The organism is Pseudomonas fluorescens (genome assembly GCF_005938625.1).
Classification (GTDB): Bacteria; Pseudomonadota; Gammaproteobacteria; order Pseudomonadales; family Pseudomonadaceae; genus Aquipseudomonas; species Aquipseudomonas fluorescens_BD.
The window spans coordinates 1-56,328 of the sequence record NZ_VCNJ01000014.1 but is presented as its reverse complement, the minus strand read 5'-3'; the positions used below and the strand labels follow the sequence as shown (position 1 = coordinate 56,328).

Sequence of the window (56,328 nt, the reverse complement as noted above, 5' to 3'; positions counted from 1 at the left end):
GATTACTCAGTGTTCTTTCTGGGTTTCATGAGTGCGGCGATCAGCAGCCGGATGTTGATCGCAGGCTATGTAGTCAAACGTGATCCGTTGCGCGCGTCGTGTCTGTTGTCCGGACTGATGCTGGCTTCGATTGTGCTGTTCGCGTTCGGCGTGCACAGCGGATTCAGCTATCTGCTGGCAGCGGTGATGCTCGGCGTCGGTTATGGCCTGACCTATTCGGTGATCAACGGTTTGGCGGCCAACGAAGCACCGGCCAACACCACGTCACAGGCCTTGTTGCTGTTCAGTCTTTCGTACTTTATCGGCGTGTTTGGTTTCCCGTTACTGGCCGGGAAAATCATCGTTGAGCACGGCATGCGCACGCTGCTTTTGACGGTTTTGATCGTCGCGTTAGCCAACTGGTTGATTACCCTCGGCCGCTTGCTCTGGCGGCGAATAAATCTGAAAGCCACGCAGGCAACCTAGACCGTTCGTCGCTGATCAGGCACCAATCCGATTACTGGGCAGACCAACGACAGGTAAGGATTCCAATCACTGGAGACGCCCTATGATCCCGTCAAGGTTGACCGCTTTCGTATTCAGCGCCCTGCTCTGCCCTGCGGTTTTCGCCGCATCCGCCACCGCTGCGGGCACTGGCCCTACCGATCCGACCCCGCCACGCGCCCCCGCCATCAACAGTGCCCCCGGTATGAACACCGATGGCTCGGGCGTGCCGTTGATCAATCAGCCTCCTGCGACGGGTACCGATCCGCGCACTCAGGGCAGTGATCCGGGCCGTCAGGGCGGTATGAACACCCCCGATGCCCCCGCAACGCCAGACAACGCGGGCCCCGGCATCGGCTCGAAAACCACCACCGGTGGCTCCGGTTCCGAAGGCTCCGGTCAGTAGTTCGCCGACGCGAGCGTCCTATTCAATCCAATGAAGAGGTAACCATGAACGTCGATAAAAACCTGGAAAAAGAAGTCCTCACCCGCCTGCTGCACGCCCACCCGAGTGGTCTGGGCAAGGAGGTGCTGGACAATTACCGGGGCGAGAAAGTCGTGGCCAGTGCCCTCGCCGCTTTGCAGGATCGCGGACTGATTCACCACGGTCATGTGACCTGCAACGAGGCCGGCGAACATTCGTTGAACCTGCCGATCAAGCTGAGTGCGGCCGGGGTTGAAGCAGCGCGCAAACTGGATAGCTGAGCGATATGATCGTGTGATCGTGTGATCGTGTGATCGTGTGATCGTGTGATCGTGTGATCGTGTGATCGTGTGATCGCTAATAATGCAGGAGCTGCAGTTGGCTGCGATCTTTACTTTTATAAGATCAAAAGATCGCAGCCTTCGGCAGTTCCTACATTGGATCTGAGGCGAACATAAATCCCCTGTGGGAGCGAGCTTGCTAGCGAAAGCTATCTATCAGGCACCGCCGGAATCGAGGATAAACGCATCCACTTCAGCCGCGCCCGGCGAAGTCGCAGGCCCCCACCGCGTCACCGCCAAAGCTGCCGCCGCATTCGCCCGTCGCGCGGCTTCATGCGCTGTCAAACCCTGCGCCAGTCCCGCGACAAAGACGCCGGCATGGGCATCGCCGGCACCATTGCTGTCCACCGCTTTCACAGCAAACCCCGGCACTTGCCGACGCTCGTCACCTTGATGAATCCAGCAGCCTTGCGGCCCGTCACGCACAACCATCAGCACGTCGCTGGACAGATGCTCAGCGAGACGATCAAGCGCCACCGCAATCTCCTCAGCCCCGGTAAAGCGCAGCGCTTCAACACTGTTGCTGGTCCACACATCGATGCGTGGCAACAACGCCTGCATCATCGGTGAATCCGGCGACTCCACCAGCGGGCCTGGATCAAACACCACGTTGATCGCCGCCGGCAACGCCAATGTCCAATCGAGCAATGCCTGGGCCTTGCCTTCGTGGAGCAGGCTGTAGCCGCTGAGATAAACGTAATCGCCCGCCTCGGCCGCGACGCTGTTCAAATCCTCTTCGGTCACCTCACCTTCAGCGCCGATATAGGAAATGAAGCTGCGCTCGGCCGACGCATCGGTCAGTGCCACACACAAACCGGTGTCTTTCGGTGCGGATTCGGTGATGCCGATGTGAATTCCCTCGGCATTCATCGCCTGACGCGCGAGATCGCCGAAACGCCCACTGCCATGCCGACCGAGATACACCACCGGCAGGCCGTTACGCACCGCCGCCGCCATCACGTTGAAACCGCCGCCCGCTTCGAAACCGGCCGACTGCGCCAGCACGTCACCGCCAATCTGCGGCAGTTTATCCACGGCCATGACCAGGTCGATGATGACCTGGCCGGTGTGCAACATCTTAGGCATGAGCATTCTCGGTTTGCGCGGCGCGGCGATCTTTCGCCCCGCCGAGGACGAAGTAAATGCCACCGGCCACCACGAACGTCACGATCCAGCCGAGGCCGTTGTGGCCCAGCCACGAGTCGGACAGGAAGCCTTTGAACCAGACGTTCTCTGCAGTGGTGCCGATGGTGGTGAAGCTGAAGCCGAGGACGATGGCAATCGCCCACGCACCAAACGCGCGCCATTCGATGCCGCCGCGATACCAGTAAGCACTGCTCGGACTGACGTCGAGCAGATCTTTCGGGCTGTAGTAGTGACGGTGAATCAGGTCAATCACGAAAATCCCGACCCACGCGGTGATCGGCACCGCCAGCAGGGAAATGAAGGTGATGAACGGGCCGTAGAAGCTGTCGGCGATCAGCATGAAGTAGATCGAACCGGCGAAGATCGCGACGATATCGACCACTACTGCGTAGACGCGTTTGACCTTGAGGCCGAGGGTCAGCGTGGTCAGACCGGCGGAGTACACCGACAGGTTGTTCGACAGCAACAGACCACCGAACGCGGTGATCAGGTACGGCACCGCCATCCACGTTGGCAGCATGTCGCGGATCGCCACGATCGGGTCAGTCGCCGACGCCAGATCGTTGTTGCCCACCGACAGCAAGCCGCCGAGTGTGATCAGTAACACCAGCGGAATACCCGCACCGAATGCGGCGGACGCGACCAGTCGCACAGCCTTGACGCTGCGATGCTGATAGCGCGACATGTCGGCGCCAGCGTTGGCCCAACCAATCCCGGTGCCGGCAGCCATGGTGCCGATGCCGATGATCATTGCGCTCATCGGCGCTGGCGTGGCGTTGAACACCGCGCTCCAGTCGATGGTCGCGCAGAGGAAGCCGCCAACGAGAATGTTCAGCGCGCCGAACACGTAGGTCGCCCACTTCTGGATGACCAGCAAGGTCGCGTGACCGAGGCCGGACACCGACAGGGTCAGCAGGACGAAAATCGCGATGAAGATCAGCGTCAGTATTGGCGCACTTTTCGCTTCCACCGGCGAGCCAAACAGGATCGAGCACAGCGACAGCAGCACGAATGCAGCGGTGGTGGTGTTGACCGTTTCCCAACCGAGACGCGACATCAGCGAGACCAGCGTCGGGCCGATATTGCCGCGCACGCCGAAGATCGCTCGCGACAAGGTCAGGCTCGGCGCACGACCACGTCGACCGGCAATCGAGATGATTCCGACCACCGCAAACGAACCGGCAGCGCCGATGATCGCGACAATGATCGCCTGCCAGATCGCCAGCCCGCGAAACGCCACCAGTGTGGCGCCCAGCGGCAGACCGAGGATGGAGATGTTGGCGGCGAACCAGACCCAGAACAGTTGCAGCGGATGGCCGTTGCACTCGGCTTCCGGAACCGGTTCGATGCCGCGGGTTTCCAGTTGCCCGGCGCTTTGCCCGGCGTTTGATGAACTCATGAAGGTGCTCCTGTTTGCCTTTTTTGTGGTTGTGGCAATGATGCAAAACGACAAGACATCGCGGCCGTCCTCGGCCTGTCTGCGCGATCCATTGCGGGTTGAAAATTCAAAATTTGCGGTGCGGCCTTCGCGAGCAAGTCGAATCGTCGCACCGTCGCTCCCACATTAGATTTATGGCGTTCACATAACCCCTGTGGGAGCGAGCTTGCTCGCGAAGACGTCAGCCCAATCAGCGCAAAGCCAACAGCCCCTGCACCAACGGCTCAAGCTCCAAATGATTAACGGCCTTAACCGTCTCGATCATCTCGGCAGGCCAACTCTCAAGACCCAGGCAGGCCCCGAGCATCGCGCCAAGAATCGCCGCGATGGTGTCAGTGTCACCGCCAAGGCTGGCGGCCATGCACAGCGCATCAAACGCGTTCATCTCACCGACCGCCACTTGCTGCGCCAGCGCGAACGAGACCACCACCGACTCCTGCGACGCCACCGAAGTACCGATCACGTCGTAGAGCAGATCCGCGAGCAGAGCCTTGTCGCTATCGACACTGATGGTGCGCGCCCAACTGATGCGTGAAGCAATACGCCCACCGGCCACCCAATGGCCGTGTGATTCCGCTTGTTGAGCGATTTGCTGACCGAGGTTCAACGCCTCGCCCAGATCAATACCGTTGATGCCAGCGGAAACCACCGCTGCCACCGCCGCGGCACTGGAAATCCCCAGTGTGGTGTTGTGGGTCACTTGGCAGGCCTGTACCACCGCCGCGATGAAGCGCTCGGGATCGGTGACATCTGCCGCAATCCCGACTGGAGTGATGCGCATCGCCGCGCCGTTGGTGGTGCCGTAGCGCCCCGCTTCCTCCGGCGAATGACCGGCGAGGATCATTTCGATCGCACGTTTGGTCGATGGCCCAAGCAAGTCCTGCGAGCCCTTGGCCTGCATCTCGGCTTCCCACTCGATCAAGCGTTGCGCGAGGATCGCCGGCTCGATGCGGCCCTTGCCTTCAACCAACAATTCGCCGACCAGGATTGCCTGTTCGGTGTCGTCGGTGATCGAGCCTTTGGGCATGTTCGCGGCAATCGGTTGCAGCGGCCCGGCGTCCTGCAGATCGGTGATTGTGCCGAAGCGGGTCTTGATCGTTTCGCGGTTCAGCGATTGGGTCGGCATGCCCAGCGCGTCGCCGAGGGCCAGGCCATAAAAAGCGCCGAGGGCACGGTTGAGCGCGGTCATTTCGATTTTCCAAATTGCAGGTGCAGACGGAAATGCACCGGGTCGAGCAGGCTTTCGACCAGCTCCATGAAACGGTTCTGGCGGTCGTAGGTGGTGCGCAGAGCTTTGAGGAACACCGTGCCCTCAGGGCGGCCAAGCAGTGCGGCGTCTTCGGCATTCAGCGGTTCGGCGCCGATCCATTGATCGCCGCGTTCGCCGATGTAGCCGTAGGCGGCCAGGGTGATGGTCAGGGAATTATCGATCAGGCCGACGCGCGGCAGGCTTTCCAGGCCGCCGGTCGCGGGCATCAAAGAGCGTTCGAGGGACACCAGCGTGCCGTCGTTGGAGCGACGACGACGGTCGAGAGTGATGAAGTTTTCCGTACCGAAACGCGAGAGCAGATCGGGCCGGGTCACCGCTTCCAGACGCAGCACTTCGGTGTTGATCAGCGCCCCGCTGTCAGCCAGTGCCTGCGCCCAGCCGCTACGCTGATCAAGCGCTACACCATCGAAGGTGACGATGGAGCCGACGCCGCTTTGCGTGGCGATGTAATTGCGCCGTTTCAATTCGGCCAGCGCTTCGCGCAATGTGCCACGGCTGACGTTGAATTCTTGAGCCAACTGATGCTCGCCGGGCAACAGAAAGCCGTCCTCCATGAGGCCGCTTTCGATGCGTCGGACGAGCTCGTCGACCACCCGTTGTTTCTTGTCAAATCGTACCTGTCTAATCATGTACAAATTGATAACCGAAAGGGGTGCGAACGGGCAAGGAAAATTTGGGGGGAGAGACAGAAGGTTGAAAGTCAAAAGCACCCTCACCCTAGCCCTCTCCCGGAGGGAGAGGGGACTGAATGGGGGATGCTCAAGAAGTACGCCGACCTGAAAGTGCTTCGCCGAATCCACAATCGACGACCCCTTTCAGGTCGACGGATCACCTCGGTCGGCCCTTCCCCTCACCCTAAGGGAGAGGGGACTGAATGGGGGATGCTCAGGAGGTTCGCCGACCTGAAAGCTCCTTGCTCAATCCATAATCGACACAATCTTTCAGGTCGATGTATCACGCCAGACACCTCGGTCGGCCCCCTCTCCCTCCGGGAGAGGGCTGGGGTGAGGGGCTCTTGATTCTAGCGTTGCTTCAGTCGGTCAATGACCACAGCCAGCAGCAGGATCGACCCACGAATCACATACTGATAAAACGTGTCGATGTTCTTCAGGTTCATCGCATTCTCAATAATCGCCAGGATCAACACCCCGGCAATCACATGCCGGATCATGCCGATCCCGCCGCTCAACGATACCCCGCCCAACACGCAAGCCGAGATCACCGTCAGCTCAAATCCCTGACCAATCATCGGCTGCCCCGAGGTCATCCGCGATGCCAGAATCACCCCGGCCAACGCGCCAATCACACCGTGCACGGCAAAAATAATGATCTTGGTGCGATCAACGTTCACGCCCGCCAACAACGCTGCTTCCTGGTTGCCACCGATGGCCATGGTATTGCGCCCGTAGGTGGTGTAATTCAGCAGCCAGCCAAAAAACAGGAAGCAGACGATGGTGATCAGAATCGGCACCGGTACGCCAAACAGCTGGCCGTTACCGAAGACGAAAAACGATTCCTGCGACACACCTACCGCTTTGCCGTTGGCAAAAATGTACGCCAGACCACGAACGATCTGCATGGTCGCCAACGTCGTGATCAAGGCATTGACGCGCAACTTGGCAATCACGATCCCGTTGATCAGCCCAACAATAAGGCCCATCACCAACGCTGCGCTGACACCGAGAAACACGCTGTTGGTGTCGCGCATCACCACCGCCGCGACCACGCCGGCGCAGGCAATCACCGAGCCCACCGACAAGTCGAAATGACCCGACGCCAGGCAGTACAACATCGTGCACGCGGCGATCCCGGTGGTGGAAATCGCCAGGCCCAATCCGCGCATGTTCAGCGGCGAAAGGAAGTTGTCGATCAGCAGCGTGCAGGCAATGAAAATGCCGATCGCCGCCAGCAGCATGACCCAGTCATCAAGGAAGCGGCGCATGTCCAACGGTTTGCGCTCTTTGGGCAGGGTTTCGTTTTGGGTTGTCATCATAGTCACCTCTCAGTTCGCCACGCCGTCAGCGCGGTGGCGCGGCAAAGCCAGTTGCAGCAGGTTGGATTCATTGGCCTGGTCGCGGCTGATTTCGCCGCGCAGGGCGCCTTCGCAGAGCACCAGAATGCGGTCGGAAATGCCCATCACCTCCATCAGATCGCTGGACACCACGATCACCGAAATACCCTCAGCAGCGAGGTTATGGATGATCTGGTAGATCTCAGCCTTGGCGCCGATGTCGATGCCACGCGTCGGCTCATCGAGCAGCAGCACTTTCATCGGCATCGACAGCCAGCGGCCGAGAATGGCCTTCTGCTGATTGCCGCCGGAGAGGAACTTGATCTGCTGACCGGCGTGCGGTGTTTTCACTTTCAGCGCTTTGATCTGTTTGTCGGCGTTGCCCTTTTCCCACAGACCGCGAATCAGGCAGCCAAGACCCGAATGGGCGCCACGTGCACTGATGTTGATGTTCTCGGCGACGCTGGCCAGCGGGATGATGCCTTCCTTCTTGCGATCCTCCGGACACAGCAAAATGCCCGCCGCAATCGCGTCTCGCGGTGAGCGCAGTTTCAATTCATGACCGCGCAATTCGAGGCGCCCGGCCGTGTTACGTTCGAGCCCGCTGAGCAAACGAAACAGCTCGGTGCGCCCTGCCCCGACCAGTCCGAACAGGCCAAGGATTTCGCCTTTGTGCGCCTCGAAACTGATCGGTTCGCGCAGGCCCGGACCGAGCAGGCCGGTGACCTTCAGGGCGACGGCGCCGCGTGGACGATGGCGATAATCGTAGATGTCCTGAATGTCGCGACCGACCATGCAGGTCACCAGTTGATCGTGGGTCAGCTGGCTCATGTCATCGAAGGTGCGCACGTAGCGGCCGTCCTTGAACACCGTCACCGCATCGCAGATGCGGAACACTTCTTCCATCCGGTGCGAGACGTAGAGCACGACTTTGCCCTCGTCACGCAGGCGGCCGATGATCGCCATCAAGCGGTCGATCTCGCGCGCCGAGAGGCTACTGGTCGGTTCGTCGAAGGCGATCACATGGGCGCCGCGCGATAATGCTTTAGCAATTTCCACCAATTGTCGCTGGCCGAGGGACAGACGTCCGACCTTGGTCTGCGGATCGATTTCGTCGGCCAGGCCTTTAAGACAATTCAGCGCTTGCTGGCGCAGCGTGCCGCGATTGATCAAACCGAAACTGGCCGGCAGATGACCGAGAAACAGGTTTTCGGCGACGGTCATTTCCGGCACCAGATGCAGCTCCTGGTGAATCACCGCGACGCCGCTGCCGATGCTGTCAGCGGTCGACTTGAACGCCATGGTCTGCTCGCCGATCTGCAACTCGCCGCTGCTCGGGATGTAAGCGCCGCCGAGGATTTTCAGCAGGGTCGATTTGCCGGCGCCGTTCTCGCCCATCAAGGCATGAACCTGGCCCGGATGCGCGACGAAGCTGATCGCGTCCAGCGCTTTCACACCGGGAAAGGTTTTACCAATCCCGCTGAAGCGCAGGCTGCCGCTGGCGCTGTGTTGTTGTGTCTGTACTTGCGCGTGCATAAAGCCACCTCTTCACACCAGAAAACGGCCCGGCTGCCCGGGCCGTCGCGGCATCAGTTCCACAAGCCGATTTTTTCCAGCTCTTGCTTGAAGTTTTCGCGGGTGATCAGGGTGACGTCGTCCATCGCGGTGTACTTCGGCGGTTCTTTGCCGGTGGTCACCCACTCGTACATCATCTCGGCAGTCTTGTAGCCTTCGATGTGCGGGCTTGGCAGCATCGAGCCGAAGAAGCCGCTGTTAGGCTTTTTCAGTTCGCCGATGGCGTCGGTACCGTTGATACCGATGCCGATCACGTTGGCGGCGGCGAACCCGGCCGCTTCAGTGGCGCGCACGCCGCCGAGCACGGTGTTGTCGTTCATGCCGCCGATGATCAGGTTTTTCGCCGCGCTCGGCAGTTTCACCAGCGCCGAGTTGGTCGCGTCCATGCTGCCCGGTACGTCGAGGGTTTTCAGTGCGGCGAACAGAATGTGGTCTTTCGGCATACCGGCATCTTCGAGGGACTTTACCGAGCCGTCGGTGCGCTTCTTGCCGGTGTCGAGTTCGTTATAGGTGTTGACCACCGCGTAGGTGTCTTTCCAGTCCCAGTTACGCTTTTTCGCTTCGGCGACCATGGCGTTGCCCTGCTTCTGGCCGACCTCGAACGCGGCCATGCCGAGGTACGGCACGTCTTCCATGAACTTGCCGTTGGCGTCGACGAAACGGTCATCGACAGCAATCACTTTCAGATCATTGAGTTTGGCTTTGGCCATGATTGCCGGGCCGAGCGACACATCCGGCGGGCAGATCACAAAGCCCTTGGCGCCGTTGGCAGCGAGGCTGTCGATGGCCGAGAGGGTTTTCTCGCCATCCGGCACAGCGATCTTGATCAGTTCGAAACCTTTGTCCTTGGCGGCTTTCTCGGCGAAGGCCCACTCGGTCTGGAACCACGGCTCTTCAGCCTGCTTGACCAGAAAACCGATTTTCACGGTGTCGGCAGCGAGCAGCGAACTGCTCAGGCTGAATGCAGTGACCGCCAGGGCGGTAGTGCACAGGGTACGAATCCCGAAACGACGTTTCATAAGCTGACTCCTTGTTATTTTTTTTGAGCAATGTTTTGAAAAGCGTTAAAGCGTGTTCCTGCAAAGCCTGTTGAAAATAGTCATATCGTATGATGATTGCATTTCACCCGGATCTATCCGCGTGAAAGCTGCAGCGCTCAGTCGTGGTACATCACCGAGCGGCCACCATCGATGGTGATGCATGACGCGTTGATAAACGGTGCTTCATCACTGGCCAGAAACACCGCAGTCATCGCCACTTCCAGCGGCTGACCGATGCGTTTCGGCGGGTGCAGATCGAAGGCGCGCTGACGCTCGGCGTGCGGGTCGGCGAAACCGTTCCAGTAATCGACGTTCAGTTGCGTTTCGATGTAGCCGGGTGCGATGGCGTTGACGCGAATGCCCTTCGCGGCGTATTCGATGCCGAGTGCGCGGGTCAGGCCGAGCAAACCGTGCTTGGCCACCGGATACGGGAAGCAGCCGGGAATAATGTGGCTGGAGTGGGTCGAGGCAATGTTGATGATGCTGCCAACACCCTGCTCGATCATCTGTGGCAGCGCCGCTTTGCAGCCGAACCAGGCGCCGTCCAGATCGATGGCGAAGCAGCGATGCCAGTCTTCTTCGGTCATTTCCAATGGATCGCGAAATACGTTGACCCCGGCGCAGTTGACCAGCACGTCGATGCGCCCGTGCAGTTCAACAGCGAGTTTGGCCATGGCATGCAGATCCTGCTGACGCGAAACGTCAGCCTTCAGCGCCTGCACATCAAAGCCCTGCTCACGCCAATGGGCGGCGACTTGCTCGACTTTCTCGGCCTGGATATCGCTGATCACCAGTTTTGCTTGCTGCGAGGCGAAAGCGGCGACGATGGCTTCGCCGATGCCTTGCGCGGCGCCGGTGAGCAACACCACTTTGTTTTGCAGTCGCTCGCCCTTCGGCGGTGCGGGCACCGGCGGCAGGGAAAGAGGTTCAGTCATGGAGCAGGACTCCTGTTTCGCCGGCGCAAAAAAACCGGGCATCTGACGATGTCCGGCTCGGAATGCGTTGGGAACAAAACAGGCAGGCGCCACCGACGGCATCGAGCCGTTGCGAGACGCGGACTCCGCATGGGAGTGCGATGGAAATTCGCTGCATCACTTCACCTGTTTTGTTCTTTTTAAGTGTGAGTGCGTGTTACTGCTGCAGCCGACTATAAACCCGACTACCAAATAATCTCAATATATAATTTTGCATCCCATATTTTGGGATTTATTCCGCAAAGCGCGTACAGAGTTTTCCTGCGACATCCACGCGCATCGACAGCACTGCACCATCCAATGGATGGTTGTGCGGGCTCTGGGCGCTGGTGATGAACAGGGTTTTCAGGTCTTCACCGCCGAACACACAACTGGTCGGGCGACTGACGGGCAGATCGATTTTGCGCTCGACCTTGCCATCAGGCGTCAGCCGCAGCAGACAACTGCCGTCCCAACGGGCATTCCACACGAATCCTTCGGCATCCATCGCCGAGCCGTCCGGACCGCCCTGCTGATCGGGGCCGTACCAGACTTGCGCAGCATCGAGGTTGCCGTCGGTGTGAATGAAATAGCGGTGCAACGTGCTGTCGAGGCTGTCACCGAACAGCAGTGTGGTGCCGTCGTCACTCCACAGCAGCGTGTTGGGTATGCCCAGGCCACGCAGCAAAGGCGTGACGCGCTTATCCGAATCGATCCGGAACAGGCCACCGGAGCGACGAGTGATCGGCAGATCTTCACCCTGCTCACCGATGTTGTTTTGCATGGTGCCGAGCCACAACCGGCCCTGAGCATCGCAACGTGCTTCATTGGGGCGATTGCCGGGTTGCGGGTCGGCGACACAGAACAGCGTCAGACGTGGTTCGAGACCCGGGGAGTCGAGATCGAGACGGTAGACGCCGCTGCTCAGGGTCACCAGTGCATCGCCTCTGGCGCAGGGGATGAACGCAGAAACGTGCTCGGGCATTTGCCAGATCTGCACGTTCTGGCCGATCAGGCGTAGGGCCTGTTTGCCAGCGATGTCTACCCAGTACAGCGCTTGGGTCGGCGCGTCCCAGAACGGGCCTTCACCGAGTTGGGCGCGGTGTTGGGTCAGGGCGGTCCACGGCATATAACGGTCTCCAATGTTCTTGTTTTTACTGTAGGAGTGAGCCTGCTCGCGATCGCGGTGGATCAGTCGAATCCGCTTTGCCTGATACGACGCTATCGCGAGCAGGCTCACTCCTACAGGGGGGAATCTGTGTGTTTAGCCGGCTTTTTTGTCAGCCATGACTTTCGGGTAGAAGCGTTTGATTGCCAGGTCTGCGTTGTCGATCAGGGTCATACACGCCCAAACGCCACGTGCGGAATCGCGGGCGGCGATGGCATCAGCCATGTCTTTGTGGATCGGCAAGGTACGGCGCAGTTCATCCGGGTCGGCCGCAGAAACTTCAAACGACACCGCAAGCAGCGCACCAAGGGCCGGGACCATTTGTTCGATAAATTGATTGTGGCTGGCGGCGAGGATGCATTCGTGGAAGACCTGATCGGCGCGGTTGTAATCGATGCCGCTGTCGACCGCGCGCTCAAGGGCGTTGTAGGCCAGTTGCACCGCTTCGATCTGTTCCAGGGTCGCCCGCTCGCAGGCCCAGCGTACGGCCATGGGTTCGATGGTGCGGCGCAGGTCGAGCAAGTCATCGACGAAGTTTTCCGGCAAACCGTTGCGCGATAGCCAACCGACGACTTGCGGATCAAACAGATTCCAGCGCCGCACGGGGAGTACGCGGGTGCCGACTTTCGGCCCCACTTCGAGCATGCCTTTGGCGACGAGGGTTTTGATCGCTTCGCGGATGACCGTGCGGCTGACGCCGAGCTGTTCGCCCAGATCGGCCTCGACTTTGATCGTCTGCCCGGGTTTGACCTGGCCAGCGGCGATCCAGCTGCCCAGCCAGTCAACGGTCGACGCATGAAAGCTGCTGGACATGAACACCTCAAAGCGGATCGCGATGGGTGATCAAGCTAATCATCATATGATTGGGTGTCAATCAGGATTTAAAGCTGAAATACAAACCCCTGTAGGAGTGAGCCTGCTCGCGATCGCGGTGGATCAGTCACCATAAATATCGACTGATCCACCGTTATCGCGAGCAGGCTCACTCCTACAGGGGGGGTTGTGTTCAGGGTTCGAGGCCGATGCGAAAGAACTCGCCGCCGCTCCATACGCCCAACCAACGTTGGCCATCGATCTCACGACTGACCGCCAGTTCCACCAGTTGGTAGAACACATTGCGGTGGATCAACGCTTCGAGGTTGGTGCGTACATGCACGTAAGGCGCAGGCTCTTGCGTCGTCGGATCAATCTCGACGCGGATCGGATGCTGCGGCCCGGCCTCGGCGGTTTCATCAACGTTGGTGATAAAACGCAAAAGCTGCGCCTCCCCCTCGCCTTCAACCTCGACCGCAATTGCCACGAACGGCGCATCGTCGACCTTGATTCCGACCTTCTCGACCGGGGTGATCAGGAAGTAGTCATCGCCATCGCGGCGCATGATCGTGGAGAACAATTTGACCATCGGCTTGCGCCCGATCGGCGTGCCCAGGTAATACCAGGTGCCGTCGCGGGCGATGCGCATGTCGATGTCGCCGCAGAAGTCCGGGTTCCACAAATGCACCGGCGGAAGGCCTTTGGTTTTTGGGATTTGTCCCAACAGGTCATTGGCTTTTTGCGGGCCACTCATGGCGTTCTCCTTTGAATTATTGGTCGCCGACTCCCAACAGGCTGCGCGCGTACTGTGCCAGCGGCGGGCCGATCAGGTCTTCGGGCTTGCTGTCGTGGAACGTCAGTAAACCGCCACGACTCTTGATCCGTGCAGTATCAATCAAATACTGGGTGCTGGTCTCGATCAACATGATCTGAATCACGCCGCCGTCGATGCCGAGACGATCCACGGCTTCTTCATCGAGCCACTCGTCGGAGTTGCCAATGCGGTCATCAGCCTTGGCGAAACGCGTGTACAGCAGATAGTGCGCACCGGCATCGCGAGCTTCGCCCATCGCCTGATCGAGACCTTCCGGAGCACGGGCGCGGCGGACCATCGGGAAGTATTCGACAAAGCCTTTGAAGGCCTCTTCGGCCACGACGTTGGGGCGCGGGTAAGAACCACCCGGCGGTGCGAACGCGCCTTGAGCGATGTAGATGAACGAGTCCGGCTGAATGCGGAAATTGTTCACGCGACGGCTGTCGCTGTGATCCAGCAAGCCCGCGTCGCTCATCTGATAGCGAGTGCCTTCGGCCATATCGCTGACAGTCATACAGCCGCCAAGCGCCAAAACGGCCAGCAGCAAAACCAGGCTACGCATCCTATTCCTCCAGAGGCCGGTGACGGAAAACCGGCGAATGGCCGTTGGATGCAGCTTTTGCGCCAGCTCTGGTTCTTCATTGATTGTTAAATCGTATTCGCGAGCAGGCTCGCTCCCACAGGGGAACACATTCCAAGGTGGGAGCGAGCCTGCTCGCGAAAGCGGTTGTTCAGCCGCCGATGATTTTCATGACTGTTGCGCCGCCCGAGAAGGCCACTTCCTGCTTGTCCCCCAACGCCTTGACCAGCAATCGCTGGAGCGCCGGCAGTGCTTGATGGCGCGGCTTGTCGAGCAGATCGCCAACATAGTGGCGGTTACTCGACGAGAGGCAGCCATGCAGCCAACCGGTCGACGACAGGCGCAAGCGCGAGCAGGTCCGGCAGAACGGCACGCTTTCGTTGGCGATCACACCGAAGTTGCCCAACCCCGGGATCGCATAGCGCACGGCCGTGGCATCCACTGGTGCATCGGTTTGTGCGTACTCATAACGTTCGCCAATCAGCTCCAGCAACTGCTGCAGGCTGACGAACTGTTGCAGGAACGCATTGTTGTCCTTGGCCAGATGCCCCATGCGCATCAGCTCGATGAAGCGCAATTCGTATCCACGTTCCAGGCAGTAATCCAACAGTGGCATGACTTGATCAAGGTTTTGCCCGCGCAATGGCACCATATTGACCTTGATCTTCATCCCCGCCGCTGCGGCCTGGTCCATGCCATCGAGCACAGTGGCCAGATCGCCGCCACGGGCGATGCTGCGAAAGGCGCTGGCATCCAGGGTATCGAGAGACACGTTGATGCGTCGCAGACCAGCATCCACCAGCAGCGGGAGTTTTTTCGCGAGGAGTTGGCCGTTGGTCGTCAGGCTGATGTCTTCCAGGCCCATCTTGCCGACAGCGGTCATGAACGATTCGAGCTTGGGGCTGACCAGCGGCTCGCCGCCAGTGATGCGCAGACGCTCGATGCCGGCGGCTTCGATCAGATACGCCACGCCGCGGGCCATGGCTTCAGCCGACAGCTCATCCTGCGCAGCCACCAGCCGCTTGCCGTTGGGCACGCAATAGGTACACGCGTAATTGCAGGCTGAGGTCAGGCTGATCCGCAAATTGCGAAAACGCCTGCCTTGTCGGTCAACGATCATGATCACTCCGGCGAAAGAATTTCGAGCCGCTAAAACTTGACTCACAAATCAAGTTTTAGCAAGCCCTATGCCTGAGTATATTCCTGCGGTACTGCGTCATGTAGCTAAATCATGGCGCAATAAGGCAGCTGAATGGCTCAGCTGCTCGGCGTTTCCGGATCACGCTTGCGCTTGTTGCCCATGCGCACGCCGATGTCCATCAGGAACTGGAAGAAACCTTCCTGATCTTCCAGCACATTGCTCCAGAACGGCGAGTGATACAGCGCGACAGCGCCGTGCACCAACGCCCAGGATGCGCAGTAATGGAAGTACGGCGGCACGTCTTCAAGCTTGCCTTCGCTGATGCGGCCCTTGATCAGCAGGGTCAGGCGTTCGAAGTTCGAGGCACGGATCTTGTGCAGCTCCTCGACCATTTCCGGCACCTGATTGCCTTTAACGACCTTCTCTTCGAGACGGTCGAACAGGCGATAGCGCTGCGGGTCGCGCATGCGGAATTCGAAGTAGGCGCGGGACAGCGCTTCCTTGTCCTTGTCGACATCAGCCGAATGCAGCAGCTCGTTCAAATCGCGCTCGTAATCGAGCATCAGGCGCAGATAGATCTCGGCCTTGGATTTGAAGTGCTTGTAGATCGTGCCTTTGCCGATACCCACGGCATCAGCAATCATCTCGACGGTGACACTGTCTTCACCTTGTTCGAGGAACAGCTTGAGCGCGGTATCGAGAATTTCTTGCTCGCGGCGACGAAACTCACGGACCTTACGAGGTTCTTTGTGCATAAGAAAAGGTCTGAAGGGTCAAAATTCGAAGCCGCGTATTATGCCTAACTTGCGCAAAAATGCACGGATCATCCGACCACATCTGTGTTTCTTGTTCATTTTGAGAACGTTTTGGGCGCAATGAGAACTCAACTGAAGCGAACGTATTCCAAATTTGTTTAAAAACCCCGACCGGCTAACTGGACTGCACGCCAGACTGATCAATACTTGAACTGTCGGGCGACATCTCCCCCAAGTGTCGCGCCGGTAAAGGTACCAAGGGACCGCGTGCCTTTGTTTTACTCCTAATGGTCTTAACCCGGATTCACCCCCCAGAACCCGGGTTTTTTTTGCCTGCGATTTGGCCACCGGCTACAGGGCAGATTTAACACTCGCCAGCGGGAACAAACGCTTGAAGTTCTCGGTGGTCTGCTCGGCAAAACGCTCGTAGCTTTCCCCGCGCAGCATCGCCAGGAACTCCGCTACTTCGCGCACGTACTGCGGCAGGTTCGGCTTGCCGCGATAAGGGATCGGCGCCAGATACGGTGAATCGGTTTCCACCAGCAAGCGATCCGCCGGGACCTTGCTCGCGACATCGCGCAACGCATCGGCATTACGGAACGTGACGATGCCCGACAGGGAAATGTAATAACCCATGTCCAGCGCCGCTTTGGCCATGTCCCAGTCTTCTGTGAAGCAATGCAGCACACCGGCCTGAGGCAACGCCGCTTCGCGCAGCAATTCAAGGGTATCGGCACGGGCGCCACGGGTGTGGATGATCACCGGTTTGCCGGTCTGCTGCGCCGCTTGCAGGTGCAGACGGAATGACTTCTGCTGCAATTCGGCAGCTTCCGGCTCGTAGTGATAATCCAGACCGGTTTCACCGATCGCCACCACTTTCGGATGGTTGAGTTCGTGCAACAGCCAGTCCAGCGCTGGCGCCGCGCCAGGTTGTACATCGAGCGGATGCACACCGACCGAACAATCGACATCGTCATAACGCTCAGCCAGGGCTTTGACGTCGGCGGCGTTGTCAGCACTCACGCCGATGCACAGGAAGTGCCCTACTCCGCGCCCACGGGCCGCATCCAGTGCAGCATCCAGTGAGCCGTCATGGGCGGCGAGGTCGAGGCGATCAAGGTGACAATGGGAATCTACGAGCATAAAAAGACGGCTACTTACATCGTATGAGTGGGACGGTCGGATTTAAGCGCTCCGGCCAGATGGGTTTCGATTCGACTGCGCGCGGTGTTGTCGCCGTCATTGAACTGCACGCCGACACCGGCAGCGCGATTGCCTTGCGCCCCTTTGGGGGTGATCCAGGCGACCTTGCCGGCCACCGGAATCTTCTCGGCCTCGTCCATCAGGTTGAGCAGCATGAACACCTCATCGCCCAACCTGTAACTCTTGTTGGTCGGGATGAACAAGCCACCGTTCTTGATGAACGGCATGTAAGCGGCGTAGAGCACCGACTTGTCCTTTATGGTCAGGGACAAGATGCCGTTGCGCGGCCCCGGGCTGACGGGTTCATTCATGTTGACCTCCACTGCTGATGTTCAGAGTCTAGGTACACATTCCTATCTTTGACCAGGCAATCCCGCCCATTGCACCAACAACGCCTCCAGCAGCAACGCCGGATTGAGGTTGGCCTTGCTCATGACTTTCTGGCGCTGGGCGAGAATCCAGTCCTGAATCTCGAGGACTTTGTCTTGCGCACTTTTCTGCGCCAGGTATTGCACGACTTTACGCATATCGGTCAGACCGAGACCCGCTTCATCCTGAGTCAGTTGATATCGCAGGATCAGACTGGACCAATCACAGAACCAGTCGAACAGACGCAGCATCGGAATGTTTTTCCATTCCTCAGCAAGTTGCGTCGGCGATTGCTGCTGTTTGAGCAACTTTTTCACGCCTTCCACCACCTGCGCACGCTGCTCGCGCACGCCCTGCGATTGAAGACTGACCGCCATCAACGGCGATCCGGCGGCCAGCGTCAGCAATTCGACACGTTCTTCTTCGGAGCAATCCGGCAGCGCCTGGGCCAGCCATTGCAGGCTCATTGCCTCGCCCGGCAGCGGACAGGCCTGCTGCACGCAACGGCTCTTGATCGTTGGCAGCAAGCGGCTGGTCTGGTGGCTGACCAACAGCAAAACCGTGTCGCCGGACGGTTCTTCAAGGCTTTTCAGCAAAGCGTTGGCGGCGTTGATGTTCATCGACTCGACCGGCTCGATCAGCACCACCTTGCGCCCGCCGAGCTGCGCGGTCTGCACCACGAAACTGACCAGATCACGCACCTGATCGACCTTGATTGCCTTGTCGGCTTCTTCCGGTTCGAGGATGTAATTATCAGGATGGCTGCCAGCCTTGAGCAGCAGGCAGGATTTGCACTCGCCGCAGGCTTGCGGCGTCGGCCGCTGGCACAATAGGCTGGCCATCAGGCGTTCGGCCAACGCGCGTTTGCCGATCCCGGCGGGCCCATGCAGCAGATAGGCATGCGCGTGCTGCTTACGCCCGGCCAGTTGCTGCCAGAGGCTGTCCTGCCATGGATAGGCCTCAGCCACGAGCCAGCTCCAGCAAGTTCGGAATCAGGGTATCCAGCGATTGCTGAACCTTGGCCAATGGTTGGCCGGCATCGATGCGCACATAGCGCGCAGGATCGGCTTCGGCGCGCTTGAGGAACGCGCTACGCACGGCCTCGAAAAATGCCCGGCCTTCCAGTTCAAAACGATCCAGGCGACCACGGGCACTGGCACGCGCCAGACCGATCTCCACCGGCAGATCGAAAATCAGCGTCAGATCCGGGCGCAGATCGCCTTGCACGAAGGTTTCCAGCGCAGCGATGCGCTCCAGCGACAGACCGCGACCGCCGCCCTGATAGGCATAAGTGGAATCGGTAAAGCGATCACACAGCACCACCGCGCCTCGGGCCATTGCCGGTCGGATCACTTCGGCCAGATGCTGGGCACGCGCAGCAAACACCAGCAACAGCTCGGCGTCCGGATTCATGACTTCGTCGGCCGGCGCCAGCAGCACTTCGCGGATCCGCTCGGCCAGCGGCGTACCACCGGGCTCGCGGGTCAGCACCACTTCGATACCGGCGGCGCGCAGGCGCTCGGCGAGGTATTCGCGGTTAGTGCTTTTACCAGCGCCCTCCGGGCCTTCAAGGGTAATAAACAAGCCAGTCACAGGCAGTCCTTAATCAACGTCATTGCGTATTTTGTGGGGCGGCGGCCTCTGGAGTCAGCGCTGGCGCCTGTGGTGCAACTTGTGGCATCGACTCCGGCGCTGTATCCGGAGATGCCGCAGGAATCGCATCCTCGGCAGCGGGAGCCGCTTCAGGCGTTACCGCTGGCGCAGGGCTGGAGCGGTAATCCGCACGGCGCTTGAGCTGATACTCACGCACCGCATTGTTGTGCGCATCGAGATCGTCAGAGAACACATGACTGCCGTCACCACGCGCAACAAAGTACAGGCTGGTGCCGTCCACCGGGTTCAATGCCGCGTGAATCGCTTCGCGGCCAACCATCGCGATCGGCGTCGGCGGCAAGCCGGGGATCACGTAAGTGTTATACGCCGTCGGCTCTTTCAGATGTGCACGGGTCAACTTGCCGGTGTAGCGATCGCCCAGACCATAGATGACGGTCGGATCGGTCTGCAGCTGCATGCCCAGGGCCATGCGACGCACGAAGACACCGGCAATCTGCCCACGCTCCTGCGGCACGCCGGTTTCCTTCTCGACCAGCGAAGCCATGATCAGTGCCTGATACGGTTCGGTATACGGCACATCGGCAGAACGACTCTCCCACTCCTTGGCCAATACTTCGTCGAGACGATCAAAAGCCTTTTTCAGCAGTTCGGCATCGGACATGCCACGCACGAAGCGGTAGGTATCCGGGAAGAATCGCCCTTCCGGGAACAGCCCTTTATGACCAATCTTCGCCATGACATCGCTGTCGCTCAAACCGCCCAGGGTCTGTTCGATCTTTTCATCTTTGGCCAACGCGGCGCGCACTTGATGGAAATTCCAGCCCTCGACCAGCGTCAGGCTGTACTGCACCACATCACCACGCTTCCACAAGTCGATCAAACCGTTGACGGTCATACCCGGCTGCATGCGGTATTCGCCGCTGTGGATCGGCGTGCCGGCGAGATTGAAACGCCAGTAAACCCGCAGCCAGAAAGCGTCCTTGATGACGCCATCGGTTTCGAGTCCAAGGAAAGTGCGGGTAGGTGTAGAGCCTTTCGGCACATCCAGCAGTTCTTCCTGCGTGATGTTCAGAGGCTGTTCCAGTGCAGAGTGAATCTTCCAGGCGCTGGCGCCCATCAACAGCCCTGCCAGAACCAGTCCGGTTTCCAGCAGCAGCAAAAGTTTACGTCTCACAAATCAGGCATCCAGTAGGGCGCGGGCAATGGTTTGCAGTTTACGGGTGAGCGGGCCAACCGGCCAGCTCAGAGCAGCACAGGCGCGTACCGGCCAGACGCCATACACGCTGTTGCAGACAAACACTTCATCAGCCCATTGCAGCTGTTCGAGGCTGATGTCGGCGATTTGCGTGGGGATGGCCAAAGTCTCGGCCTGAAACAATATTTCGGCACGCATCACCCCGGCGACGCCGCAGCGCTTCAGATCCGGTGTCATCAACACACCGTCGCGCACGATGAACAGGTTGCTGAACACCCCTTCAATGACACGACCGACCTGATCGAGTATCAAGCCCTCGGCGTGCTCGCCGTCCTGCCATTCGGCACGGGCAAGAACCTGTTCAAGGCGATTGAGGTGTTTGAGCCCGGCGAGTAACGGCTGCTTGGCAAGTCGGGTGCTGCACGGGAACAGGCGAACGCCTTGTTCAGCATGAACAGCAGGATAAGCCGCGGGAGGATTGCCTTGCAGAATGCGGCGGCCCGGCGCCGTCGGGTCCGGCGCATAACCGCGCAAACCGTCGCCACGGGTGAGGATGAGCTTGAGCACGCCCTCGCCCATCGCTGCCGCATAGCTCAGCAGCTCATGGCGAATCAGCGCCATATCGGCCGCGATGGCCAGACGTGCGCAGCCCTCGGCCAGGCGCGTCAGGTGTCGATCCAGCAGGATCGGCTGGCCGCTACGCACGGCGATGGTCTCGAACAGACCATCGCCGTAAGCAAGGCCACGATCTTTCAGCGACAAAGCGTCAGCCGGTTGACCGTCGACCCAGCAGTCCATCAGCCTGCAAACCGGCGGAATGCCAGAGTGCCGTTGGTGCCGCCAAAACCGAAGGAGTTGGACAGCACGACATCGATGTCCATGTTGCGCGCAGTGTGCGCCACGAAATCGAGGTCGCAGCCTTCGTCCGGTTCTTCAAGGTTGATGGTCGGCGGGGCAACCTGGCTGTTGATCGCCAGCACGCTGAAGATTGCCTCGACCGCACCCGCCGCCCCCAACAGGTGACCGGTCATCGACTTGGTCGAGCTGACCGCCAGTTTGTAAGCGTGATCACCGAACACGGTCTTGATCGCATTGGCTTCAGCGAGGTCGCCGGCCGGCGTCGATGTACCGTGGGCATTGATGTACTGCACTTGATCGATGTTGATCTTCGCATCGCGCAGCGCGTTGGTGATGCAGCGTGCTGCACCGGCTCCGTCGGCGGGGGGCGAAGTCATGTGGAAGGCATCGCCACTGGTGCCGAAGCCGATCAGCTCGGCGTAGATAGTCGCACCGCGCGCCTTGGCGTGTTCCAGCTCTTCGAGAACCAGTGCGCCGGCACCGTCGGACAGGACGAAACCGTCACGGCCCTTGTCCCATGGACGGCTGGCGCGAGTCGGTTCGTCGTTGCGCGTCGACAGCGCACGGGACGCGCCGAAGCCGCCCATGCCCAGACCGCACGCGGCCATTTCGGCACCGCCGGCAATCATCACGTCGGCTTCGTCGTACATGATGTTGCGCGCCGCCATGCCAATGCAGTGCGTACCCGTGGTGCACGCGGTGGCGATGGCGTAGTTAGGTCCCTGTGCACCCAGGTGGATGGACAGGAAACCGGAAATCATATTGATGATCGAGCCTGGCACGAAGAATGGCGAGATTCGACGCGGGCCCGTCTCATGCAGAGTACGGCTGGTTTCTTCGATATTGGTCAGACCGCCGATCCCCGAACCCATGGCCACGCCAATGCGTTCACGATTGGCGTCGGTGACTTCCAGACCAGCGTTGCGTACGGCTTGAAAGCCGGCAGCGAGACCGTACTGAATGAACAGGTCGAGCTTGCGCGCTTCCTTGACCGACAGGTATTCCTCGACATTGAAGCCCTTTACCGATCCGCCAAAGCGGGTGGAATAGGCAGAAAGGTCGGTGTGTTCGATCAGACCAATGCCACTGCGGCCAGCCAGAATGCCCTGCCAACTGCTCGGCACATCCGTGCCCAGTGGCGACAACATACCCATACCGGTGACTACGACGCGTCTACGCGACACAGCACTCTCCTTTTTTCAAATGACGACGACTTTGCATCAGGCCTAAAGAAAAAACCGCACGCCATGATGGCAGTGCGGTTTTTCCATGACAGCAAACAACGATTACAAACTATTACGCCTGGTGGCTAGTAACGTAGTCGATTGCAGCTTGTACAGTAGTGATCTTCTCAGCTTCTTCGTCAGGGATTTCGGTCTCGAATTCCTCTTCCAGAGCCATCACCAGCTCAACGGTGTCAAGGGAGTCGGCACCCAGGTCTTCTACGAAGGAAGCGGTGTTGACCACTTCTTCTTCTTTAACACCCAGTTGCTCGGCAACGATTTTCTTGACGCGCTCTTCGATGGTGCTCATACCTTGTTTTCACTCCTAATGGACAAATTCAGGCAGCTGGCCAGTGGGTAAGTGTATAGAAAGACTTTTCAGTTTTTCAACTGAAAGCTTCACTCCTCAAACCCTGCAGCCCTCTGCCTATAAATAGATTGCAGCTTTATAACGGATTTTAGACAGCTCGTATGACATTTTTTTGAAGCAATCCGTCACATTTTACTTACATGTACATCCCACCGTTCACCGGGATTGTAGCCCCAGTGACGTATGCCGCACCGTCGGATGCAAGAAAAGCGACCACAGACGCGATCTCTTGAGCTTGTCCCAGACGACCCAGCGGAATCTGCGTCTGCAAGGCTTCACGCTGTGCTTCAGGCAGCTCGCGCGTCATATCGGTGTCGATAAACCCTGGGGTTACCGAGTTGACCGTAATCGAACGCGAACCGACTTCACGCGCCATTGCACGGCTGAAACCTTCCAGACCGGCCTTGGCGGCTGCATAGTTTACTTGGCCTGCGTTGCCCATGGCACCCACCACCGAGCCAATACTGATAATTCGGCCCCAACGCGCCTTGGTCATGCCGCGCAGAACGCCCTTGGACAGGCGGAATAGACTGTTCAAGTTGGTATCGATCACGTCGTACCACTCATCGTCTTTCATGCGCATCATCAGGTTATCGCGGGTGATACCGGCATTATTGACCAGGATCGCCACCGGCGCACCGAACTGCTCCTGAATGCTTGCCAGCACCGCACTGACCGACTCGTCGCTGGTGACGTTCAGCTCAAGACCAGTGCCCTGAATACCGTTTTCCTTCAGGGTCGCAGCAATGCGCTCAGCACCCGACGCAGAGGTCGCGGTACCAACAACGATGGCGCCCTGACGACCCAGCTCCAGTGCGATAGCCTGGCCGATACCGCGGCTTGCACCGGTGACCAGTGCAACTTTACCTTGCAGACTCATGCAAGTTTCTCCTGATTCAGGCTTGCGCTGCGCGAGCGGCAGCGAAAGCATCTGGGGTATTGAGGTTGGAAGTCGCCACGCCTTCAGCGCAACGTTTGTTCAGACCGGCCAGCACTTTGCCCGGGCCGCATTCGACCAGATTGGTCGCGCCCTTGGCGGCCAGAGTCTGTACCGACTCGACCCAGCGCACTGGCTTGTACAATTGTTCGAGCAGATCACGCTTGAGGGTTTCCAGATCAGCCGGCACCTGCGCGCTGACGTTCTGTACGACCGGGATCTGCGGCGCCTGCCAGTCGATGGCGGCAATTGATTCGGCGAAGCGTTCGGCGGCCGGGCGCATCAGCTCGCAGTGCGACGGCACGCTCACTGGCAACGGCATGGCGCGTTTGGCACCGCGGGCCTTGCAGCCTTCAATGGCACGTTCAACGGCTGCCTTGGCACCGGCAATCACCACCTGACCTGGCGAGTTGAAGTTGACGGCGCTGACCACTTCGCCTTGCGCAGCTTCGGCGCAGGCAGCCAGTACATCAGCGTCTTCCAGACCGAGAATGGCAGCCATGCCACCCTGCCCGGCCGGAACCGCTTCTTGCATCAACTGACCACGGCGCTCAACGAGTTTCACTGCATCAGCCAGTGTCAGGCTGCCAGCAGCGACCAACGCGCTGTATTCACCCAGGCTGTGACCGGCAACGAATGCCGGACGCGCACCGCCTTCCGCCAGCCACAGACGCCACAGGGCGATCGAAGCGGTCAGAATGGCCGGTTGGGTTTTATCGGTTTGATTAAGCTGCTCTTCCGGGCCCTGCTGGGTCAGTGCCCACAGGTCATAACCCAGAGCCTCAGAGGCTTCTTTAAAAGTTTCGAGGATCAACGGATATTCCGCGCCCAGCTCGGCCAGCATGCCGAGGGACTGCGAACCTTGTCCTGGAAAGACGAATGCGAGGGAAGCAGACATGTAACAAGCCCCTAATGATCTTGTCGTCGGAAAATGACGCCCCGCTTGGGGACGCAAGAAACTGACAGTTGGATGGCCCTTTGAACCGGGCGGTCACATTTAAGCATTGTCCGACGAAAACGCCTAAGACAACAGATCCTCCAGACGACCGTGAAGGCGCTCGGGAAGGTTTTCCTGGATCTCGATCAGGGCACGCGAAATAGCACTCTGAAAGCCTTGAACGCCCGCCGAACCATGACTTTTCACCACAATGCCCTGCAAGCCGAGAAAGCTTGCGCCGTTGTGTCGCGCCGGCGCCAGATCCGCCTGTAAACGCTTCATCAACGGCAACGCCAAGGCCCCCACTGCACGGGATACCAGATTCTTTTTGAACAGCGCTTCGATGCGCGCAGCAATCATCGTCGCCAGGCCTTCGCTGGACTTGAGCAGGATATTGCCGACGAAACCATCACACACCACGACATCCGCCTCGCCACGATACAAGCCATCGCCTTCGATAAAGCCGATGTAATTGATGCCACGGGCAGCCTGCAACAGCGTCGCAGCGAGTTTGACCTGCTGATTGCCCTTGATGTCTTCGGTGCCGATGTTCAGCAGCGCGACGCGCGGGCGATGAATGCCCAGCGTCTGCGCCGCCACCGAACCCATCACCGCAAACTGCAGCAAATGCTCGGCACTGCAATCGACATTGGCTCCCAGATCAAGCAACTGGCAATAGCCCTTCTGCGTCGGAATCGCGGCAACCATCGCCGGACGATCAATACCCGGCAACGTCTTCAGCACGAATCGCGAGAGCGCCATCAACGCCCCGGTATTGCCAGCACTGACACAGGCTTGAGCCTTGCCATCACGTACCAGTTCAAGGGCGACACGCATCGACGAGTCCGGCTTGCCACGCAACGCCTGGGTTGGTTTTTCGTCCATGGTGATGACTTCGCTGGCTGCAACAATCGTCAGGCGCGCGCGATCGGCAGCCGATTGGCCGTTGATCAGTTCTTCAAGAAGGGAGGGTTGACCGACAAGGGTCAGGTGCAGCGAGGGCGTAGCAGAAAGGCAAGCAAGGCTGGCCTTAACAATGCTGCGGGGACCGAAGTCCCCGCCCATTGCGTCAATCGCGATGACTTGAGCGGACAAGTGATTACTCGTCAGCGCCCTTGTCGATCACTTTACGGCCACGGTATACGCCTTCTGGCGATACGTGGTGACGCAGGTGAACTTCACCAGTGGTTTTTTCTACAGACAGAGTGCTAGCCTCGAGAGCGTCGTGCGAACGGCGCATGTCACGGGCAGAGCGGGATTTTTTGTTCTGCTGAACAGCCATAATTGATTAACTCCTAAACGTTTGGGTCACGCTTTAACTGCGCCAATACACTGAACGGGTTGGACCGCGTTGACTCGTCCTCGCTCGGTTCGGGCTCATCGAGACCCGCCGGCTGCTGGCATTCTTCCGGATGATGAGCAGGCACAATGGGCAAGGCGAGCAGAAGCTCCTCCTCGATCAGTGACTGCAGATCCAATGGATCTTCGCCCAGTTCCAGCACGTCATAACCTTTCGGCAACGACTGGGTATTCGCACCCTCTTTCACCACAGCATAACTGCATTCGCTGTGGATCGGCAGGGTGACCAGCTCAAGACAACGCTGGCAAACCATTTTGACCTCGGTGTCGATAAAGCTGTGAATTACCACAGATTTACGTTCATCTCGTTCAAAAACGAATTTCGCCTGCACCGTACCGACATTGTCGGAAAGCGGGTCGCAGAGTCTCTCCAAATCGGCCAGCAGCATTTCACCTTGAAGGGTGGTGCCACGATCAGCCAATTTGCGCGGGTCAACGTGAGGTGGAATCGGGTCATTCAACATAGGCGCAGCATTATAGGGATGCACCCACCCATGTCAAAGGAAATTGTGCCCTGTCCGTCACTTGCGTGCCTCCGCTAGAATCCGCACCTGCCTCAGGAGACGTGAATGCTGCCTTTATTACTCGCTTCAAGCTCGATCTATCGTCGCGAATTGCTCGCCCGCCTGCACCTGCCGTTCGTCTGCAGCTCTCCAGATATCGATGAAAGCCATCGCCCGGGCGAGTCCGCCATCGAACTGGTCAAACGCCTCGCCGAACAGAAAGCCCGAGCATTGGCCGACAGCCACCCCGCTCATCTGATCATCGGTTCGGACCAGGTCGCCGTGCTCGGCGAGCAGATTATCGGCAAGCCGCACACCTTCGACAAGGCCCGCGAGCAACTGCTGGCAGCCAGTGGCGCCAGCGTGACCTTCCTGACCGGCCTGGCACTGCTGAATAGCCAGACCGGCGAATGCCAGATCGCCTGCGTGCCGTTCACCGTACACATGCGCCAGCTCGATCAGGCGCGCGTCGAGCGCTACCTGCGCATTGAGCAGCCATATGACTGCGCTGGCAGCTTCAAGGCCGAAGGGTTGGGGGTAAGTCTGTTTCAGTCCACTGAAGGGCCTGACGCTACCAGCCTGATCGGCCTGCCGCTGATTCGCCTGATCGACATGTTATTGGCTGAGGGTGTGCAGATTCCTTAAAAGCAAAAGATCGCAGCCTGCGGCAGCTCCTACAGGGGAATGTAAAACCCTGGAGGAGCTGCCGCAGGCTGCGATCTTTTGACCTTTACAACGAATTAACGCAACGAAGGCCCGTGGAACCCCATCCACATCGCCAACTGCTCAGCCACGCTGGCACCGAGCTTTTTCGAGAAGCGATCAAACGGCGATTCCTGAGCGGTGAAATCCACCAACTCTTTCTCGCCAATCACATCCCGCGCAACCGAACTGGCATTGCCCAGCCCATCGATCAACCCCAGCGGCAGCGCCTGCTCGCCCGACCAGACCAATCCGGAGAACAGCTCTGGATGATCCTTGTCCTTCAGACGATCACCACGACCCTGCTTGACGCTATTGATGAACTGCTTGTGCGTCGTGTCGAGCACGCCCTGCCAGAACGCCGTTTCTTCAGGCTTCTGTGGCTGGAACGGATCGAGGAACGACTTGTGCTCGCCCGACGTGTAAGTGCGACGCTCGACGCCCAGCTTCTCCATGGTGCCGACAAAACCGTAACCGGCCGCCGTCACACCAATCGAACCGACCAGACTGGCCTTGTCGGCGTAGATCTGATCCGCCGCGCTGGCGATGTAATAAGCACCGGACGCGCCCAGATCGGAAATCACTGCATACACCTTGATCTCCGGATGCAGGCCGCGCAGACGCTTGATCTCGTCATACACATAACCCGACTGCACCGGACTGCCGCCAGGACTGTTGATCCGCAGGATCACACCCTTGACCTTCTTGTCCTCGAACGCCGCCCGCAGGCTGCCGACGATGTTATCGGCACTGGCCGGTTCCTTGTCGGCGATCATGCCGGTGACGTCGATCAACGCGGTGTAGTTCGGGCCGCGTGTAGCGCTCTTTTCCATGTCCATCAACGGCGTGAACAAAATCAGCGCCACAAACAGATAAACAAAGGTCAGCAGCTTGAAAAAAATCCCCCAGCGGCGCGAACGACGCTGTTCCTGCACGCCGGCGAGCAGCGTTTTCTCCAACAGCTTCCAGCTTTTCTGATCACCGTCGTCGGCACTTGCCTTGGCCGGTGCTTTCCATTCGTCGGTCATGCCATCCACCCCAGCAAAAACGTATTAAGCCTGCTTCCCCAGCCAGGCATGCAATTCGGAAAAACGGTCGATCGACAGGCGCGGCTCGAACTGCTGCAGCGATTCGATCGATTGCGCGCCATAACTGACCGCCACCGAATCCATCCCCGCATTGCGCGCCATCAGCAGATCAAAGGACGAATCCCCGACCATCAGCGCCTGATCTGCACGCACACCACAATGCGCAAGGATCTGCTCCAGCATCAGAGGGTGCGGCTTGCTCGCAGTTTCATCGGCAGCGCGGGTGATATCGAAATAATCTTCCCAGCCATTGGCCTTGAGCACGCGATCCAGGCCGCGACGATTTTTGCCGGTCGCTACAGCCAGGTGATAACCCTGCTCGCGAAAGGACGCCATCGACTCGACTACGCCTTCGAACAACGGAGAAGGCACGGCTTCTGCAGCAATGTAGTGATCAGCGTAATACTCGCGAAACAAAGTCATTTCGGCGTCGCTGATTTCCGGGTACAAGGTGCGAATCGCTTCGGGCAGGCCCAGACCGATGATGCCTTTGACGGCAAAATCATCGCGCAACTCGAAACCAGAGCGCCCGGACGCCGAATGCATCGCTTCGACGATCCGGTGAATGGAATCAGCCAGCGTGCCGTCCCAATCGAAAATCAGCAGTTTGTAATCAGATGGGCGCACTCAATCGCTCCACGGTCTTGGCCCACATTTCATCGACCGGCGCCTGCAAGGTCAGCTTGCCACCATCGGGCAGCGGCACGGTCAGCATGTAGGCGTGCAGGAACAGGCGCTTGCCACCCAGATCGCGAATTTCCTTGGTGAAATCCTCGTCGCCATACTTGCTGTCACCAGCAATGCAATGGCCAGCATGCAAGGTGTGCACGCGAATCTGGTGGGTGCGACCGGTAACCGGTTTAGCCTCGACCATGGTGGCGAAATCACCGAAACGGCGCAGCACTTTGAACATGGTCAGGGCTTCTTTGCCCTCATCATTGACTTCGACCATGCGTTCGCCGGAACGCAGATTGCTCTTGAGCAATGGCGCGCTGACCTTCTTGATCGAGGTCGCCCAGTTGCCGCGCACCAGCGCCATGTAACGCTTGTCGACGCCGTCACCACGCAATTGCTCATGCAAGTGGCGCAACATACTGCGCTTTTTGGCGATCATCAGCAGGCCGGAAGTGTCACGGTCGAGACGGTGAACCAATTCCAGCTCTTTGGCATCGGGACGCAACTGACGAAAGGCTTCGATCACGCCGAAATTCAAGCCACTGCCACCGTGAACCGCAATGCCGGCAGGCTTGTTGATCACGATCAGGGCTTTGTCTTCGAAGACAATCGAGGCTTCCAGGCGCTGCAGCAGGCCTTGGGCCAATGGCACCGGCTCATCGCGTTCAGGCACGCGAACCGGCGGCACGCGCACGATATCGCCTGCCTGCAGCTTGTATTCGGGCTTGATCCGACCTTTGTTCACACGCACTTCGCCTTTGCGCAAAATGCGGTAAATCAGGGTCTTGGGCACGCCTTTGAGCCGGGCGAGGAGGAAATTGTCGATTCGTTGGCCGGCATACTCCGGCGAGACTTCAAGCAATTGAACGCCTGGAGTCGAAGGGGCAGTAGTTGTCATGCCGCGGATGATAACAATTTTTATGGAATTGAAGCACTTAATCATTGCTGCTATAGTCGCGAACGCCGCCAAAAGCGGCCTGGACAGCGGAACCACGGTCAAAAACCGGCCCTGACCAACGCAATTCACCAGGACGCGAGGCCGTCCTACGGGGCTTTCGCTACGTAACGGTGGAGTTTGCAGTTGTAACAAGCGCAGGTGACATGAGGCCTGAATTACACCGCCGAGCAGAGTTTTTACTCGCCTGGCAGGCACACATTCAAGGCCAGTTCACAAAGTGCAGTCAGCTGCAGATGACCCCGAGCGAATGCTTCGGAAACAACGCCTGAATTAGCCATGATGCGTGACCTCCCCTTTCGGAGCTCACGGTAAATGCCAACCCGCTGCGGATTCTGCGCGCGGCAGCACCCGAATTATCAGGGATACGTGTAGGGTGGAGATGCACAACCGCTGGACTGTGTAGCAATAGGCTTTATCAAGACGCTTCATCTCGTCCACAGCCGCTGGTTGATTCCTCCTCCTGACTGAGTGCTTAAGTAGCCACAGCAAGCAGGACGCGTACGTCGCTATATCGGCCCAATTGGCCGCATATCGCTGGACACGGGAATGGCCAACCACTCCCGACGCACCTGACACCGACCGTGAGAAGTCGTGTGTGCCGAACGCCGTTTCCGGCAGCCCGGAAACCGACGGTACTACATGAAAAGAATGCTGATTAACGCAACTCAACCCGAAGAGTTGCGTGTTGCACTGGTAGATGGCCAACGCCTCTACGACCTGGACATCGAATCCGGTGCACGCGAGCAGAAGAAGGCCAACATCTATAAAGGCCGCATCACTCGCATCGAACCAAGCCTTGAGGCTGCCTTTGTCGATTTCGGCTCCGAGCGCCACGGCTTCCTGCCCCTCAAAGAAATCTCCCGCGAATACTTCAAGAAAGCCCCTGAAGGCCGCGTCAACATCAAGGATGTCCTGAGCGAAGGCCAGGAAGTCATCGTTCAGGTCGAAAAAGAAGAACGTGGCAACAAGGGCGCAGCCCTGACCACCTTCATCAGCCTGGCCGGTCGTTACCTCGTGCTGATGCCGAACAACCCGCGTGCCGGCGGTATCTCCCGTCGCATCGAAGGCGAAGAGCGCAACGAACTGCGTGAAGCGCTGAACGGTCTGGTTGCGCCAGCCGACATGGGTCTGATCGTGCGCACTGCCGGCCTGGGCCGCAGCAGCGAAGAAATGCAGTGGGACCTCGACTACCTGCTGCAACTGTGGACCGCCATCAAAGAAGCCTCGCTGGATCGCTCCGCGCCATTCCTGATCTATCAGGAAAGCAACGTGATCATCCGCGCCATTCGCGATTACCTGCGCCAGGACATCGGCGAAGTGCTGATCGACAGCGTTGAAGCCCAGGACGAAGCCCTGACCTTCATTCGCCAGGTGATGCCGCAGTACGCCAGCAAGATCAAGCTGTACGAAGACAGCGTGCCGCTGTTCAACCGTTTCCAGATCGAAAGCCAGATCGAGACCGCTTTCCAGCGCGTTGTTGAACTGCCTTCCGGCGGCTCCATCGTCATCGATCCGACCGAAGCTCTGGTGTCCATCGACATCAACTCGGCGCGCGCCACCAAAGGCAGCGACATCGAAGAAACCGCTCTGCAGACCAACCTTGAAGCTGCCGAAGAAATCGCCCGTCAGTTGCGCCTGCGCGACATCGGCGGCCTGATCGTCATCGACTTCATCGACATGACCCCTGCCAAGAACCAGCGCGCCGTGGAAGAGAAAGTCCGCGAATGCCTGGAAGCCGACCGCGCTCGCGTGCAGATCGGCCGCATCTCGCGCTTCGGCCTGCTGGAAATGTCCCGTCAGCGCCTGCGTCCATCGCTGGGCGAAAGCAGCGGCATCGTTTGCCCGCGTTGCAACGGCACCGGCATCATCCGTGACGTTGAATCGCTGTCGCTGGCGATCCTGCGCCTGATCGAAGAAGAAGCCCTGAAAGACCGCACTGCCGAAGTCCGCGCTCAGGTGCCGATCCCGGTCGCCGCGTTCCTGCTCAATGAAAAACGCAACTCGATCACCAAGATCGAACTGCGCACCCGTGCTCGCATCATCATTCTGCCGAACGATCACCTCGAAACGCCGCACTTCGAAGTGCAGCGTCTGCGTGATGACAGCCCGGAAGCCGCGACCAACCAGTCCAGCTACGAAATCGCCGCTGCCGCTGCCGAAGTCGAAGAAGTCCAGCCAGCTGCTGCGACGCGCACCCTGGTTCGCCAGGAAGCAGCCGTTAAAACTGCACCGGCCCGTGCCAACGCTCCGGTTCCGACCGAAGCCGCCGCGCCTGCTGCTCCAGCACCGGCCCCGGTTGCCGCGCCAGAGCCAAGCCTGTTCAAAGGCCTGGTGAAATCGCTGGTCAGCCTGTTCGCCACCAAAGAAGAGCCAGCCGCTCCGGTTGTGGTTGAAAAACCAGCCAGCGAACGTCCGGCCCGTAACGAAGAACGTCGCAACGGTCGTCAGCAGAGCCGCAACCGTAACGGTCGCCGCGATGAAGAACGCAAGCCACGCGAAGAACGTGCTCCCCGTGAAGAACGCGCGCCGCGCGAAGAGCGCGCGCCACGTGAAGCCCGTGAAGTCCGCGAGCCGCGTGAAGCTCGCACCGAAGCGCCAGTAGCCCGCGAAGAGCGCGCACCACGCGCCCCGCGTGAAGAACGTGCTCCACGTGCGCCGCGCGAAGATCGCAAGCCACGTGGCGAGCGTGAAGAGCGTGTACGTGAACTGCGCGAGCCACTGGACGCCGTTCCAGCCGCTGCAGCAGCCGCCGTTGCCGTGACTGCTGAAGAGCGTCCGGCCCGTCAGCCACGCGAAGAGCGCGCACCGCGTCCGCCGCGTGAAGAGCGTCAACCGCGTGCCGAGCAGGCCGCTGCTGCCGTCGCTGAAGAAGAAGTGAACAGCAACGAAGAGCAACTGCCGGAAGACGGTTCGGAGAGCGCCGAAGGCGATCGTCCACGTCGTCGTTCGCGCGGTCAGCGTCGTCGCAGCAACCGTCGTGAGCGTCAGCGTGATGCCAACGGCAACGTGATCGAAGGTTCGGAAGAATCCGAAGCCGGCGAAAACGCTGAAGAGCCAAGTACCGCCGATCTGGCTGCTGGCCTGGCTGTAACCGCTGCCGTTGCCAGCACCGTGATCAGCGCTCCGGCCGAAGCACAGGCCCACGAGCAAGCTGAACGGGCTACCGCCGCTGTGCAGGAAACTGCGCCAGTGGAAGCGCCGGTTGTCGAAGCGACCACTCCGGTAGAAGTGGTTGCTGCTCCGGAAGTCGAAGTGGCACCGGTTCAGGAAACCCTGCCTCAGGTAGAGCCAGCTCCAGCCGTGGTTACCGAGCCGGTGGTTGAAACCGTCGCTGAAACCGTGACCGAAACCGTGCGTGAAGTTCGCGAAGAACAGACCGCTTTCAACTGGGTTGCCGAGCCGGCTGTCGCTGAAACACCAGTGCCAGTGGTTGAAGCACCGGTTGTTGAAACGCCAGTGTTCGAAGCTCCTGCGGTTGAAGCTCCTGTGGTTGAAGAGACTAAAGTTGCCGAGCCAGTGGTCGTTACTGAACCTGCACCGGTTGTCGAAGCACCTGTCGTTGCCGAAGCGCCAGCTCCTGTGGTTGAAGCACCGGCTCCAGTCAGTGCTCTGACGCCAAGCGGCCGCGCGCCGAACGACCCACGTGAAGTGCGTCGCCGCAAGCGTGAAGAAGAGCGCCTGCAGAAGGAAGCCGAACTGGCTGCCGCTGCTGCTCCTGTTGCTGAAGTGGTCGAGGCAGCGCCTGCCCCGGTCGCTGAAGAAGCGGTTGTCGAAGCAGTGATCGCTGAAGCGCCACGCTCCGTTCAGGACGCGGTCGAGCAGCACCAAGAGGCCGAGGAAAAAGAACACGAGCCTAAACCACTCGTGTAATTCCCAAAGCCGTTAAAAGCCCCGCCTGATTATTCAGGCGGGGCTTTTTTATGCCTCGATTTTTTGTGGTGGATTCTAGATCCAACCCCCTCACCCCAGCCCTCTCCCCACGGGGCGAGGGGGAAAGGGAGCCGATCTCCTTGTGCTTCAAGGCCGGAGTTCGACTCGAAGTTTCAGGTCGGTGTACCTCGAAAGAACACCTCGGTCAGTCCCCTCTCCCTCCGGGAGAGTTTTAGGGTGAGGGGCTCTCAGGAATTTACGCAGCTCTCAAGACGAAGTAAAAACCAAAGCCTGCGGCACATCGATATCCCACAACACCCCAGGATCATCCACCGCCACCTCAACCACCCTGCCCTGCTTGAACAATGGTCTGGCCCCACGATCGCCACTCAACGCCTGCAACCCCGCCCCAAACGAGCGCCCAAACCCCACCGGATGACCAAACTCGCCCTCCTGCACCGGCACGCTCACCGCATCATCGGCAATGGCCGCGACCACCCGCTCGATAGTGGAAGGCAAAATAAACGGCAGATCCCCCAGCACAATCAACCAGCCATCGGCGTCCGGACAAGCCGCGACACCAGCGGCAATACTGTCACCCATCCCGGTCGACTCAATCGAGACAACTTCACAGCCATAAGCCTGCGCCATGCGCATCACCTGCGGCCGCGCTTCGGTGGTGACCAATATGCGCTTTTCGAGACTGGCCGGCAGATTCACCAGCACCTGCTCGATCACCGAACGCACCGCGCCATCCCGCCCGGTGCAGTCCGCCAACAATTTATCCTTGTCAGCACCCGCCACCCGGCGAAAGCGACTGCCCTCGCCCGCTGCCAGCACAATCACTGCAATGGACTGACTCATGCGTCCTCCAATGTTTTTTTCTGCTTCAACTCGACCCCGTTCTTGATCGCGACGATTTCTGCCAACAAGGACAAGGCAATTTCTGCCGGCGAATGACTACCGATGTGCAGGCCGATCGGTCCGTGCAAACGATCGATAGCCTCTACCGACAAGCCTAGTTGAGCCAGATTCTCCCGACGTTTCTGGCTGTTGATCCGCGACCCGAGCGCGCCGACATAGAAAGCTGGCGAATCCAGCGCCGTCAGCAGCGCCATGTCATCCAGCCTTGGATCGTGGGTCAGCGCGACAATCGCCGTGCGTTCGTCGGCCTGAATACTCAACACCGCGTCATCCGGCATACCCGGGACGAATCGACCGTGATGCTCTTCCCAGCCATAAACGAATTCGCTGCGCGGATCGCAAATCAGCACTTCAAAATCCAGTAGCCGCGCCATGTCCGCGACGTAGCGCGACAACTGGCCGGCGCCTATCAATAGCAAGCGCCAGCGCGGACCGTAGATCGCGCGCAAGATTTTACCGTCGAACGCCAGCGAATCGGCTTTGCTCGCTGTCGTCAAAAGTACTTCCCCGGTTTCGATGTTCAGCTCACGGGCAACGATTTCGTGTGCTTCACAACGCGCGAGCAACTCGGCAACCCACGCAGGATCGCCGATCCGTTCTTCAGTCAGGCGCAGCGTACCGCCACAGGGCAAACCGAAGCGCGCCGCCTCTTCCCGTGTGACGCCGTAGGTGATCAGTTGCACCGGCGGCCCATCGGTGGCGATCCGGCCGTCATGCAGGCGCGCAATCAAATCATCTTCGACACAGCCGCCCGACACCGAACCAATCACCACACCATCCTCGCGCAAGGCGAGCATGGCACCGGGAGCACGGGGCGCGGTGCCCCAGGTCTGCACCACGCTGAACAGCACCACCCGCTGTCCGGCGCGGCGCCATTCGAGGACACTGCGCAGGACATTGAGGTCGACGCTGTCCATTACGCCTCTGCCTTCTGCCAGCCCTGCAACTGATAGCGCACCGGCAGATTGCGGATGCGCTTGCCGGTGGCGGCGAAGATCGCGTTGCACAAGGCCGGAGCAATCGGCGGTACGCCCGGTTCGCCGACACCGCCCAAGGGCACGTCGCCCGGCGGTGTCACCAGATGCACGGCAATTTCCTTCGGCGCCAGCGACATGCGCGCCACTTCATACATATGGAAGTTGTCCTGCTGCACCTTGCCGTCCTTGAAGCTGATTTCACCAAGCACCGCATTACCGAGGCCCATCACACAAGCACCTTCGAACTGCGAGCGAATGCGTTCAGGGTTGATCTGCGGCCCGCAATCCACGGCGATATCGGCCTTGTGCACGATCAGCGTGCCGTCGTCTTTGACCTCGACTTCGATCACCGCCGCCACGTACGTGACGAAGCTGTAATGCACCGCCAGGCCAAGACCACGCCCCTTGGGCAGTTTGCGCCCCCAACCGGCAGCTTTCGCTGCGGTTTCCAGCACAGTGCGCATACGGCCAGTGTCGATCGGATAACGCTCGGGAGATTCGCCGTAGTTCCACTCCTCGCTTAGCGTGCGCGGGTCGATCTGACGATCAGGGCCGAGCAGTTTGATCTGGTATTTGAGCGGATCTTCGCCAGCCTTGTGCGCCAGCTCATCGACGAAACTCTGGATCGCGAAACCGTGGGGAATGTTCGACACCGAGCGATACCAGCCGACCCGCGTGTGCACGGTGGCTTCGGGGTTTTCCAGGCGCACGTTGGGAATCGCGTAGGCCATGTTGGTGAAGCCCATGCCCAGTTCGAATGCCGCTTCGTGGTTCATGCCCGGCGCGAACAGCGCGGTGATGCTCGGCGCCACGGTGCGATGCAACCAGCCGGACGGCATGCCGTCCTTGCCCACGCCCGCTTTGACGTACTCGGCGGACACGGTGTGGAAATACGAGTTGTGGATGTCATCTTCACGCGTCCACTGTACCCGCACTGCTTTACCGGGAAACTCCTTGGCCAGGATCGCCGCCTCAACAACGAAGTCCGGCTTGGATTTACGCCCGAAACCACCGCCGAGCAGCGTGACATTAAAGGTGACATTGTCGAACGGCAGACCAAGGCGCTCGCCGATTCGCTCACGGGTGACTTGCGGCGCCTGACTCGGTGCCCACGCTTCGCAAACGCCGTCCTGGTAGCGAGCAATGGCGACCATAGGCTCCATCGGTGCCTGCGCCAGATGCGGTAAATAGTAGGAAGCTTCGAGGGTGCTGACAGCGTCGCTCAGGGCTTTATCGATATCTCCGGTATTGCGCACCACTTTGCCGGGCTTGAGCGAAGCGGCTTCCAGCTCCTTGCGATAGGCGATCGAGTCATAACTGGCGTTCGGGCCGTCATCCCATTCGATTTTCAACGCCTCGCGGCCCTTGATCGCTGCCCAGGTATTGCTGGCGACCACGGCCACGCCGCCCAACGGCTGGAATTCCGAAGGCAATGGGCGAGTTTCGATCTGGATGACTTTGAGTACGCCAGGGACTTTCAGCGCGGCGCTGTCATCCACCGATTTGACCTTGCCGCCGTACACCGCCGGACGAGCGATGGTGGCGTACAACATGCCATCGAAATGCACATCGGCGCCGTACACCGCACGACCGTTGACGATGTCGTCACCGTCGATGGCTTTGCTGCCTTCCTTGCCGATGTAGCGAAACTCCGACGGCTGCTTTAGGCGCAGGCTGTCACGCGCCGGCACCGGCAACGCACTGGCAGCAGCGGCGAGTTCGCCATAACCCAGCTCACGGCCAGACGGTTTGTGAATGATTTTATGCAACTGCGCGCGGCATTCGCCGACCGGTACTTTCCACTGCGCGGCCGCCGCTTGCTCCAGCATCGTGCGCGCTGCCGCGCCGCAACGCCGCATCGGTTCATACCAATGGCGCATGCTGCGCGAACCGTCAGTGTCCTGGTTACCGAAACGCACTTCATCGCCCGGCGCCTGTTGCACTTTGACGTGGGCCCAGTCGGCTTCCAGCTCATCGGCAACGACCATGGTCAGACTGGTGCGCACACCCTGGCCCATCTCCGAGCGGTTGCACACCACGGTGACCGTGCCGTCAGCGGCGATGCTGACGTAGACCTTCGGATCATCGATCCAGCCATTGGGCATGCCATCGGCGCCGAACTGTTTCGGTTTGTCCTCGGCCAACGCATCCTGCCAGCCCCAACTTGCCGCCAGCACCAGAGCACCAGTGGCGCCGACGCCTTTGAGAAAACCACGACGGCTGAGATTGCTCAGGGCGAAATCATTCGGAAGACGGCTCATGCCTTGGCCTCCTTCAAATGGGTGGAGGCTTGGCGGATCGCAGTCTTGATCCGGTTGTAAGTGCCGCAACGGCAAATGTTGCCGACCATGGCCTCTTCGATCTGTTCGTCGCTCGGATTCGGGTTGGTTTTGAGCAGCGCCGTGGCCGACATGATTTGCCCGCCCTGACAGAAACCGCATTGAGCCACAGCACTGTCCAGCCAGGCTTGCTGGACTACCTGACCCACCGGGTCGGCGTGCAGGTTATCGATGGTGGTGACGTTCTGCCCGACCACCGAGCCGATCGGCGTAATGCAACTGCGCGCCGGCAAGCCATCGATGTGAATGGTGCAGGCACCACACAGGCCCATACCGCAGCCGAATTTGGTGCCGTTGTAACCAGCAACATCGCGGATAGCCCAGAGCAGCGGCATGTCTTCCGTGACATCGAGGGAATGGTCTTGGCCATTGAGTTTCAGGGTAATCATGGGCACGCCCGCATATTTTTAGTGGTTATGGGGTCGAGCAATCTGCCGCCATTGAATCGGCGGTGGTTCACGCAGATCGACTCAGGCTAATCAGGCTCTCTTGTGCCGACGCGAACGTCTGCACCGGGCCTTTGGTGGAGCAAATGACGGTTATCGTTAGCTCGCTAAGTTAACCCAGCATTAACGAAAAAGCCCTGCTGAGACAGGGCTTTTCAGTTATGAGCTTTTAGCTACAAGCTGCAAGTAAATGCAGTAGCTGGCTCACGATCAAGATTGTAGCTTGCTGCTAGAAGCTTGACGCTCGCAGCTGCTTCAATACCGGTTGGGCTCCATTTCCAGTTCGACATTGAAACGTTCGGCAATGTCTTTCTGGATGCGTTGCGCCAGATCGAGCAGTTGCAAACCGGTTGCCGCGCCGTAGTTGACCAGCACCAGCGCCTGTAATTTATGCACGCCGGCATCGGCCTCACGGAAACCTTTCCAGCCAGCGCGCTCGATCAACCAGCCAGCAGCCAGTTTCATTTGCCCGTCCGGTTGAGCGTAAGCCACTACATCCGGGTGCTGCGTTTTGATTTGCGCGACGACGGCCGCCGACACCAGCGGATTCTTGAAGAAGCTGCCGGCATTGCCGAGCACTGCCGGGTCCGGCAGTTTTTCGCTGCGGATGCTGCAGATGGCGCGGCTGACATCGGTCGGCGTCGGCTGCTCAATACCCTGCTCGGTCAGGCGCTGACGCACCGGGCCGTATTCCAGATGCAGATGCGCAACGCGATCCAGTTTGAAGCGCACGCGCAGAATCAACCAACGCCCAGGCTGCTGTTTGAACAGGCTGTCGCGGTAGGCAAAGTTGCATTCTTCCAGGGTGAAATCACGTAGCTCGCCAGTCTGGCGATCCAGCGCCGTGAGCCCGGCAAACACATCCTTGATCTCGACGCCGTAAGCACCAATGTTCTGCATCGGCGCAGCGCCGACAGTGCCGGGAATCAGGCTGAGGTTTTCCAGTCCGGAAAAACCCAGCGCCAGCGTGTGCTGAACAAACGGATGCCAAGGCTCGCCAGCTTCAGCTTCGATTACCACACGGCTGCCGTCATCGCTGATCACGCGGATGCCTCTGGTAGCCATGCGCAATACCAGCGCCGGAATGTCCGCCGTCAGCAGCAAATTGCTGCCACCACCGATCACCAGCAACGGCACGTCGTGCGCGGTGGCATACGCCAGCGCTTCGCGAACATCAGCATCGCTGTGGGCTTCGGCGAACAGTTGCGCGCGCACATCGACGCCGAAACTGTTGAACGGTTTCAGGGAAACCTGCGGTTGCACCTGCAAACTCATAACCGGCCCTTCACTTCGATCAACAGTTGGTCACACGCAGCTTCGATCAGATCCAGCACCTGATCGAAACCCTGATCGCCGTCGTAGTACGGATCCGGCACTTCATCGACCAGTCCGGCATAGCGGCGCAGAAACAGATCCAGTTCGGCCTTGCCGGTGGACGGTTGCAGAGCCTTGAGGTTGCGCAAGTTGCTGTTGTCCATCGCCAGAATCAGATCGTAACTGGCGAAATCGGCACGACTGACCTGCTGCGCGCGTTGCGCCGACAGGTCATAGCCGCGCACTTTGGCTGCAGCCTGACTGCGTTTGTCCGGCGGGTTGCCGACGTGCCAGTCGCCGGTGCCGGCGGAGGCCACTTCGACCTGATCCGCCAGCCCCGCTTCACGCAGTTTGTGCCGCAACACGCCTTCAGCCGTGGGCGAACGGCAAATGTTGCCCAGGCACACAAACAGAACGCGCATCAGGCCCCCAGCAGGCGACGAACGCGCTCGAGGTCTTCAGCGGTGTCGACACCCGTCGGTGGCGCGATCAAGGCGTCAGCGACATGAATCCGCACGCCGTGCCACAGGGCACGCAATTGCTCGAGGGATTCAGTGTTTTCCAGCCAGCACGGCCCCCAACTCACGAAGTCGTGGAGGAAACCGGCGCGGTAGGCATAAATGCCGATGTGACGACGGTATGGCACGCCTTCGGGCAATTGCTCACGGCTTTTGGCGAATGCATCGCGTGCCCATGGCAAGGTCGCGCGGCTGAAGGTCAGCGCCAGACCGTTCATGTCGCTGACCACCTTGACCACGTTCGGATTGAACAGGGTGTCCACGTCTTCGATCGGCTCGGCCAGGGTGGCCATGCGCGCTTCGGTGTGCGCGGCCAGGTTGGCAGCGACCTGATCGATCACGCTCGGCGGAATCAGCGGCTCGTCGCCTTGCACGTTGACCACGATCGCGTCAGGCTCGAGGCCCAGTTTCGCCGCGACTTCGGCCAGACGATCGGTGCCGGAATTATGGTCTTCACGGGTCAGCACCACTTCGGCGCCAAAGGCCTTGCAGGCCTCGACGATGCGCGCGTCGTCAGTCGCGACCACGACGCGGGTCGCGCTGCTTTTGCTCGCCTGTTCCCAGACGTGCTGGATCATCGGCTTGCCGGCGATGTCCAACAGCGGTTTGCCCGGCAGACGGGTCGAGGCGAAACGCGACGGAATGACAACGGTGAAGGCGGTGGTCATTTATCCAGACGCTCGTCGGTGGTCAGGGTGCGGGCTTCGCTTTCGAGCATCACCGGGATGCCGTCGCGGATCGGATAGGCCAGACCGGCGCCCTTGCTGATCAGCTCGGTCTTGTCGGCGCTGAGCTTGAGCGGGCCTTTGCAGATCGGGCACGCGAGGATATCGAGCAATTTGGTGTCCATGAACATTCCCTGAGTAAAGAGTTAAGGCAAAAGCCGATCGGGCAACAGGCGCATCAGCTGTGTGTCGAACCAGGCCACGAAGGCCGGCGACGGCACGGCATCAACCGCCAGATACCACCAGTCGGCTGCAGCGAAGGCACGGCACTTCACCGCGTCCTTTTCGGTCATCACCAATGGCAATGACGGTGTGAAATTCAAGGCCTGCACGCTGTATTCGGCGTGATCGGCAAACGCATGGGGGACTGCCCGCCAGTCTAGCGCTTCGAGGGTATTGAAGAAACGTTGCGGATTGCCGATCCCGGCGACGGCGTGCACGGCCTGGCCGGAAGGGAAATGATCGAGCGGCTTGCGCTCGCCACTGCGCAGATTGACCAGCGCGGTGGGTTGCAGGCGGAAGGCGAAACCGTCGTCGCGATCTTCGGTGGCACCGTTGAACAGCACGCCATCGACGCTTTGCAGGCGCTCGATCGGTTCGCGCAACGGCCCGGCAGGCAAGCAACGTTTATTGCCTAGCCCACGGGCGGCATCGATCAGCACCAGTTCCAGATCCCGCGCCAGACGATAATGCTGCATGCCGTCATCGGAGAGGATCAGATCCAGCGGTTCGCTGGCGAGCAAGGCTTTGACGGCGGCGCTGCGATCGGGGTCGATCATCAGCGGCACGCCGGTGCGCTGGACGATCAGCAACGGTTCGTCACCGGCAATGTCAGCGCTTTGCTCCGCCTCAACGCGCCATGGCAGTTGCGGCGGTTTGGCACCGTAGCCACGGCTAACCACGCCGACGCGCAAACCGCTGCGTCGGCAATGTTCGATCAACCAGAGGATCATCGGCGTCTTGCCGGTGCCACCGACAGTGATATTGCCGACCACGATCAACGGCACCGGCGGCTGATAGATTTCGCCTTCACCGTCGAGAAAGCGTTGGCGTTTACCGACCACGACGCGGCGATAGAGCATTTCCAGCGGCCGCAGCAACGTCAGGGCCGGGTGCCCCTGATACCACGCGGCGAGCAAGCGATCAGACAGGCTCATCAGGATTTGGGCGCCGCCTCGACCGTGGTCATGCGCAGATGGCTGAAACCGAGCTTGCCGGCCGCGTCCATGGCGGTGATCACGGATTGGTGCTGCGTCTTGCCATCGGCACTGATCGACAACGGCATGTTGGTATCACCGTTGGACTCTTTCTGCATCGCGTCCATCAATGTCGCCAGATCATTCTTCGGCAGAATCTTGTTGTTCACCGAAAACACGCCTTCGGCGCTGATGGCCACGTCGATCTGCTTGAGCTGCTGATCTTCAGCCGGCGAACCGCTGACCGCTTCCGGCAGGTCGACGCGCAACTGGGTTTCACGGGTAAACGTGGTGGTCACGACGAAAAACAACAGCAGAATGAACACCACATCGATCAGCGATGCGAGGTTAATGTCGATCGTTTCCCGAGGCTTGCGACGGAATTTCACGCGCGGCCCTCGGCCAGATCGACGTCACGGTCGCCCTGCACCACTTCAACCAGTTTGATCGCTTCCTGCTCCATGCCCACCACCAGCTCATCGATGCGGCGTTGCAGGAACCGGTGGAAGAACACCGCCGGGATCCCGACCATCAGGCCTGCCGCAGTGGTGATCAGCGCTTTCGAGATACCACCGGCCAATACCGAGGCATTGGTGGTCATGCCGGAACCGGTGAACGCGCTGAAAATATCGATCATGCCTAACACGGTGCCCAGCAGACCGAGCAACGGCGACATGGCGGCAATGGTGCCCAGTGCGTTGACGTAGCGTTCGAGCTCGTGAATAACGCGGGCAGCGGCCTCTTCGATGCACTCTTTCATGATCTCGCGACCATGCTTGGAGTTGGCCAGACCGGCGGCAAGGATTTCCCCCAGCGGCGAATTGGCGCGCAATTCCTTGAGCTTTTCTTTATTGAGCTGCTTGTCCTTGATCCAGACCCAGACCTGGCCCAGCAGATGCTCGGGAGTGACGCGACTGGCGCGCAGGGTCCACAGGCGTTCGGCGACGATCGCCATGGCCGCGATGGAGCTCAGAATGATCGGCAACATCATCCAGCCGCCGGATTTGACCAATTCCCACACAGTGACAGTCCCCTCGAAAAAGTGCGCCACTTTACCATACCGATTCACGATTAAGACCCGCCGCCCCGACGACCGTGATGTGGCATCCATGCTGGCACCGATCAACGGGCGAGCGCAGGCGTATCGCGCCAGAAACGCCGCTGTTGACGCATCGTCCACGGCGGTTTGAAGCGGCCCAGTTGTAGATGAATGGCACCCTGTTCGGCGCTGTCGTAAATGCGCAGGCCTTGTTTGCGATAACGCGCCAGCACGGTCGGGTGTGGATGGCCAAATGAATTGCCGTGACCTCGCGAGATCAGCACCGACTCAGGCTTCAAGACGTTGAGCAGCGCCATTGACGATGAACTGCGGCTGCCATGGTGAGGCGATTGCAGCCAGTGCGTCGGCACGGCCAGTGGACTGTCGATCAGCACGCGTTCGGCATGGGTGTCGATATCACCGGTCAGCAGCAAACGCTCGCCATTGGCCTCGATCTGCAACACGCACGAACGCTGATTGCTATCGTGAGCGTCCGTCCACTGCCAGAGTTGAAAACGCACGCCGTCCCACTGCCATTGCCGGCCGCTTTCGCAGGCTTCGGCGCCCAATTGCGCGGGCAGTGCCGCCGGGTCGCCGCTGATCACTTGCGCAATGGTCAAACCGCGCATGATCGCCAGCGCACCACCCGCGTGATCGGCGTCTGCATGGCTGAGCAGCATCAGATCGAGGTTTCCTACGCTGAGTTTGCGCAACGCGGGCAACACCACCCGCTCGCCGAGATCGAAATCGCCAAAGCGTGGCCCCGCGTCATAGAGCAACGCGTGATGGCGGGTACGGATCAGGACTGCCAGGCCTTGGCCAACATCGAGCTGCCAGACATCAGCCAGGCCTTCGGCCAATCGCTCGCGGGGTGGCATGGCCAGCAGCAACAACAGTGGCCAGCCCAGTGGCCGCAGGGGCACTCCGCGCGGCAACAGCAACAACACGGCGCCGAGGCTGCCAATCGCCCAGACCCAAGTGGTTATCGAGGGTGCGATCCACGCCGGCCAATGCCCGGCAATCATTGCCAGCGCGCGAAACAATACCTCGATCAAACCGCCGGCCAGCCACAGCAGGCATGCACCAACATAAGGGACAGGCAACAACACCGTCCCTAGTAGCGCCGGCGGTAACACCACAAGACTGACCCAGGGCACAGCGAACAAATTGGCCAGCGGCCCGCTAACACTGATCGGCAAGTTCAGCGCTAGCAACACCGGGCATAAACCGATCGCGATCAACCATTGCGCCCGCGTCCAGGTCTGCCACCAGCGCCACACCCCCAAACGACCGCCAAAGGTAAAGATCAGTACCGCCACCGCCGCAAACGAGAGCCAAAAACCTGGACGCAAACTGGCGAGCGGATCCAGCAACAGCACACCATTGAACGCCAGCAGCAACGGCCACCATGCCCCCAGATGGCGAAAGCGCAGCCGCCACAAAAGCACCAGCCCGACCATCACGCAGGCCCGCTGCACCGGCACATCGAACCCGGCAAGCAGGCCATAACCAAACGCTGCCGCGAACGCCAGCCCACAGGCCCATGGCAGCCACGGCCAACGCAATGGCCACAGGCCAAATCGCGCCAACCCTGCAACCAGCCAATACATCACTGCCGCCAGCAAGCCGATGTGCTGGCCGGAAATCACCAACAAGTGCACGGTCCCGGTGTCCTGCAGAATCTGCCAATCCTCACGACTGAGCCCGGACCCATCGCCCAATACCAGGGCAGCCAGTGCGCCATTTCGTCCTTGCGCATCCACACTCAGCAAGCGCTGACGAATGCTGTCGCGCCACGCCCAGCGTGCTTCGCTCAGGCGCTGGCCGTCCTTGATCGTGCCCGTCGCTCCGATGCGTTGCGCCAGCAGCCACGCCTCATAGTCGAAGGCCTCAGGATTGCGTAATCCACCGGGACGCTTCAACTTCACCGCCAAACGCCAGCGCTCACCACTGTTGACCGGTGGCCCGGCATACCAGGCAAGCCGCATCAGCGATGGCAGTTTTTCATGACGCGACTGCGCATCGGCCACTTCGAAACGCACCACACCATCGGCGCTCTGCGGCAAGCCGATGACCCGTCCTTCGAGCCAGCGGGTTTCGCCATCCAGTTCAGTCGGCAAACGATCATTCAACGCCCATTGCGCACCGACGCTGGCCCACGTGAAACCAAACAGCAAAAACGCTAACGGATAGCTGCGAAACGGCAGCAACATCAAAGCCGCCACCGGCAGCAACAGCATCAACCAGACCGGCGGTAATGCCGGCATAAAAACCGGGGCCAGCAGACCGACTGCCAGCGCCATCATCCCTGTGCGCATAAGCCCGTCCTTGAGAGTCCCGTACTTAGGCATAGCGGGTGTCGGGCACGGACGTCGTCAACAATTGTCACAAAGTCTGAATGGGCGCTTCGTAGAATCCAGACATACTTGCCGCCTTAACCGACCGAGAAGCCTTATGCCCCGGCGCTTATTCAAACGTTACATGCCCGACCCGACGAGCATCAGGGAACACAAATCCTTACGCTTTCTCGGCAAGTTGCTGCATGACCCGAACCTCTGGCACCTCAATCGCCACTCGGTCGCGCGGGCGATGGCGGTCGGCCTGTTCGCCGCATTCCTGCCGATTCCGGCGCAGATGCTGGTGGCCGCCGCCCTTGCCGTCATGGTGCGGGGGAACATGCCGATTGCGGTCAGTCTGGTATGGCTGACCAATCCGATCACCATGCCGGCGGTGTTCTTTTGCACTTATCAGGCCGGGGCGTTTTTGATGGACGTGCCCGCCCGGCATCTGCCGGATGAACTGACCTGGGAGTGGATCAGCGGCGAGTTGTCGACGCTGTGGCAACCGTTTTTGCTCGGTTCGGTGGTGGTAGGACTGGTGCTCGGTGCCCTCGCCTATTGCCTGGTGATGATGTACTGGCGCTGGTGGGTCGCGCGGCAATGGGCGCGGCGCAAGAAAAGCCGCATGCGCTGAATGCAAAACGGCCTCCGCAGTGGGAGGCCGTTTTGATTTGTGGCGTCTGTATTCGCGAGCAGATTCGCTCCAACATTGGATCTTTGTTGTGCCGAAGATCCCCTGTGGGAGCGAGCCTGCTCGCGAAGAAGTCGACTCGGTCTGGAGTCAGGTACGCATCCCGCGCCCACTCACCAGCAACCGTGCGCAACCGAGATACAACACCACCGTCGCCACCAACATAAAGGTGATCGCAATGCCGATCTTGATATCCGAGACACCGAGAATCCCGTAGCGGAACGCATTGACCATGTGCAGCACCGGGTTGGCCAGCGACACGGTCTGCCAGAACGGCGGCAGCAACGTGATCGAGTAGAACACCCCACCCAGGTACGTCAGCGGCGTCAGTACAAACGTCGGGATGATCGAAATATCATCGAAGTTGCGCGCAAACACCGCGTTGATAAAGCCCAGCAGCGAAAAGATCGTCGCCGTCAGTACCACCACCAGAATGGTCACCCCGAGGTGATGCACCTGCAAATGGGTGAAGAACAGCGACAGAATGGTAACGATCACCCCCACCATCAAGCCACGCAACACGCCACCAACGGTGAAGCCAATCAGAATCGTGTGCGGCGAAACCGGCGACACCATCAGCTCTTCGATGGAACGCTGGAACTTGCTGCCGAAGAAACTCGAGACCACGTTGCCGTAGGAGTTGGTGATCACCGACATCATGATCAGCCCCGGTACGATGTACTCCATGTAAGTGAAGCCACCCATATCACCGATCTGCCGACCGATCAGGTTACCGAAGATCACGAAGTACAAAACCATGGTAATCGCCGGCGGCAGCAGCGTTTGCGGCCAGATCCGCGTGAAGCGTTTGACCTCGCGGTAAACGATGGTCTGCAGGGCGACGAGGTTGGGACGGAATTCGGAACTCATACCGCCACCTTCGACAGATTTTTCTCGACCAGGGACACGAACAGCTCCTCGAGGCGATTGGTTTTGTTACGCAGGCTCAGCACTTCGATGTTCTGCTGTGCCAACTGGGTGAACAACGCCGTGATGCCCATGGATTTGTCGACCTGGACTTCCAGGGTGTGACCGTCGATCAACCGGGCGGGGTAGCCGAGCAATTGCGGCGCGGCGTGCAAGTCGTTTTTCAGGTCCAGCAAGAAGGTTTCCACGTGCAACTGGCCCAGCAATTGTTTCATGCTGGTGTTCTCGACGATGGTGCCGTGGTCGATGATGCCGATGTTGCGGCACAGCTGCTCAGCCTCCTCCAGATAATGCGTGGTGAGGATGATGGTGATGCCTTTCTGGTTCAGTTCGGTGAGGAACGTCCACATCGACCGGCGCAGTTCGATGTCGACGCCTGCGGTCGGTTCATCGAGGATCAACAGACGCGGTTCATGCACCAGCGCACGGGCAATCATCAGACGGCGTTTCATGCCGCCGGACAGCGAACGCGACGGCACATCGCGTTTGTCCCACAAGCCCAGTTGGGTCAGGTACTGCTCGGCGCGCTCCTTGGCGATCTTCGCCGGAATGCCGTAGTAACCGGCCTGGGTCACGACGATATCGAAGGTCTTTTCAAACTGGTTGAAGTTGAATTCCTGGGGCACCACGCCGATCGAGCGCTTGAGCTGCGCAGGATTTTTGTCCAGGTCATGGCCGAAGATATTCACCGTGCCGCTGGTCTTGTTCACCAGGGTCGAGAGAATGCCGATGGTCGTGGATTTGCCGGCACCGTTGGGGCCGAGCAAGGCGAAAAAGTCACCCTCGGCGACGTCCAGATCGATACCACTCAAGGCCTGGAACCCGTTGCCGTAGGTTTTGGTTAGCTGCCGGATGGACAGAGCGGAACTCATATCTGATTTACGCACCAAGAAGGGAAGAAAGGGATAAATAAGGGCGGGCGGCGAGGGATACAACCGCAGCACTAGAGCGCAATGGTGCTTGCCGCCGCCGCACAAGTACAGTCAAGTGTGTCGATAGTAGGTATTAAGTCAACGCGGTCATAACGGCTTTTTTGTACGCCGGACGCTGTTTCAGGCGCTCATACCAGGCTTGCAGATGCGCTTGTGGCGCGCGTTCGATGGGCATCTCGAACCAGGCATAAATGAAACTGCCCAGCGGTATATCGCCCATGCCGATGTCTTGCCCGGAGAGATAGGGCTGGCTGGCCAAGGCTTGGTCGGCCATGCTCAGCAGCTCATTGCATTCCTTGATCGCGGCATTGATCGCAGCCCAGTCCTGCTTGTCCGCCGGCGTGCGCAAGACGCCCCAGAACACCGTGCGGAACGGACCGGCAAAACTCGACGTGGTCCAGTCCATCCACTTGTCAGCGACGGCGCGGGCTCGCGGATCCGCCGAATACCAGTGGCTGTCGGGCGCATGTCTGGCCAGCAGATAGCGGACGATGGCGTTGGATTCCCACAACACGAAACCGTCGTCTTCGATCACCGGCACCCGGCCGTTCGGGTTCATCGCTCGGTACTCGGGTGTATCGACAACGCCGAATGCGCCGCCAGCATCAATCGCCTCGTAGGCCAGGCCGAGCTCTTCAGCAGCCCACAACGGCTTTCTGACATTCGATGAGTTTTTCCGTCCCCAGATCTTCAGCATGACCGCCTCTTTTCAAATGAGTGGGCAGGCAGCATACGCCGGATCAGGTACGGCTCAAATCACTCTGCATATCGCCCAGCAGTTGCGGCTGCAGATCAGTGAACAGATGCGGATAGCACTTTTGCAGATGTTCGAAGAAGAACATTTCCGGGACATCGGCGAATTGGCCATGGTCGACCAGATACTCCATCAATTGCGCACCGTCACGGTTGAACGGGTGAAAAACGCTGTCGTTGATGCCGTCGAATTCCAGCGGCGCGACGTTGAACAGCTCGCAAAGCTTCTGATTGAACGCCGGTGTGGCCTTGACCCAGCGTCCATTGAGGAACAGCTCGGTGTAACCGTGCATGGCGAACATGTCGCTTTTCAATAATTCGAGCAGACGCGGCGTCGACAGGTGATTTTTCACGTCGGCCAGCCCGATCCGCGCCGCGATTCCGCAATGCCGAGCGCAGCCCGCCAGCAGCGTGGCTTTCGGTACGCAATAACTCTCCCCCGTCGCCAGCGCATAACTGCCACGCAAGGTCCGTGGATCACGACTAAAGGTGTAGGGGTTGTAGCGCACCGCCTCACGCACGGCGTAATAAAGACTGATCGCCTGCTTGAGCGGCTCGCGGCTGGCGCCCCGATGTTGTTCCGCGAACTCCACCACTGCCGGGTGGTCACTATCGATGAAGCGGCCGGGACTCAGATACTCGTGCATGACGACAATCTCCTGGGTGAGCCCCGAGTCTAGCGACAGCTTCAGCACAGAGATAACGACGTTTCGGCCAAACTTGGACGCAAAGACGCGGGATCAGCGAACGATTTCCCACACGTGTTGCCCACCGAACCTACGAAAACCATCCGGGGTTTCCCACGATTTCAATCACCTTGGTCTGACCACCCGCTTTTACAGATGCCGTCTAAGCTCTGGAGGGTCGATTTGCCTTGGTTCACGGAGGACTGAATATGCTGTTGTTGTGGATACTGGTTTTGATCGTTGGCGTGGCGTATCTCGCCCACCGGCGCATCGCCCCGCTGCCTACGTTGGGCATCGTTGCCGTTTACCTGCTGGCGATGGGTATTTTCAGTCATGCGCCGGGCTGGTTATTGGGGATTTTGTGGATCTTGCTGGCGGTGGTCGCCGCACCCTTGCTGCTGCCCGACCTGCGCCGCAAACATTTCACGGCGCCGCTGTTCAACTGGTTTCAGAAAACCCTGCCGCCCATGTCGCAGACCGAACGCGACGCGATCGACGCCGGCACCGTGTGGTGGGATGGCGAGCTGTTCAGCGGCCGCCCGGACTGGGACAAACTGCTGGCCTATCCCAAGGCGCAATTGAGCGAAGAAGAACAGGCATTCATCGACGGCCCGACCGAAGAGCTTTGCGCGATGGTCACTGACTGGCAGATCGGCCAGTCGATGGACCTGCCGGCCGAAGCCTGGACGCACATCAAGGAACACGGCTTTTTCGCCCTGATCATTCCGAAAGAATTCGGCGGTAAAGGCTTCTCTGCATACGCGCACTCGCAAGTGGCAATGAAACTGGCCACCCGTAGCGGTGACCTCGCCTCCACCGTCATGGTGCCCAACTCCCTCGGCCCGGCCGAACTGCTGCTGCATTACGGCACCGACGAGCAACGCAATCACTACCTGCCACGCCTGGCCCGTGGCGATGACATTCCGTGCTTCGCCCTCACCGGCCCGCTCGCGGGTTCCGATGCCGGTGCGATGCCCGACACCGGGATCATCTGCAAAGGTCAGTGGGAAGGTCAGGAAGTCCTCGGCCTGCGCCTGAACTGGGAAAAGCGTTACATCACCCTCGGCCCCGTGGCCACCCTGCTGGGTCTGGCTTTCAAGGCTTATGACCCTGAACATCTGCTGGGCGACAAGGAAGACCTCGGCATCAGCCTGGCGCTGATCCCGACCGATACCGCCGGCGTGGAAATCGGGCGTCGTCACCTGCCACTGGGCGCGGCGTTCATGAACGGCCCGAACTCCGGCAAGGATGTATTCATTCCGCTCGACTTCCTTATCGGTGGTCAGGAAATGCTTGGCAAGGGCTGGATGATGCTGATGAACTGCCTGTCGGTCGGCCGTTCGATCTCGTTGCCAGCCGTCGGTACCGGCGCGGCCAAATTCACCAGCCTGGTCACCGGCCAATACGCGCAGATTCGTGAGCAATTCAACGTGCCGCTATCGGCGTTCGAAGGTATTCAGGAAGCGATGGCACGCATCGGCGGCAACGCGTGGATGATGGACGCGGCGCGGATGCTCACGGCTAACGCGGTGGATCTGGGCGAGAAACCGTCGGTGCTGTCGGCGATCCTCAAGTATCACCTCACCGAACGCGGCCGCGAGTGCATCAGCCATGCGATGGATGTGCACGGCGGCAAGGCGATCATCATGGGCCCGAACAACTACCTGGGGCGCAGCTGGAACGGTGCGCCGATCTTCATCACCGTGGAGGGCGCGAACATCCTTTCGCGCAACCTGATGATCTTCGGTCAGGGCGCGATTCGCTGCCATCCGTTTGTACTGAAGGAGATGGCTCTGGCCGGCCGCGAAGACAAGGATCAGGCGCTGAAAGAGTTCGATGGCCTGCTGCTCAAACACATCGGTTTCGCCGTCAGCAATGCCGCCAGCACGCTGGTGCTGAACCTTGGCTTCGGCCACTTCGAACACGCGCCGGGCGACAAGATCAGTCAGGGTTACTTCCGCGCACTCAACCGTCAGGCAGCGGCGTTCGCCATGCTCGCCGACTTCAGCATGATGTTGCTGGGCGGCGAACTGAAGCGTCGTGAACGCCTGTCGGCACGCTTGGGTGATGTGCTGAGCAACCTGTATCTGGCCTCGGCCGCGCTCAAGCGTTATCACGATCTGGATTCGCCAGCGTACATGGAGCCGCTGTTCCGTTGGGCGATGGAAGAAAGCCTCGGCCAATCGGAACGGGCACTGGATGAGTTGCTGCGCAACTTCCCGAACAAAGTGTTTGGCTGTCTGTTGCGCGCCATCGTCTTCCCGTTCGGCCGTCGTCACAAAGGCCCGTCGGACAAACTCGGTGCCGACGTGGCTGGCGTCATAGGTCGCGCCAAGGGCGATCCGGCGCTGGAAGAGCTGCTTGCCGGTTGCTATCGCCCACAGTCTGCAGACGATGCAGTCGGCGCGCTGCAACACGCCAGTGATCTGCTGAATGCCGCTCAACCACTGCACAAAAAACTGCACACTTCGCTGAAAAGCGGTCAGGTCAAACCGGTCGCGGGTGAACACGCTATCGATGCAGCACTGGAGGCCGGGGTGTTGCAACCGGTGGAAGCGCAGAGTCTGCGTGATGCCGAAGCAGCACGGCGCAAGGTGATTGACGTCGATGATTTCGACAAAGAGGAGTTGAAACAGGCAGAGGGCAAAGTCCGCTGATCCTGACAACCATGTCCAAGAGGGCGCAGGAGCTTTATACTCCCGCGCCCGTTTTGCTCTTGAGGACTTATCTCGTGTCCAACGTCGTTGCCGATCATCTTGTTTTGCTCGACCACCTGCGCAGTATCCTGGTCGCCGTAGGTGAGGCCGAACAGGTTCCCGAAGAAAGCCATGCCCTGTTCCTGGAGCGCTTCGACGAACTGCTGGCATCGCTGCCGATCGATCCGATCGAAAGCCAGTACCTGGGCCAGGACATCCTGACTCAAGTGATTTCCCGTTACCCGCAAATCGCCCACCTGATCCCGCGCGATCTGCTGTGGTTCTTCGCCGGTGACTGCCTGCACTACCTGTCCGATGAAGAGATCGACCTGTATCAGGCGTTGGAAGAACGCCGTTACGAAGCCGAACAGAACGACGAACCGTTCGACTGGAATCAGGAAAAACAGCTGCTGGCGATGTCCGCTCAGGACAGCAAGCACTGATTTGACTGTTTGATTGAAGGTCAAAAGATCGCAGCCTTCGGCAGCTCCTGCAGTGGACTCACGCAATCCCCTGTAGGAGCTGCCGAAGGCTGCGATCTTTTGCTTCTGCGTTACAGCAATCCCTCGCTTTCGGGCAATTCATACGCCATCGCTGTGTTACTCACACCACCTGACTTGCCCGGCTTGCTCAAAGTCGGCTCTTTCTCCAGGCACTCCACCAGATAGTCGATAAACACGCGCAACTTGGGTGGCAGATAACGCGTCGGCGAGTGCAGCAACCACAGTCCGCCATGGTAGGACGCTAGGAAGGTCCAGTCCGGCAGCACCTGCACAATCAACTTCTGCTCAAGTGCGTAACGGGCAGTGAAATACGGCAGGCTGCCAATGCCGATGTGCTGCAACACCGCGCCCAATCGCACGCCCGTGTGATTGGCGGCATAGCGACCACGCACACCCACCGTCACTGCCTTGCTGCCTTTCTTGAATTTCCAGCGCGCATCACTGGGGGTTTCACCCAGATAAATACAGCTGTGATTGAGCAAATCATGGGGGTGGGTCGGTGTGCCGTGTTCAGCCAGGTATTGCGGCGTGGCACAGAGCAAATGATCGATGGTCAGCAATTGCCGACCGACCAACCCGGCCGGTGGTCGATCCGTGATGCGAATCGCCAGATCGACATGATCGTCAATCAAATCGACCTGACGATCCTCCAGTAGCAACTCGACATCGACCTTGGGATAACGCCGCAGAAATTCAGGCATATGCGGATGGATCACGAAGCGACCCACCGCTTTCGGCACGCTGACGCGCACCAGACCCTCCGCTTCGTGAGTGAACTGGCCACTGATTTCCATCACCGATTTGGCCGCGCTGACCATTTCCTGGCAACGCTTGAACACCTCCTCGCCGCCGTCACTCAAACGCAGCTTACGCGTGGTGCGCTGCAGCAGCCGCGTGGCCAAGGCTTTTTCCAGCCGCGAAATACTGCGGCTCACCGCTGACGGCGATGAGCCCAATTGCCGAGCGGCTTCAGAGAAGCTGCCGGTCTCCACGACCTTGACGAAAATCGCCATTTCACCGAGCAGCGGTAGCGGCAGATTGATGCTCACAGCGCACAAGTCCTTTGATGTTTGAACGGATTATCACGTTATTGCACGATTCATATAATAAAAACAGAAACTTTAATAAGGGCATGGAATATGACGCTTCGCCTCTTTTTCCATAGTGATGACCTCAAGGCCAATGTGGAAGTCCTCGACTGCACGCCCCAAGAGAACGAATTCGCCGTGGTCTTGCGCGCCACGCTGTTCCACCCGCAAGGTGGTGGCCAGCCGTGTGATACCGGCTGGATCGGCGAAAGCCAGGTACTGCGTGTGATACAGGAACCGGACCGGATCATTCACTTTGTCGACCGGCCAGTGGCACTCGGTATGACCTGCATCCGCGTCGACGAACAGCGCCGCTGTTTCAATACGCGCATGCATTCGGCCGGCCACTTGATCGGACATTTCGTTCAGGCGCTGGGCTGGATGCCGATCAAGGCACATCACTGGCCGGATGAAGGTCGTGTGCAATTCAAACCCGGCGATGCCGCACAGGAAGTCGACGCCGAGACCGTTCAAACCGGTATCGAGCAGTGGATCGAGCACGACCTGCCGCGCCTGACCTCATTGCGCGAAGGCGCGCGGGAAATCGGTTTTGGTGAACTGCCCGCCTATGGCTGCGGCGGCACCCATGTACGTAGCCTGAAGGATCTGGGCACAGTCACGATCGCGTCCCTTTCGCAGAAGAAGGGCACGTTGTCCGTCCACTACAACGTGGATTGAGCATTTCGGACGTTGCCTCACACAGCGTCCGACGCCGGGGAACCGCATTCGCAGGTTCCGTTGACTATCGATAGATGGACCTAAAAAAAATGATGCTAGACGTCGAGCGTCTCGATGAGACGTGCATAAAAAAACTGGCCAACGAAGAAGTCCTCGCCATTCGCGTCAAAGGCTTTTTGCCTGAGCCACTGGCCATTCAGATTGGCGACAAGATTCTCGCTCCAGGCTTTGAGGGTTACATCAACGCGCCCAGTATCGGCCGCATCGGCATGGCTTTTTACGAAGCGGAAAACCAGCCGCTGCTGATCGAGGATTATTTCGAACGCGCCACCAGCAACATCGCCGAACTGCGCAATCGCTGCGCGCCCTACTCCTCACCGATCGACACCTTGCGCTGCATGCTCGACGAGTCCTGGCCGGCTGGCGCACACCTGGAAAACCTCTACGGCCGCAAAATGTATGTCGGCCTTTCGCGTGTAGTGAAACCCGGCGTGTGCTTCCTCGCCCATCACGACATCTTCGCCAAAGACGCACCGGACAGTTTCCAGGCCCGCAGCCTGGAAGCGCAGTTCGCCTGCAACGTCTATCTGAACATGCCGACCGAGGGCGGCGCGTTGCAGATGTGGGACGACGACATCAGTCCGGATCAATTCGATGAAATGCGTGGCGACAGTTACGGCATCGAACCGGCGCTACTCGGCCCTCCCGCCCTCGAAGTGAGACCGCAACCCGGCGATTTCATCATGTTCAATTCGCGGCGCATGCACTCGGTGACCCCGGGCGTGGCAGATCCGCGTTTGAGTCTTTCCTTTTTTGTCGGTTATCGCGGCAATGCTTCACCCCTGACCTACTGGAGCTGAGATGTATTCGAATTATCTGGGCGAGTTTCTGGCGCTGGCTACCATTCACTTTCTGGCCGTGGTTGCTCCCGGCCCGGACTTCGCGGTCACTATTCGCCAAAGCGTACGCTTCGGCCGACTCGTGGGGATTTGCACGGCGCTAGGGATCGGCGCGGGGATTTCCGTGCACGTGCTCTACACGCTTTTGGGTGTCGGGGCATTGATGCACACCACGCCGTGGTTGCTGACCGTGGCCAAAGTGGTTGGCGGTGCTTACATCCTGTATCTGGGTGTCAGTCTGCTGCGCAGCAAGCCAAAGTCAGCCCTTGAAGGTGAGAAAACCAGCGAGGAGCCGCTGGTTGAGCAAACGCTGTTCAAAGCCTTCAGCACCGGTTTTCTGACCAATGCGACCAACCCCAAGGCTACACTGTTTTTCCTGGCAATCTTCACCACGATCATCAGCGCCGAAACACCTCTGCAAATCCAGGCCTTTTACGGTCTGTGGATGTGCTTTGTGAATGCGCTGTGGTTTGTCGTGGTCGCGCTGTTTTTCTCGAGCAATCGGGTGCGGTTGCTGTTCATGCGCATGGGCCATTGGTTTGAACGCACGATGGGCGTGGTGCTGATTCTGTTTGCTGGCCGCTTGATGCTGTCCTGGTAAGCAGATGCCAAAATGCAAAAAGGCCCGCCGAATCGTTTCGGCGGGCCTTTTTCTTTATGCCTGATGACACGATCACAAATCGCGCATACAAAAACGCCGCTCTGTTGAGCGGCGTTTTTGTGAATATGGAGCGGGAAACGAGACTCGAACTCGCGACCCCGACCTTGGCAAGGTCGTGCTCTACCAACTGAGCTATTCCCGCAATGGCGTCCCCTAGGGGACTCGAACCCCTGTTACCGCCGTG

General features: G+C 59.4%; 58 protein-coding genes and 1 tRNA gene (1 of these 59 only partly in view). 11 read left to right on the top strand and 48 right to left on the bottom strand.

Translation table 11 applies throughout. The features are described from left to right. The 3 genes from FGA82_RS10440 to FGA82_RS10430 all read left to right on the top strand — a co-directional run. Positions 1–465: the 3' end of an MFS transporter gene (locus FGA82_RS10440; protein ID WP_141127025.1), read on the top strand. 732 nt of this gene lie to the left of the window's left edge; the window shows 465 of its 1,197 coding nt (coding positions 733–1,197); its start codon lies off the left edge, out of view; the stop codon is at positions 463–465. Positions 466–547: 82 nt separating this feature from the next. Beyond that, positions 548–889 carry a hypothetical protein gene (locus tag FGA82_RS10435; RefSeq protein WP_008085503.1) on the top strand — a complete coding sequence of 114 codons (342 nt, stop codon included), beginning with the start codon at positions 548–550 and terminating at the stop codon, positions 887–889. 44 nt (positions 890–933) lie between these two features. Next, a complete protein-coding gene (locus FGA82_RS10430; RefSeq protein ID WP_092279308.1) occupies positions 934–1,188 on the top strand; it encodes a hypothetical protein in 255 nt (84 codons plus the stop codon). Between the two features lie 216 nt (positions 1,189–1,404). Here FGA82_RS10430 and FGA82_RS10425 read toward each other — a convergent pair whose 3' ends face one another. From FGA82_RS10425 to FGA82_RS10290, 27 genes are all read right to left on the bottom strand, one after another. Continuing rightward, positions 1,405–2,334, bottom strand: coding sequence for a PfkB family carbohydrate kinase (locus tag FGA82_RS10425; RefSeq protein ID WP_141127024.1), 930 nt, complete (start codon positions 2,332–2,334; stop codon positions 1,405–1,407). Then, complete coding sequence (locus FGA82_RS10420; protein ID WP_141127023.1) at positions 2,327–3,793, bottom strand: purine-cytosine permease family protein; 1,467 nt, start codon at positions 3,791–3,793, stop codon at positions 2,327–2,329. Before FGA82_RS10420 ends, FGA82_RS10425 begins: the two co-directional genes overlap by 8 nt. 229 nt (positions 3,794–4,022) lie before the next feature. Then, positions 4,023–5,021 (bottom strand): ADP-ribosylglycohydrolase family protein, encoded by a 999-nt coding sequence (locus FGA82_RS10415; RefSeq protein ID WP_141127022.1) that lies wholly within the window; start codon positions 5,019–5,021, stop codon positions 4,023–4,025. Further along, positions 5,018–5,731, bottom strand: coding sequence for a GntR family transcriptional regulator (locus FGA82_RS10410; protein ID WP_141127021.1), 714 nt, complete (start codon positions 5,729–5,731; stop codon positions 5,018–5,020). The genes FGA82_RS10415 and FGA82_RS10410 overlap by 4 nt, the downstream gene beginning before the upstream one ends. 392 nt (positions 5,732–6,123) lie before the next feature. After that, a complete protein-coding gene (gene araH, locus FGA82_RS10405; RefSeq protein WP_042704903.1) occupies positions 6,124–7,092 on the bottom strand; it encodes an L-arabinose ABC transporter permease AraH in 969 nt (322 codons plus the stop codon). A 12-nt stretch (positions 7,093–7,104) separates the two neighbouring features. After that, the gene (araG, locus tag FGA82_RS10400; RefSeq protein ID WP_141127020.1) at positions 7,105–8,649 is read right to left on the bottom strand and encodes an L-arabinose ABC transporter ATP-binding protein AraG; all 1,545 of its coding nucleotides are present in this window, start codon (positions 8,647–8,649) and stop codon (positions 7,105–7,107) included. Positions 8,650–8,702: 53 nt separating this feature from the next. Continuing rightward, positions 8,703–9,707, bottom strand: coding sequence for a substrate-binding domain-containing protein (locus FGA82_RS10395; protein WP_122592145.1), 1,005 nt, complete (start codon positions 9,705–9,707; stop codon positions 8,703–8,705). A gap of 137 nt (positions 9,708–9,844) precedes the next feature. Continuing rightward, a complete protein-coding gene (locus FGA82_RS10390; protein ID WP_141127019.1) occupies positions 9,845–10,663 on the bottom strand; it encodes an SDR family oxidoreductase in 819 nt (272 codons plus the stop codon). A 271-nt stretch (positions 10,664–10,934) separates the two neighbouring features. Then, entirely contained in the window at positions 10,935–11,810 is an 876-nt protein-coding gene (locus tag FGA82_RS10385; RefSeq protein WP_141127018.1) for an SMP-30/gluconolactonase/LRE family protein, read from the bottom strand. A gap of 135 nt (positions 11,811–11,945) precedes the next feature. Beyond that, complete coding sequence (locus FGA82_RS10375; protein ID WP_095120571.1) at positions 11,946–12,662, bottom strand: FadR/GntR family transcriptional regulator; 717 nt, start codon at positions 12,660–12,662, stop codon at positions 11,946–11,948. 193 nt (positions 12,663–12,855) lie between these two features. Beyond that, positions 12,856–13,416 carry a DUF1285 domain-containing protein gene (locus tag FGA82_RS10370; RefSeq protein ID WP_141127017.1) on the bottom strand — a complete coding sequence of 187 codons (561 nt, stop codon included), beginning with the start codon at positions 13,414–13,416 and terminating at the stop codon, positions 12,856–12,858. Positions 13,417–13,432: 16 nt separating this feature from the next. Next, positions 13,433–14,038, bottom strand: a complete 606-nt coding sequence (locus FGA82_RS10365) for a DUF4823 domain-containing protein (RefSeq protein ID WP_007908280.1) — start codon at positions 14,036–14,038, stop codon at positions 13,433–13,435. Between the two features lie 169 nt (positions 14,039–14,207). After that, positions 14,208–15,176, bottom strand: a complete 969-nt coding sequence (locus FGA82_RS10360; RefSeq protein ID WP_141127016.1) for a GTP 3',8-cyclase MoaA — start codon at positions 15,174–15,176, stop codon at positions 14,208–14,210. Between the two features lie 137 nt (positions 15,177–15,313). Continuing rightward, on the bottom strand, positions 15,314–15,952 hold the full coding sequence (locus tag FGA82_RS10355; protein ID WP_007950805.1) for a TetR/AcrR family transcriptional regulator: 639 nt from the start codon (positions 15,950–15,952) through the stop codon (positions 15,314–15,316). 351 nt (positions 15,953–16,303) lie between these two features. Then, positions 16,304–17,095 (bottom strand): TatD family hydrolase, encoded by a 792-nt coding sequence (locus FGA82_RS10350; protein WP_141127015.1) that lies wholly within the window; start codon positions 17,093–17,095, stop codon positions 16,304–16,306. Positions 17,096–17,109: 14 nt separating this feature from the next. Then, positions 17,110–17,466, bottom strand: a complete 357-nt coding sequence (locus FGA82_RS10345; protein WP_007908272.1) for a PilZ domain-containing protein — start codon at positions 17,464–17,466, stop codon at positions 17,110–17,112. Between the two features lie 42 nt (positions 17,467–17,508). Continuing rightward, positions 17,509–18,492, bottom strand: a complete 984-nt coding sequence (locus FGA82_RS10340; protein WP_141127014.1) for a DNA polymerase III subunit delta' — start codon at positions 18,490–18,492, stop codon at positions 17,509–17,511. Beyond that, positions 18,485–19,117 (bottom strand): dTMP kinase, encoded by a 633-nt coding sequence (gene tmk, locus FGA82_RS10335; RefSeq protein ID WP_007908268.1) that lies wholly within the window; start codon positions 19,115–19,117, stop codon positions 18,485–18,487. Before tmk ends, FGA82_RS10340 begins: the two co-directional genes overlap by 8 nt. A gap of 19 nt (positions 19,118–19,136) precedes the next feature. Continuing rightward, positions 19,137–20,312 (bottom strand): endolytic transglycosylase MltG, encoded by a 1,176-nt coding sequence (gene mltG / locus FGA82_RS10330; RefSeq protein ID WP_141127013.1) that lies wholly within the window; start codon positions 20,310–20,312, stop codon positions 19,137–19,139. Between the two features lie 3 nt (positions 20,313–20,315). Beyond that, the gene (gene pabC / locus FGA82_RS10325) at positions 20,316–21,131 is read right to left on the bottom strand and encodes an aminodeoxychorismate lyase (RefSeq protein ID WP_141127012.1); all 816 of its coding nucleotides are present in this window, start codon (positions 21,129–21,131) and stop codon (positions 20,316–20,318) included. Further along, a complete protein-coding gene (gene fabF / locus FGA82_RS10320) occupies positions 21,131–22,375 on the bottom strand; it encodes a beta-ketoacyl-ACP synthase II (RefSeq protein ID WP_141127011.1) in 1,245 nt (414 codons plus the stop codon). The genes pabC and fabF overlap by 1 nt, the downstream gene beginning before the upstream one ends. A gap of 112 nt (positions 22,376–22,487) precedes the next feature. Next, positions 22,488–22,724 carry an acyl carrier protein gene (acpP, locus tag FGA82_RS10315; protein ID WP_003175607.1) on the bottom strand — a complete coding sequence of 79 codons (237 nt, stop codon included), beginning with the start codon at positions 22,722–22,724 and terminating at the stop codon, positions 22,488–22,490. A 196-nt stretch (positions 22,725–22,920) separates the two neighbouring features. Continuing rightward, on the bottom strand, positions 22,921–23,664 hold the full coding sequence (fabG, locus tag FGA82_RS10310; protein WP_008086267.1) for a 3-oxoacyl-ACP reductase FabG: 744 nt from the start codon (positions 23,662–23,664) through the stop codon (positions 22,921–22,923). A 16-nt stretch (positions 23,665–23,680) separates the two neighbouring features. Further along, entirely contained in the window at positions 23,681–24,619 is a 939-nt protein-coding gene (gene fabD / locus FGA82_RS10305; protein WP_038364480.1) for an ACP S-malonyltransferase, read from the bottom strand. A gap of 123 nt (positions 24,620–24,742) precedes the next feature. Next, a complete protein-coding gene (gene plsX / locus FGA82_RS10300) occupies positions 24,743–25,753 on the bottom strand; it encodes a phosphate acyltransferase PlsX (RefSeq protein WP_141127010.1) in 1,011 nt (336 codons plus the stop codon). A 4-nt stretch (positions 25,754–25,757) separates the two neighbouring features. Further along, complete coding sequence (rpmF, locus tag FGA82_RS10295) at positions 25,758–25,940, bottom strand: 50S ribosomal protein L32 (RefSeq protein ID WP_003179396.1); 183 nt, start codon at positions 25,938–25,940, stop codon at positions 25,758–25,760. A gap of 13 nt (positions 25,941–25,953) precedes the next feature. Next, complete coding sequence (locus tag FGA82_RS10290; RefSeq protein WP_007908248.1) at positions 25,954–26,481, bottom strand: YceD family protein; 528 nt, start codon at positions 26,479–26,481, stop codon at positions 25,954–25,956. 105 nt (positions 26,482–26,586) lie between these two features. Here FGA82_RS10290 and FGA82_RS10285 point away from each other — a divergent pair, with 105 nt between their 5' ends. After that, entirely contained in the window at positions 26,587–27,165 is a 579-nt protein-coding gene (locus tag FGA82_RS10285) for a Maf family protein (protein ID WP_141127009.1), read from the top strand. Between the two features lie 95 nt (positions 27,166–27,260). On the opposite strand, the gene sppA is transcribed toward FGA82_RS10285, so the two are convergent. Genes sppA through rluC form a run of 3 tightly spaced genes read right to left on the bottom strand, consistent with a single transcriptional unit; the run spans position 27,261 to position 29,883 of the window. Beyond that, positions 27,261–28,250, bottom strand: a complete 990-nt coding sequence (gene sppA, locus FGA82_RS10280) for a signal peptide peptidase SppA (RefSeq protein WP_141127008.1) — start codon at positions 28,248–28,250, stop codon at positions 27,261–27,263. A 24-nt stretch (positions 28,251–28,274) separates the two neighbouring features. Next, positions 28,275–28,937: an HAD-IA family hydrolase gene (locus FGA82_RS10275; RefSeq protein WP_141127007.1), complete on the bottom strand. Its 663-nt coding sequence runs from the start codon at positions 28,935–28,937 to the stop codon at positions 28,275–28,277. Continuing rightward, positions 28,924–29,883 (bottom strand): 23S rRNA pseudouridine(955/2504/2580) synthase RluC, encoded by a 960-nt coding sequence (gene rluC, locus FGA82_RS10270; RefSeq protein ID WP_034155359.1) that lies wholly within the window; start codon positions 29,881–29,883, stop codon positions 28,924–28,926. The genes FGA82_RS10275 and rluC overlap by 14 nt, the downstream gene beginning before the upstream one ends. A 699-nt stretch (positions 29,884–30,582) precedes the next feature. On the opposite strand from rluC, the gene rne reads away from it, so the two are divergent. Then, positions 30,583–33,813 carry a ribonuclease E gene (gene rne / locus FGA82_RS10260; RefSeq protein ID WP_141127006.1) on the top strand — a complete coding sequence of 1,077 codons (3,231 nt, stop codon included), beginning with the start codon at positions 30,583–30,585 and terminating at the stop codon, positions 33,811–33,813. A gap of 267 nt (positions 33,814–34,080) precedes the next feature. Here the strand turns inward: rne and FGA82_RS10255 are convergent, their stop codons facing one another. The 12 genes from FGA82_RS10255 to FGA82_RS10200 all read right to left on the bottom strand — a co-directional run bounded on the left by FGA82_RS10255 (position 34,081) and on the right by FGA82_RS10200 (position 45,609). After that, positions 34,081–34,677: a nucleotidyltransferase family protein gene (locus FGA82_RS10255; protein WP_141127005.1), complete on the bottom strand. Its 597-nt coding sequence runs from the start codon at positions 34,675–34,677 to the stop codon at positions 34,081–34,083. Continuing rightward, positions 34,674–35,654: an XdhC family protein gene (locus tag FGA82_RS10250; RefSeq protein WP_141127004.1), complete on the bottom strand. Its 981-nt coding sequence runs from the start codon at positions 35,652–35,654 to the stop codon at positions 34,674–34,676. Before FGA82_RS10250 ends, FGA82_RS10255 begins: the two co-directional genes overlap by 4 nt. Continuing rightward, on the bottom strand, positions 35,654–37,975 hold the full coding sequence (locus FGA82_RS10245; protein ID WP_141127003.1) for a xanthine dehydrogenase family protein molybdopterin-binding subunit: 2,322 nt from the start codon (positions 37,973–37,975) through the stop codon (positions 35,654–35,656). Before FGA82_RS10245 ends, FGA82_RS10250 begins: the two co-directional genes overlap by 1 nt. Then, entirely contained in the window at positions 37,972–38,442 is a 471-nt protein-coding gene (locus tag FGA82_RS10240) for a (2Fe-2S)-binding protein (protein WP_034155364.1), read from the bottom strand. The genes FGA82_RS10245 and FGA82_RS10240 overlap by 4 nt, the downstream gene beginning before the upstream one ends. Before the next feature lie 312 nt (positions 38,443–38,754). Continuing rightward, the gene (gene murB / locus FGA82_RS10235) at positions 38,755–39,774 is read right to left on the bottom strand and encodes a UDP-N-acetylmuramate dehydrogenase (protein WP_141127002.1); all 1,020 of its coding nucleotides are present in this window, start codon (positions 39,772–39,774) and stop codon (positions 38,755–38,757) included. Beyond that, positions 39,771–40,235 (bottom strand): low molecular weight protein-tyrosine-phosphatase, encoded by a 465-nt coding sequence (locus FGA82_RS10230; protein WP_141127001.1) that lies wholly within the window; start codon positions 40,233–40,235, stop codon positions 39,771–39,773. The genes murB and FGA82_RS10230 overlap by 4 nt, the downstream gene beginning before the upstream one ends. Beyond that, positions 40,235–40,999, bottom strand: a complete 765-nt coding sequence (kdsB, locus tag FGA82_RS10225; RefSeq protein ID WP_141127000.1) for a 3-deoxy-manno-octulosonate cytidylyltransferase — start codon at positions 40,997–40,999, stop codon at positions 40,235–40,237. The genes FGA82_RS10230 and kdsB overlap by 1 nt, the downstream gene beginning before the upstream one ends. Then, positions 40,996–41,181, bottom strand: coding sequence for a Trm112 family protein (locus tag FGA82_RS10220; RefSeq protein ID WP_003174668.1), 186 nt, complete (start codon positions 41,179–41,181; stop codon positions 40,996–40,998). The genes kdsB and FGA82_RS10220 overlap by 4 nt, the downstream gene beginning before the upstream one ends. Before the next feature lie 21 nt (positions 41,182–41,202). Continuing rightward, positions 41,203–42,213 carry a tetraacyldisaccharide 4'-kinase gene (gene lpxK / locus FGA82_RS10215; RefSeq protein WP_141126999.1) on the bottom strand — a complete coding sequence of 337 codons (1,011 nt, stop codon included), beginning with the start codon at positions 42,211–42,213 and terminating at the stop codon, positions 41,203–41,205. Next, positions 42,213–42,641, bottom strand: coding sequence for an ExbD/TolR family protein (locus tag FGA82_RS10210; RefSeq protein WP_053122649.1), 429 nt, complete (start codon positions 42,639–42,641; stop codon positions 42,213–42,215). The genes lpxK and FGA82_RS10210 overlap by 1 nt, the downstream gene beginning before the upstream one ends. Beyond that, a complete protein-coding gene (locus FGA82_RS10205; protein WP_007908216.1) occupies positions 42,638–43,273 on the bottom strand; it encodes a MotA/TolQ/ExbB proton channel family protein in 636 nt (211 codons plus the stop codon). The genes FGA82_RS10210 and FGA82_RS10205 overlap by 4 nt, the downstream gene beginning before the upstream one ends. A gap of 101 nt (positions 43,274–43,374) precedes the next feature. Beyond that, positions 43,375–45,609, bottom strand: a complete 2,235-nt coding sequence (locus tag FGA82_RS10200) for a DNA internalization-related competence protein ComEC/Rec2 (protein ID WP_141126998.1) — start codon at positions 45,607–45,609, stop codon at positions 43,375–43,377. A gap of 136 nt (positions 45,610–45,745) precedes the next feature. Here FGA82_RS10200 and FGA82_RS10195 point away from each other — a divergent pair, with 136 nt between their 5' ends. Beyond that, positions 45,746–46,264 (top strand): DUF2062 domain-containing protein, encoded by a 519-nt coding sequence (locus tag FGA82_RS10195; RefSeq protein WP_007908202.1) that lies wholly within the window; start codon positions 45,746–45,748, stop codon positions 46,262–46,264. Between the two features lie 147 nt (positions 46,265–46,411). On the opposite strand, the gene FGA82_RS10185 is transcribed toward FGA82_RS10195, so the two are convergent. The 4 genes from FGA82_RS10185 to FGA82_RS10170 form a co-directional block, all read right to left on the bottom strand. Next, the gene (locus tag FGA82_RS10185; RefSeq protein ID WP_141126996.1) at positions 46,412–47,191 is read right to left on the bottom strand and encodes an ABC transporter permease; all 780 of its coding nucleotides are present in this window, start codon (positions 47,189–47,191) and stop codon (positions 46,412–46,414) included. Then, on the bottom strand, positions 47,188–48,120 hold the full coding sequence (locus tag FGA82_RS10180) for an ABC transporter ATP-binding protein (protein WP_102900039.1): 933 nt from the start codon (positions 48,118–48,120) through the stop codon (positions 47,188–47,190). The genes FGA82_RS10185 and FGA82_RS10180 overlap by 4 nt, the downstream gene beginning before the upstream one ends. A gap of 133 nt (positions 48,121–48,253) precedes the next feature. Beyond that, entirely contained in the window at positions 48,254–48,877 is a 624-nt protein-coding gene (locus FGA82_RS10175) for a glutathione S-transferase family protein (protein WP_141126995.1), read from the bottom strand. 43 nt (positions 48,878–48,920) lie between these two features. Then, complete coding sequence (locus FGA82_RS10170; RefSeq protein WP_141126994.1) at positions 48,921–49,580, bottom strand: transglutaminase-like domain-containing protein; 660 nt, start codon at positions 49,578–49,580, stop codon at positions 48,921–48,923. Positions 49,581–49,828: 248 nt separating this feature from the next. Between FGA82_RS10170 and FGA82_RS10165 the strand changes: the two genes are divergently transcribed. Then, the gene (locus FGA82_RS10165; protein WP_141126993.1) at positions 49,829–52,276 is read left to right on the top strand and encodes an acyl-CoA dehydrogenase; all 2,448 of its coding nucleotides are present in this window, start codon (positions 49,829–49,831) and stop codon (positions 52,274–52,276) included. 74 nt (positions 52,277–52,350) lie between these two features. After that, complete coding sequence (locus tag FGA82_RS10160; RefSeq protein ID WP_039760212.1) at positions 52,351–52,758, top strand: PA2817 family protein; 408 nt, start codon at positions 52,351–52,353, stop codon at positions 52,756–52,758. A gap of 110 nt (positions 52,759–52,868) precedes the next feature. On the opposite strand, the gene FGA82_RS10155 is transcribed toward FGA82_RS10160, so the two are convergent. After that, positions 52,869–53,867 carry a LysR family transcriptional regulator gene (locus FGA82_RS10155; protein WP_141126992.1) on the bottom strand — a complete coding sequence of 333 codons (999 nt, stop codon included), beginning with the start codon at positions 53,865–53,867 and terminating at the stop codon, positions 52,869–52,871. 90 nt (positions 53,868–53,957) lie between these two features. On the opposite strand from FGA82_RS10155, the gene FGA82_RS10150 reads away from it, so the two are divergent. The 3 genes from FGA82_RS10150 to FGA82_RS10140 all read left to right on the top strand — a co-directional run bounded on the left by FGA82_RS10150 (position 53,958) and on the right by FGA82_RS10140 (position 56,084). Then, positions 53,958–54,584: an alanyl-tRNA editing protein gene (locus tag FGA82_RS10150; RefSeq protein WP_141126991.1), complete on the top strand. Its 627-nt coding sequence runs from the start codon at positions 53,958–53,960 to the stop codon at positions 54,582–54,584. 89 nt (positions 54,585–54,673) lie between these two features. Beyond that, complete coding sequence (locus tag FGA82_RS10145; protein ID WP_007908184.1) at positions 54,674–55,444, top strand: 2OG-Fe(II) oxygenase; 771 nt, start codon at positions 54,674–54,676, stop codon at positions 55,442–55,444. Between the two features lies 1 nt (position 55,445). Further along, positions 55,446–56,084, top strand: coding sequence for a LysE family translocator (locus tag FGA82_RS10140; RefSeq protein WP_141126990.1), 639 nt, complete (start codon positions 55,446–55,448; stop codon positions 56,082–56,084). Positions 56,085–56,210: 126 nt separating this feature from the next. On the opposite strand, the gene FGA82_RS10135 is transcribed toward FGA82_RS10140, so the two are convergent. Then, positions 56,211–56,286: transfer RNA gene (locus FGA82_RS10135), tRNA-Gly, on the bottom strand. Positions 56,287–56,328: the final 42 nt, after the last annotated feature.

Excerpts from the sequence above, each read along its gene's own strand:
- FGA82_RS10435 (WP_008085503.1), top strand. The coding sequence starts at position 548 with ATGATCCCGTCAAGGTTGACCGCTTTCGTATTCAGCGCCCTGCTCTGC.
- FGA82_RS10430 (WP_092279308.1), top strand. The coding sequence starts at position 934 with ATGAACGTCGATAAAAACCTGGAAAAAGAAGTCCTCACCCGCCTGCTG.
- FGA82_RS10425 (WP_141127024.1), bottom strand. The coding sequence starts at position 2,334 with ATGCCTAAGATGTTGCACACCGGCCAGGTCATCATCGACCTGGTCATG.
- FGA82_RS10420 (WP_141127023.1), bottom strand. The coding sequence starts at position 3,793 with ATGAGTTCATCAAACGCCGGGCAAAGCGCCGGGCAACTGGAAACCCGC.
- FGA82_RS10415 (WP_141127022.1), bottom strand. The coding sequence starts at position 5,021 with ATGACCGCGCTCAACCGTGCCCTCGGCGCTTTTTATGGCCTGGCCCTC.
- FGA82_RS10410 (WP_141127021.1), bottom strand. The coding sequence starts at position 5,731 with ATGATTAGACAGGTACGATTTGACAAGAAACAACGGGTGGTCGACGAG.
- araH (WP_042704903.1), bottom strand. The coding sequence starts at position 7,092 with ATGACAACCCAAAACGAAACCCTGCCCAAAGAGCGCAAACCGTTGGAC.
- araG (WP_141127020.1), bottom strand. The coding sequence starts at position 8,649 with ATGCACGCGCAAGTACAGACACAACAACACAGCGCCAGCGGCAGCCTG.
- FGA82_RS10395 (WP_122592145.1), bottom strand. The coding sequence starts at position 9,707 with ATGAAACGTCGTTTCGGGATTCGTACCCTGTGCACTACCGCCCTGGCG.
- FGA82_RS10390 (WP_141127019.1), bottom strand. The coding sequence starts at position 10,663 with ATGACTGAACCTCTTTCCCTGCCGCCGGTGCCCGCACCGCCGAAGGGC.
- FGA82_RS10385 (WP_141127018.1), bottom strand. The coding sequence starts at position 11,810 with ATGCCGTGGACCGCCCTGACCCAACACCGCGCCCAACTCGGTGAAGGC.
- FGA82_RS10375 (WP_095120571.1), bottom strand. The coding sequence starts at position 12,662 with ATGTCCAGCAGCTTTCATGCGTCGACCGTTGACTGGCTGGGCAGCTGG.
- FGA82_RS10370 (WP_141127017.1), bottom strand. The coding sequence starts at position 13,416 with ATGAGTGGCCCGCAAAAAGCCAATGACCTGTTGGGACAAATCCCAAAA.
- FGA82_RS10365 (WP_007908280.1), bottom strand. The coding sequence starts at position 14,038 with ATGCGTAGCCTGGTTTTGCTGCTGGCCGTTTTGGCGCTTGGCGGCTGT.
- FGA82_RS10360 (WP_141127016.1), bottom strand. The coding sequence starts at position 15,176 with ATGATCGTTGACCGACAAGGCAGGCGTTTTCGCAATTTGCGGATCAGC.
- FGA82_RS10355 (WP_007950805.1), bottom strand. The coding sequence starts at position 15,952 with ATGCACAAAGAACCTCGTAAGGTCCGTGAGTTTCGTCGCCGCGAGCAA.
- FGA82_RS10350 (WP_141127015.1), bottom strand. The coding sequence starts at position 17,095 with ATGCTCGTAGATTCCCATTGTCACCTTGATCGCCTCGACCTCGCCGCC.
- FGA82_RS10345 (WP_007908272.1), bottom strand. The coding sequence starts at position 17,466 with ATGAATGAACCCGTCAGCCCGGGGCCGCGCAACGGCATCTTGTCCCTG.
- pabC (WP_141127012.1), bottom strand. The coding sequence starts at position 21,131 with ATGGACTGCTGGGTCGACGGTCAACCGGCTGACGCTTTGTCGCTGAAA.
- acpP (WP_003175607.1), bottom strand. The coding sequence starts at position 22,724 with ATGAGCACCATCGAAGAGCGCGTCAAGAAAATCGTTGCCGAGCAACTG.
- fabG (WP_008086267.1), bottom strand. The coding sequence starts at position 23,664 with ATGAGTCTGCAAGGTAAAGTTGCACTGGTCACCGGTGCAAGCCGCGGT.
- fabD (WP_038364480.1), bottom strand. The coding sequence starts at position 24,619 with ATGTCTGCTTCCCTCGCATTCGTCTTTCCAGGACAAGGTTCGCAGTCC.
- rpmF (WP_003179396.1), bottom strand. The coding sequence starts at position 25,940 with ATGGCTGTTCAGCAGAACAAAAAATCCCGCTCTGCCCGTGACATGCGC.
- FGA82_RS10290 (WP_007908248.1), bottom strand. The coding sequence starts at position 26,481 with ATGTTGAATGACCCGATTCCACCTCACGTTGACCCGCGCAAATTGGCT.
- FGA82_RS10285 (WP_141127009.1), top strand. The coding sequence starts at position 26,587 with ATGCTGCCTTTATTACTCGCTTCAAGCTCGATCTATCGTCGCGAATTG.
- sppA (WP_141127008.1), bottom strand. The coding sequence starts at position 28,250 with ATGACCGACGAATGGAAAGCACCGGCCAAGGCAAGTGCCGACGACGGT.
- rluC (WP_034155359.1), bottom strand. The coding sequence starts at position 29,883 with ATGACAACTACTGCCCCTTCGACTCCAGGCGTTCAATTGCTTGAAGTC.
- rne (WP_141127006.1), top strand. The coding sequence starts at position 30,583 with ATGAAAAGAATGCTGATTAACGCAACTCAACCCGAAGAGTTGCGTGTT.
- FGA82_RS10255 (WP_141127005.1), bottom strand. The coding sequence starts at position 34,677 with ATGAGTCAGTCCATTGCAGTGATTGTGCTGGCAGCGGGCGAGGGCAGT.
- FGA82_RS10250 (WP_141127004.1), bottom strand. The coding sequence starts at position 35,654 with ATGGACAGCGTCGACCTCAATGTCCTGCGCAGTGTCCTCGAATGGCGC.
- FGA82_RS10245 (WP_141127003.1), bottom strand. The coding sequence starts at position 37,975 with ATGAGCCGTCTTCCGAATGATTTCGCCCTGAGCAATCTCAGCCGTCGT.
- FGA82_RS10240 (WP_034155364.1), bottom strand. The coding sequence starts at position 38,442 with ATGATTACCCTGAAACTCAATGGCCAAGACCATTCCCTCGATGTCACG.
- murB (WP_141127002.1), bottom strand. The coding sequence starts at position 39,774 with ATGAGTTTGCAGGTGCAACCGCAGGTTTCCCTGAAACCGTTCAACAGT.
- FGA82_RS10230 (WP_141127001.1), bottom strand. The coding sequence starts at position 40,235 with ATGCGCGTTCTGTTTGTGTGCCTGGGCAACATTTGCCGTTCGCCCACG.
- kdsB (WP_141127000.1), bottom strand. The coding sequence starts at position 40,999 with ATGACCACCGCCTTCACCGTTGTCATTCCGTCGCGTTTCGCCTCGACC.
- FGA82_RS10220 (WP_003174668.1), bottom strand. The coding sequence starts at position 41,181 with ATGGACACCAAATTGCTCGATATCCTCGCGTGCCCGATCTGCAAAGGC.
- lpxK (WP_141126999.1), bottom strand. The coding sequence starts at position 42,213 with ATGAGCCTGTCTGATCGCTTGCTCGCCGCGTGGTATCAGGGGCACCCG.
- FGA82_RS10200 (WP_141126998.1), bottom strand. The coding sequence starts at position 45,609 with ATGCGCACAGGGATGATGGCGCTGGCAGTCGGTCTGCTGGCCCCGGTT.
- FGA82_RS10195 (WP_007908202.1), top strand. The coding sequence starts at position 45,746 with ATGCCCCGGCGCTTATTCAAACGTTACATGCCCGACCCGACGAGCATC.
- FGA82_RS10185 (WP_141126996.1), bottom strand. The coding sequence starts at position 47,191 with ATGAGTTCCGAATTCCGTCCCAACCTCGTCGCCCTGCAGACCATCGTT.
- FGA82_RS10180 (WP_102900039.1), bottom strand. The coding sequence starts at position 48,120 with ATGAGTTCCGCTCTGTCCATCCGGCAGCTAACCAAAACCTACGGCAAC.
- FGA82_RS10175 (WP_141126995.1), bottom strand. The coding sequence starts at position 48,877 with ATGCTGAAGATCTGGGGACGGAAAAACTCATCGAATGTCAGAAAGCCG.
- FGA82_RS10170 (WP_141126994.1), bottom strand. The coding sequence starts at position 49,580 with ATGCACGAGTATCTGAGTCCCGGCCGCTTCATCGATAGTGACCACCCG.
- FGA82_RS10165 (WP_141126993.1), top strand. The coding sequence starts at position 49,829 with ATGCTGTTGTTGTGGATACTGGTTTTGATCGTTGGCGTGGCGTATCTC.
- FGA82_RS10150 (WP_141126991.1), top strand. The coding sequence starts at position 53,958 with ATGACGCTTCGCCTCTTTTTCCATAGTGATGACCTCAAGGCCAATGTG.
- FGA82_RS10145 (WP_007908184.1), top strand. The coding sequence starts at position 54,674 with ATGATGCTAGACGTCGAGCGTCTCGATGAGACGTGCATAAAAAAACTG.
- FGA82_RS10140 (WP_141126990.1), top strand. The coding sequence starts at position 55,446 with ATGTATTCGAATTATCTGGGCGAGTTTCTGGCGCTGGCTACCATTCAC.